Here is a 55341-nt window from a genome sequence, read left to right on the forward strand (position 1 = left end):
AGGACCGCACCGGCGTCGCGTCCGCGATGCTGCTCGGCGCGGTCGGGGCGCGCCCGGACGCGATCGTCGCCGACTACGTGCGCACCGACCGGAACATGCGGCGGGTCCTGATGCGGCTCAACGGTGGTTCGCTGCCGCCGGGGGTGGACGAGGAAATGGTGCTCCAGCTGGCGTCGACCCCGGTCGAAGCGATCGAACTCGTGCTCTCCAGGTTCGACCAGCACGGCGGGGCCGCAGGCTGGCTGCGCTCGCACGGGGTGCGCGACGAGGAGATCGAGCTCTGGCGGAAGCGGTTCGTTGACGCCGGCTGATGGAGTTCGAGCCCGTGAGTTCCCGCCTCAGGCAGGAGCTCACGGGCTCGTCAGGTAGGTCGAGAGGCCGGACCGCGGCTACTGCCGAGTCCGACCTCCCGGGGTGCGCGCACGACCGGACGCGAGGCCCGGGCGCCGCGAAGTGCACGGCACGCGAGGGGAGACATCGATCATTCCGTGACCGGGGTCACCTGGTCAATGCGTCCGTTCAGGTGCCGTTCGACGGTCAGCTGGCGTAGGCGCGCAGCTTGTCGGCCCGGTCGCCCTGCCGCAGCTTGGACATGACCTCGCGCTCGATCTGGCGGACCCGCTCCCGGGACAGCCCGAACGCCTTGCCGATCTGGTCCAGGGTGCGCGGCTGGCCGTCGTCGAGGCCGTAGCGCATCCGGATCACGGCCTGCTCGCGCTCCTCCAGGGTGGCCAGCACCCGGCGCAGGTCGTCCTGCAGGAACCCGGAGATGACCGCGTTCTCGGCGTCGGCGGACTCGGAGTCCTCGATGAAGTCGCCCAGCGGGGCGTCCTCCTCGGCGCCGACCGGCATGTCCAGGCTCACCGGGTCGCGCGAGTGGTCGAGCAGGTCGGTGACCTTCTCAACGGTCAGCCCGGCCTCGTCGGCCAGCTCCTCGTCGGTGGCCTCCCGGCCGAGCTTCTGGTGCAGGTCGCGCTTGATCCGGGCCAGCTTGTTGACCTGCTCCACCAGGTGGACGGGCAGCCGGATGGTGCGGCTCTGGTCGGCCATGCCGCGGGTGATCGCCTGCCGGATCCACCAGGTCGCGTACGTGGAGAACTTGAAGCCCTTGGTGTAGTCGAACTTCTCGACCGCCCGGATCAGGCCGAGGTTGCCCTCCTGGATCAGGTCCAGCAGCGGCATGCCGCGGCCGGTGTAGCGCTTGGCGAGGCTGACCACGAGCCGGAGGTTGGCCTCCATCAGGTGGTTCTTGGCCAGCCGGCCGTCCCGGACGACCGCGTTGAGGTCGCTGCGCCGCTCCGGGGAGAGCTTCTTGCTCGTCTCCAGCACGTGCCTGGCGAAGACGCCGGCCTCGATCCGCTTGGCGAGGTCGACCTCCTCCTGGGCGGTGAGCAGCGCGGTGCGCCCGATGCCGTTGAGGTAGACCCGCACGAGGTCGGCCGAGGGGCCTTGGGTGTCGAGGTCCGCATCGGTGGCGGCAACGTCCGAGGTGATGGTCTGCGGGACGGTCATTGAGCTCCCTCCCTGGCGGGCTGGCTTGGCGCGAATCACACCGACGCACCGTCACGTGGTGTGGGAGGCGCGTACGCTCGGTACGAGGAACCGAGAGCCCGCGCCTGTCTTCCTTGACGTCCGGACTGCGACATCTGGACCGGCTTGCCGGGGGCCGGCAGTTCGGGACCGGGCTGTCGCGAGACCTGGCTGTCGAAGCTTCGTTACCGGGAAAACGAACGTGTCCCCGAATTCGTTCCCGGACTTCTCAACCTGGGGACGTCATGGCCGTCACATCCGTTGCTCCGCCAATCCTGAGGATTTGCTGAGAGCGCTCGTTACATTTAGACCTCAACCAAAAGGGTGAATGGTCCGTCGTTGACGCTCTCCACCGCCATCATCGCCGCGAACCGCCCGGTCTCCACCCGCGCGCCCCGCGCCCGCAGGTCCTCGACGACTGCCTCGACCAGCGGTTCGGCCTGGTCGGGGCGGGCCGCGTCGGTCCACGACGGGCGCCGTCCCTTCCTGGTCGAGCCGTACAGCGTGAACTGGCTGACCACCAGCAGCGGCGCTCCGGTGGAGGCGCAGGACTCCTCGTCCCGCAGCGCCCGAATCTCGTGCAGCTTGCGGGCCATTTTCGCGACCTCCTGCGCACCATCGGAATGCGTCACACCCAAAAGCACCAGCAGTCCCGGCTCGTCGATGCGGCCGATGACCGCACCGTCGACGCTTACCGATGCGCGAGTGACTCGTGTGACCACGGCCCTCATTCACTGATCCATTCCGCCGGGATCACCATTCCGTGCCGGATCAGTTCGCGCAGCATCGGCACCGCGGCCGCGGTCAGCTCGGTGACGTCCTCACCGCAACCGAGCGCGAGCAGTTCCACCAGGTCCCCGACCGGCATCGCGCCGCGGCACCCGGCCAGCAACCGCACGCCCAGGTCGTCGACCTCGTGCTGCCAGCCGGGCCCGTCGGTGCGGTGCAGGCGGTGCACGACGTTCTCCCAGCCCTCGTCGGACGGGCTGGAGACCTGCTCCAGCACCGTGGTCGGCGCGGTGACCAGGCGCGACGCCAGCAGGGCCTCGGTGGAGCCGTGCGCGCGGAGCCAGTCGACGCGACGGAGCCAGCCGTCGCTCTCCGGCCCGAGCGGGTCGTCGAAGGCGTGGCGCAGGTCCTCGCACACGACCTCGCCGCGGGCGGCGTCGGTGCGGCGCAGCGTCACGAAGCCGAACCCGACGCCCTCGACGTCGTTGGCCTCGAACCAGTCCAGCCACTCCGCGGCCTTCCGCTGCCCCTCCGGCGAGCGCGCGTCGTAACCGGCGTCGCGCAGCCAGGTGCCGACGTAGAGCTCCGGGTCGGCGATGTCGCGCTGGACGAACCACGCGTCGACCCCGCCCGGCGGCAGCCACCGCGACACCCGGTCCTCCCAGTCCTCGCCGCCGCGGTGCAGCCACGACGCGAGCAGCTGCCCGGTGCCGCCCTCGTTGAGGAACGACGGCAGCTGCCGCACCACCAGAGCGCTGGCGTCGTCACCGGCCAGCCCCGAGTCGCGGTAGGTGAAGTCGGTGCGGGCCGGTCCGACGACGAACGGCGGATTGCACACGACCTGGTCGAACCGCCGCCCGCGCACCGGCTCGAACCACTCGCCCCGGACCAGCTCCACCTCGACGCGGTTGAGCCGGAACGTCGCCTCGGCCAGCGCGAGCGCCCGCTCGGACACGTCGGTCGCGGTGATCCGCTCGGCGTGGGTGCTGGCGTGCAGCGCCTGCACCCCGCAGCCCGTGCCCAGGTCGAGCAGCGAACCGACCGGGCGCCGCGAGGTCGCGCGCACCAGGCTCAGCGAGGCGTGACCGACGCCCAGGACGTGGTCCGGGTCGACCGGCCGCCCGTCGCCGCGCAGCTCCGAGTCCAGGTCCGAGACCACCCACCACGACTCGTCGCCCGCACCGTGCGGGCGGACGTCCAGGCCCGCGCGGACCGCGTCGCCGTCGGTGCGCAGCAGGCCCGCGGCGTGCGCCTCGTCCAGCGGCAGCGGGCGCAGCGCGTCCGCGACAGCGGCGGTGGGCTCGGCCGTGCCGAGCAGGAACAGGCGCACGAGGGTGCCGAGGGCGCCGGCGTCGGTGGACGCGCGCAGCGCGGGAACCGGCTCGCCGCGCCCGAGCGCGGCGTGCGCCTCGGCGCCGAGCAGGTCGACGACGCCGTCGGCGTCGTAGCGGGCCGCGAGGAAGGCGTCGCGGAGGCGGTCGATGCGGTCTGGGGACAGGTCAGGAGTCACGTGTTCGATCCTCACATGCACCGCTCGACCGGCAGCCCGCGACACTTTGAAGCCTGGTCAGCCGTCCGCCAGGATGCGTTCCAGGGTGCGCCCGCCCATCCGGCTCATGGCCGGGTTGCTCTCGGCGTAGTACCAGACCAGCCCCATCGCCTGTTCGAAAGCCCACGCCTTGCCGCGCTCCCACTCGACGGGGTCGCACCCGAGGTCTTCGCGCAGCGCCTGCCGCGGTCCCTCCTCGAGCAGGTGCCAGGCGGCCAGGAGGTCCAGCGCCGGGTCCGCCGGTCCGAACCCGCCGACGTCGATGACCCCGGACAGCCGCCCGCCGGACAGCAGGAGGTTGCCGGGAATCAGGTCGCCGTGCGTCATCACGTCACCGGCCGGGCTTCGGGGCAGCTCCCGCATGGACTTCCACATCCGGCGAAGCCGCGCGACGTCCAGCAGGTGTTCGCTGTTGTCGAAGCAGGTTTCCACCCACTCGTCGTGGGATCGCAGGTCGCCTCCCCGGCCCGAGCCGCGGAACGCCCGGCCACGCGTGTCGATCGCGCGAACACCGCGGATGAACTCGGCCAGGTCACGTGCGAACGGCACAGACCCGCCCGGATCCTCGGCGCTGGCCACGGTTCCGGGCAGCCAGGTCTGCACCGCCCAGGGGAGTGGGTAACCCGCCCCGGGTTTGCCCAGCGCGACCGGTTCAGGCGTGCGGAAGCGCGTGCGTCCCAGGAGCTCGCCGGCTGCCTCCGCCTCGGACTCCAGCTTGCGCCGCGTCGATTCGGCGTCCGCTGGTTCGAGCGGGAACCGGGCCGCCAGGTGCTCGCCGATGCGGAAGATGGCGTTGGTCGTCCCCTCCGAAGCGAGGCTCCTGACGGGAAGGCCCCGCCATGCGGGGAACTGCTCGTCCACCAGTTCGCGCACCGTTTCCCGCGACACGGTCAACTGGTCGGCATGCATGTCCACGCGGTCAGAGTCGCCGGTCCCGATCTTCGACCGCAACGCGTTTTCCGCACCGCGTGTTCGGCGTAGCCGCGTGATCCGCCGAAACCCGGGATCACGCCTCTAGGCGGGACATCAGCGGGCTCCGTGCCAGGATGGGGCCATGCCCAAGACGCTCAACCTGACCGGTCGGCTGGTCGTGGCCGTTCGGCGGGTTCGGTGGATCGGCTATGACGTCTGAACGACTCCGCCGATGCCGGTGCGCCCGACCGGGGTGCCGACGAGTTCGACCGTCACGCCCTCGCGGACGTGTTCTCCGACGACGTCGACGATGGCGTCCGTGACTCCGGAGACGAGGCGAGCGACGATCTCGTCGGCGTCGGGTCGACTGAAGGCGGCTTCCTTGATGCCGAACGTGACGCTCGGGGAGGGTGCTTGTGCCGGCACGCCGCCGATTCCCCATCGGTTGGGTGGGAGGCCGATCAACTGCACGGCTGCGATGCTTCGGGCCCAGTCGCCGTAGACGGCGACAACCGCGTCGGTCAGTTTCTCGATCAGCGCGGTCTCGCGGCCGGCCAGGTCGCTTTCCAGTGCGTGGACGCTCAGGTGGGGCATGCTGTCCTCCGTCGACACCTTTGATAACAAAATATCTTTAAATCAAAAAGTATCTGGAGGCTGGGTGAATGTCAACGCCTGACACCACCGAAGACGCGGTCAGGGAGTTGCTCCTGGTGATGCCTAGGCTGGTCGGCCGGATCAAACGTCTGCCGTTGCCGGAACAGCTGCGGTCACTTGAGCTGGCGCCGAGACATCTGTCGCTGCTTTCCCTGCTCCTGCTCGACGGTCCGCTGGCCGTCTCCCAACTGGCCGAGAAGTTGGGGGTGGCGCCGACCACGGTGAGCCTGATCGTGAGCGACCTGAGCCGCAAAGGGGTCTTGGTGCGGCGCGAGGACGATGCCGACCGCCGCCGGCGCATCATCGACATCAGCCCCGAAAGCCGTCCGGTCATCGCTGAATGGCTGTCTCCGGGGGCCGACGCGTGGCGGCACGCCCTCACGCCGCTGAGCCCAGCACAACAGCGGATCGTCGTCGACACCCTGCTTCGGTACGAGACGGCCTTCTCCGCCGCGACGCATTCGGCACCCGAGGACGGTTAGTGCAGCGCACGCCGATTCCTTCGCCGTGCCGGGGCGCAGAGCACTGGCAGGGCTGCCCGTTCCGTGACGTGCCAGGATGGGGGACATGGCCAAGAAGCTCAACCTGACCGGTGACGCCGACGCCGACCAGCTCCTCTCCGAGGACCCGTTCGCGCTGCTCACCGGCATGCTGCTGGACCAGCAGATCGCGATGGAGGTCGCGTTCAACGGGCCGCGCAAGATCGCCGAGCGGATGGGCGGCTTCGACGTCGTCAAGATCGCCGAGAGCGACCTGGACGAGTTCACCGAGCTGTGCGTCGCCAAGCCCGCGATCCACCGCTACGGCGGTTCGATGGCCAAGCGGGTGCACGCGCTCGCCCAGTACGTCGTCGAGCACTACGACGGCCGCACCGACAACATCTGGACCGAGGGCGACCCGGACGGCCGGGAGGTGCTCAAGCGGCTCAAGGCGCTGCCCGGGTTCGGCGACCAGAAGGCGCGGATCTTCCTGGCGCTGCTGGGCAAGCAGCTGGGCGCGCGGCCCGCGGGCTGGCGCGAGGCCGCCGGTGCCTACGGCGACGACGGCTCCCGCCGCTCCATCGCCGACGTCACCGACAAGCAGACGCTCGAAGAGGTGCGCGCCTTCAAGAAGGAGCAGAAGGCCGCCGCGAAGAAGTAGCCGTCAGGCCGCCGCCGCGCCGGGCTGCTGGTACTTGTCGACGTACTCCTGCCCGGAGAGCTCGGCGATCGCGTACATGATCTCGTCGGTGATCGAGCGCAGCACCGGCAGCGAGTTCTCCATGCCGTCGTAGCGCGAGAAGTCCAGCGGGTCGCCGAAGCGGACGGTCACCGGGCGGATGCGCGGGATGCGGGTGCCGATCGGCTGCAACCGGTCGGTGCCCTCCAGCGCCACCGGGACCACCGGGGCGCCCGAGCTCAGCGCCAGCCGCGCGACCCCGGTCCGGCCCCGGTACAGGCGGCCGTCGGGGGAGCGGGTTCCCTCCGGGTGGATGCCGAAGGCGCCGCCCCCGGCCAGCACCTTCTCGGCCGCGTCGAGCGCTTCCCTGGCCGCCCGGCCGCGCCCGCGCTCCACCGGGATCGCGCCGAGCGAGCTGAACAGCCACCGGGAAATCCCGCCGCGCAGGCCGGTGCCCTGGAAGTACTCGGCCTTGGCCAGGAACGCCACCGGCCGCGGCAGCACGAGCGGGACGATGAAGCTGTCCGCCACGGCGAGGTGGTTCGGCGCCAGGATCACCGGTCCGGTCGCGGGCACCTTGTCGGCGTCGATGACGGTCGGCCGGTACACCGCCCTGGCCAGTGAACCGACGAACCGCTTGGTCACCGCGTACAACATTTCGCCTCCCGCTCCGCGTCGGATGTGAATCTATCCGGTCGGGTTTTCGGGTCTGTTCGCCACCGGTTAACGGGCGGTGCGGATCCGGGCTGTCGCCCGCGTGAGGGGAGTGGGACGATGAAGCCAGGAGGTAGTGTCGTGAGTGGTTCACAGCATGGCGACGACACCCCGGTTCTGATCACCGAGGCCAAGCCGTCCTACGACGACGAACAGGCCGTCCGCCGCCGCAAGTACGCGATCATGATGGCGTGCCGCATCCCGTGCCTGGCGTTCGCGGCGCTGATCTACCAGGCCTGGCAGCTGTGGTGGTTGTCGCTGATCATCATCGCGATCTCGGTGCCACTGCCCTGGATGGCGGTGCTGATCGCCAACGACCGGCCGCCGCGCAAGCAGGAGAAGGTCAACCGCTACCGGCACTCCTCGCGGGCGCTGGAAGCGCGCGAGCACCAGGTGATCGAGGGCGCGTAGCCGCGGCCGTCGTGCGCCCGGAGTCGGTGCCGACGTCCGGGGCGCGCGTGCGGCATCATGTGCGTATGAGCACGATGACGCTTCCGGAGACCGACACCCGGACCGAGACCACTGACCAGACCAGTGACGACCGCCCGGAGATGTTCCACTACGTCCAGAAGGACAAGATCGCCGAGTCCGCGGTCATGGGCACCCACGTGGTGGCCCTGTGCGGCGAGGTCTTCCCGGTGACGAAGTCCCCCAAGCCGGGCTCCCCGGTGTGCCCCGACTGCAAGAAGATCTTCGAGGGCCTGCCCCCTGGCGGCGGCGACGAATGATCCGCGTTCCGCGCGGTGGTCTCAGCCACCGCGCTGTTCTGCCTGCTTCTCCACCTGAGTCGAGCCGTTGCGCGGGAGTTCCAGCGACGGCTTGACGACCTGCTCGGCCGCCTCGCCGGAGAACCGCTCGGCGTTGCCGTTGCGCCACGCGAGGTAGCCCTCCTCGGTGTGCAGCCGCTGCGCCACGCGCCGCATCTCCAGCCGCCGCCAGCGGCGCCGCTCCTTGCGCGTCATCTTCGCCGGCCACATCTCCTCGATCGCGTTGTTGAACTGCGCGCCGATGATGATGGCCATGCCGATGAAGAACGCGAACAGCAGGAACGCGATCGGCGTCGCCAGCGCCCCGTAGGTGTAGCCGGTGCTGGTGACCCACGCGATGTAGAGCCGCATGCCGGTGCTGGAGCACAGGAACACCAGCATCGCCACCAGCGCGCCCGGCAGGCCGCGGTGCCAGGGCAGCTTGCGCGGCAGTGACACCTTGTAGAGCGTGGCCAGCGCCAGGACCAGCAGCGCGCCGGTGGCCGGGTAGTAGAAGACCTGGATGAGCCAGGCGATGTCGTCCTGGAAGTCCTGGGGGACGACCTGCACCAGGTAGTCCGGCCCGAGCGCGATCACCGGCAGCCCGATCACCGCGACGATCAGGCTGACCAGGTACAGCAGCAGCGCGAAGGTCCGCTGCCACACGCTGTGCCGGACCATGTACTGGTTGTAGGCCAGCGTGATCGAGTCGACCAGCGAGGCCAGCGCGGACGAGCCCGCCCACAGCGACAGCAGGAAGCCGACCGAGACGATCTCGGTCCGGCCCTTGGTCAGGATGTCCGACACCGTGGGGCCGATGATCTGGTCCACGACGTTGGCGCTGAACACCGTGCGGGAGAACCCGAGGATCTTGCTGTGCACGGCGTCGACGACCTCGGGGCCGAACCAGTCGCCGACGAAGCCGATGCTGCCCAGCAGCCCCAGCAGCAGCGGCGGCATCGACAGCGTCTGCCAGAAGGCGGCGGCCGCCGACTCCGAGAAGATGTTGTCCCACCACGCCTTGGACACGGTGCGCCACACCAGACGCAGGGGTCCGCGTTTCACCGGGCGGGCGGAGCCGTTCTGCGACCGGGATTGGTCGTTGGGACGTGGTGCGGCCATGGCGCCTATAAGGATGATGCATGCCACTTGCGAGTGGGCATCGACCCGCTGAATCGGCGATGTCATCCCGATCTCAGTCCGGCCGGCGGCGGGTCCGGGAGCCAGGCGGGCGCGAGGCGGGGAGGTAGGCTGCACGGCGGCCCTCGTCCGGGTGGGAGCGGGGGCCTTCGCGTGGGTCGCGCGTCTGGGGGCGCGCCAGGGGCCCCGCCGGTGACCGGACTCAGGAAGGAGCGGCGAGCAGGCGTGTCCGAGGCGCAACTCGACCAGTCGGTGCGGTCCGTTCTCAGCGACCCCTCGCAGGCTCCGTCCCGGCCGCTGCGCGCCTGGCAGCGGCGTGCGCTGACCAGGTACCTGTCGAGCAAGCCGCAGGACTTCCTGGCGGTCGCCACGCCCGGCGCGGGCAAGACGACGTTCGGGCTGCGGATCGCGTCCGAGCTGCTGGCCGACCGGACGGTCGAGTCGGTCACGGTCGTCGCGCCGACCGAGCACCTCAAGCACCAGTGGGCGCTGGCCGCGGGCGGCGCGGGCATCCCGCTGGACTCGAACTTCCGCAACAGCGACGGCATGACCTCCAGCGACTACCGGGGAGTCGTGCTCACCTACGCGCAGGTCGCCGCGCACCCGACGCTGCACCGCGTGCGCACCGAGCGGCGCAAGACGCTGGTGATCCTCGACGAGGTGCACCACGCGGGCGACGCGAAGTCGTGGGGCGACGCGGTCCGCGAGGCGTTCGACCCGGCGGTGCGCAGGCTGGCGCTGACCGGTACGCCGTTCCGCAGCGACGACTCGCCGATCCCGTTCATCAACTACGAGCCCGACGCCGACGGCTCGCTGCGCAGCCGCGCGGACCACTCCTACGGCTACTCGGACGCGCTGCGCGACGGCGTCGTCCGCCCGGTGGTCTTCCTCGCCTACTCCGGCGAGACGCGCTGGCGCACCAGCGCGGGCGACGAGTACAGCGCGCGGCTGGGCGAGCCGCTGACCGCCGAGCAGACCGCGCGGGCGTGGCGCACGGCGCTGGACCCGTCGGGGGAGTGGATCCCGTCGGTGCTGCAGGCCGCCGACACCCGCCTGACGCAGCTGCGCAAGGGTGGCATCCCGGACGCGGGCGGCCTGGTGATCGCCTCCGACCACGTCACAGCCAAGGCCTACGCCAGGACGTTGCAGCGGATCACCGGTGACGAGCCGGTCGTGGTGCTCTCCGACGACCCGAAGGCGTCCGGCCGGATCGCGGACTTCTCGGAGTCCGAGGACCGCTGGATGGTCGCGGTCCGGATGGTCTCCGAGGGCGTCGACGTCCCGCGGCTGGCAGTGGGCGTGTACGCGACCAGCGCGTCGACGCCGCTGTTCTTCGCCCAGGCCATCGGCCGGTTCGTGCGGGCGCGGCGCAAGGGCGAGACCGCGAGCATCTTCCTGCCGAGCGTTCCGGTGCTGCTGGAGCTGGCCGCTCAGCTGGAGGCCGAGCGCGACCACGTCCTCGGCAAGCCGCACCGGGAGAAGGACGGCTGGGACGACGAGCTGATGGCCGAGGCCAACCGGTCCCGCGACGAGCCGGGCGAGGAGGAGAAGGCCTACACCTCGCTGGGCGCCGACGCCGAGCTGGACCAGGTCATCTACGACGGTTCGTCGTTCGGCACCGCCGCGTTCGGCACCTCCGAGGACGAGCAGGACTACCTCGGGCTGCCGGGGCTGCTGGAGCCCGACCAGGTGCGCGCGCTGCTCCAGCAGCGGCAGGCGCAGCAGATCGTGGAGGTCGGAAAGCGGGAGGCGGCCGACAAGGCGGCCAAGGCCGCCGAGCAGGCCGAGCAGCGCGCGAAGCCGCAGACCGTGCAGGAGCGCCTGCAGGGTCTGCGCAAGGAGCTGAACACGCTGGTGGCGCTGCACCACCACCGCACCCGCAAGCCGCACGGCGCGATCCACAACGAGCTGCGGCGGGTCTGCGGTGGTCCGCCGACCGCGATGGCCACGGTCGAGCAGCTGGAGGAGCGGATCGCCACCCTGCGCTCCTGGTGACCGTCTAGCCTGTCCCCGGACGGGTGACGATCTTGGGGTGAGGCCGTGTTCGGGGACGCGTGGAACGTCGCGCTCAACATCATCGCCAGCGCCATCACCGGCTCGGTCGTCTGGCTGACCGGCAGGCTGGTCGCGCGGCGGCGGATCCGCCGCAAGCGGGACTTCTTCGGCCTGGTCGCCGACTCCGAGTGCCTGCTGGTCGTTCCCAGGCACGCCTCGTCCAACCAGAGCCACAGCGTGCACCGCAACGACGCCGCCGCGTTGCTGGAGCTCTCGACGGTCATCGGCGACTGCGGCGCGCGCCCCGAAGTGATCTTCCACGACCAGACCTACCAGGGGTTCGGGGACAAGGCCGAGTTCTGCATCGGCGGGCCCGCCGCCAACCAGCGCACGGTCGCGCACCTGCGGTCGGCGCTGCCCGGCGTCGAGGTCAGGACTCCGGTGGACGACTCGACCGCGGTTCCCACCATCGAGCTCGGCGGTCAGACCTACCCCTACTACTGGGGCCAGGAGGAGTACGCGCTGCTGGCCAAGATCGTCCGGAGCAAGCAGGACAAGCCGACCTTCCTGATCTGCGGCCAGTCGTCGGTGGCCAACCGCGCCGCCGGGCGCTACCTCGGCACCCACTACCGCAGGTTCCTGCGGGCGCACGGCACGCGCGGGCGGTTCTGCGTGGTGCTGCGCATCGTCGAGTCCGAGGTCTACGGTCCGACTGTGGTGGAACTCGTCCGGGACGCGACCGATGACGCCTTCACCCGGAATGTCCTCGTGACCGGCGGCACCGGCTCCTAGGGTCTGTCCCCATGGCTTACGACGTGGAGAAGATCCGTGCGCAGTACCCGGCGCTTGCCGACGGGCGGGTCTGGCTGGACGGGGCGGCGGGCACCCAGGTTCCCCAGCAGGTGATCGACGCGGTGGCCGACACCTACCGGGTCGGCGTGTCCAACCAGGGCGGGCCCTACGAGTCGAGCCGGCGGGCGGGGCGCATCGTCGACGAGGCGCGCGGTGCGGTCGCCGACCTGGTGGGTGCGCCGGATCCGGGGTGCGTGGTGTTCGGTCCCACCATGACGGCCCTGACCTACCGGTTCGCGGCGGTGCTCGCGGACGGCTGGCGGCCGGGTGACGAGGTGGTGGTGACCCGGCTGGACCACGACGCCAACGTCCGGCCGTGGGTGCAGAGCGCCCTGCGCGCCGGGGCTACGGTGCGGATGGCCGACATCGACCCGGTGACCGGCGAACTGCCCGCGAGCAACGTCACCGACCTGATCGGCGAGCACACGAAGCTGGTGGCGGTGACCGCGGCGTCCAACCTGCTGGGCGCGATGCCGGACCTGCGCGCGATCACGGCGAAGGCCGCCGAGGTCGGCGCTCTGTCCTATGTGGATGGTGTGCATCACTGCCCGCACGCCGGGGTCCGGCTCGGCGACCTCGGCGCGGACCTGTACGCGACCAGCGCCTACAAGTGGGCGGGCCCGCACCTGGCCGCGGTCGTCGCGGCCGACAACTGGACGCTGGAAACCCTGCACCCGGACAGGCTCCTGCCGTCACCGGACACCGTTCCCGACCGCTTCGAGTTCGGCACGAACCCGTTCGCGCCGATGGCCGGGGTGGTCGCGGCGGTGGACCACCTCGCGGAGCTGGATTCCGAAGCCGACGGCAGCAGGGCCGAGAAGCTCGTGCGGTCCAGGCAGGCGGTGGTCGACCACGAGGAAGGCCTGCGGGAACAGCTCTTCGCCGGGCTCGCCGCGCTGGACGGTGTCAGGCGGTACGGACCCGAACGCGGAAAGTGCACGCCCACAGCGCTTTTCACGGTGGACGGTGTCACGCCGGCGGAAGTCGCGGAGAGGCTGGCCGAACGCGGCATCAACGTCTCGCGCGGGCACTCCTACGCGTGGGAGGCCGTGCACGCCCTCGGGCTGGGGCCGGAAGGCGGCGTGCGGGCGAGCCTGTCGCACTACAGCACCGCCGAGGACGTCCACCGGCTGCTGGAAGGTCTCGCCGAACTGACCCGCTGAGCTGAAAAAGACGTTCCCCCCGCCGGAAGCAGGTTCCGGTGGGGGGAACGTCCCGGGTTTCTACTGCTCGTCCTGCTGCAGGTCCGCCTCGACCTCGCGCAGGCCGGACTCGTACGCGCGGGCGTGGTGCCCGCAGAACAGCAGCTCCCCGCCGGACGGTAGTACGGCGCGGAGCTTCGCAGCGGCCCCGCAGCGGTCGCAGCGGTCGGCGGCGGTCAGCTCGGGGCGGGTGAGCGTTCCAGGCATCGTGATCTCCCTCCGTCCCGGCGCCGGAATTTCCCCGGCGCCCTCGATCCTGCTACGACCACCGGTGGCCCACTGGCGGTGAGGTCGGTGCTCGTTGGCTCCACTCTTGCAGACGCTTGGGCGGAAGTCAGTGTTCCCGAACCGTGTGGCGACCGTCGTCACGTCGAAGCACCCGGTTGCAGCAGCGCCGGTCGCGCAGCGTGATCAACAGTGTCAAAACCGTTGTGACAAGCCAAAATCCGGTTGTCCGACAGGTTGCGAGGAACCTCCGGACCCAGTTTTTTCGTGTCCCTTGTCACATTTTGGGCAGGGTTGCGACCGGTGCCGTTCCGCTGCGGGCGAACACCGGGGACATGATCGGCTGGTCCGAATGGCGGGAACGCCTTCCGCTTCGCGGAAATCCCGGTGGCGTTTTAACGGTGCTCCGGCGCCCGCGCGACCACCCAGCCGCGCGGGAACTCCGCCGGAGCGTTCCGGAAACGCCACGGATGCCGGTCGGGCGTAAGGAATGACTGGGACGGGAGGCCGGGGCAGGAGCCCTCGCGGCCTACGCGACCGCCCAGCCGCGCGCTGATTCCGCCGAGGTCCTGCCCGCGGTCACCACGTCGTCCAGTGGCGTCCGCACCGCGCTCCAAGCGCTTCGGAGTACCGGCATGTCGTCGTAGCAGAACATGTCGTCCTCCTCGCGTTTGTTGGTCCTCAACGGGTATGACGACCAATTTCTATCGCGGGTTCCGTCAGCGGCGCAGCTTCTTAGCGCGATCTCACCAGAACGGCCCAGTCCTGCCGATCCGGATCCGGGTCCTCGGCCCAGCCCTCGGGCCACTTCCGCCGGGCTCCGGACCCGGCCATCGCGTGCGCTCCGGTGAGCACCGCCGAGGTGTGGCTGCCGAAGTCCACCTCGGCCTCGAACGCCGCGCCCCGGAAGTTCGAACCCTCGCCGTCGAAGGTGACCCGGCGGAAGTCGGCGAGGCCGGTGAACCGCACGTTCCGGAAGTCCGCGACCTGTTCGAAGGTCGTGCCCCGGAACACCGCCGGGCCGATGAACCGGGCGCCGGCGAAGGAGGCGGACCGGACCCGGCACCGGGTGAAGGTCATCGTGTTCAACGTCGCCGCGGAGAGGTTGAGCCGCACGTCCGGCCAGAACGCCGCGTCGTCGTCCGGCCTCAGGTGCCCGGTGAGCACCTGCTGCGCGCTCTGCCGGACCTCCAGCTCCTGTGCGGCGCCTCCGGCGTCGTCGAGCGGGTCGAACGGCATCCGCAGGTAGGCGCAGACGAGGTCCACGATGGTCTGGCGGTGCTCCGGGTGGCTCTGGGCGAGCCGTTCCAGGGCGAGGACGCCCGCGAGGCGCACCGGAGCCTTGTCGCTGCCGAGCTGGTCGGCGGCGCGCCCGTAGAGCTCGGTCACCCGGGTCTCGGTGGCGTCGTGGCCTTTCTGCGCGATTTCCAGCTCGGTGGCCCGCTGCCGCCGGGCGGCCAGCAGCAGTCCGGCGGCGCCACCGCCTCCGACGACGATGCTGAACGCGGTGCGCAGGATGTCGAGCCGGATCGACGAATGCGGGCCGCCCGAGTCCAGCAGCGACCACAGCACGACGATCGACACCGCTGCCAGCAGGCACAGCCCGATCGCCCACGCGACGATCGTCCGGGTCGACAGGACGCGCTGCTGGTCCGGAGACGGCGGTTTCCCCATGATCAACATGATGGTCCGCGGCGGGCCCGCTGTGACCCGCTCCCCGGGGCATGCAGGTGGTCCGTCGGGGTGAACAACGCGAGAAGGCCGCCGCCCCGCGCGGGGGCAGCGGCCTTCTCGGCCGTTCTGCTCAGTCCAGGTAGTCGCGAAGCACCTGGGAACGCGACGGATGCCGCAGCTTCGACATCGTCTTGGACTCGATCTGGCGAATCCGCTCCCGGGTCACGCCGTAGACCTGCCCGATCTCGTCCAGCGTCCGCGGCTGGCCGTCGGTGAGGCCGAAGCGCAGCCGGACCACGCCGGCCTCCCGCTCCGACAGCGTCGCGAGCACCGACTGGAGCTGGTCCTGCAGCAGCGTGAACGACACGGCGTCGACCGCGACGACCGCCTCGGAGTCCTCGATGAAGTCGCCGAGCTGGCTGTCGCCCTCGTCGCCGATGGTCTGGTCCAGCGAGATGGGCTCCCGGGCGTACTGCTGGATCTCCAGCACCTTCTCCGGGGTGTTGTCCATTTCCTTGGCCAGCTCCTCCGGCGTGGGCTCGCGGCCCAGGTCCTGGAGCAGCTCGCGCTGGATTCGGCCGAGCTTGTTGATGACCTCGACCATGTGCACCGGGATGCGGATGGTCCGGGCCTGGTCGGCCATGGCCCGGGTGATCGCCTGCCGGATCCACCAGGTGGCGTAGGTCGAGAACTTGTAGCCCTTGGTGTAGTCGAACTTCTCGACCGCTCGGATCAGGCCGAGGTTGCCCTCCTGGATCAGGTCCAGGAACGCCATGCCGCGGCCGGTGTAGCGCTTGGCGAGGCTGACCACGAGCCGGAGGTTGGCCTCCAGCAGGTGGTTCTTCGCCCGCTCACCGTCCCGCACGATCCAGCGCAGGTCGCGCCGCATCTGCATGGCCAGCCGCTCCTCGGCCTCCTCGGCCTGCCGCAGCCGCTCCGCCGCGTAGAGCCCGGCCTCGATGCGCTTGGCGAGCTCGACCTCCTCCTCGGCGTTGAGCAGTGCGACCTTGCCGATCTGCTTGAGGTAGGCGCGGACCGAGTCGGCGGAGGCGGTCAGCTCGGCGTCCTTGCGGGCCTGCCGGAGCGCCTCGGACTCCTCCTCGTCCCAGACGAAGTCCGAGTCGGCCTTGCCGTCCTCGTCCTCGGGAACCTGCGGTTCCTCCGGGATCTCCACCTCGACCTCGGCCAGGTCGGCCACGTCGGGAGACGTCAGATCGGTCTCGATCGGTTCGTCGATCTCCATGCTCTCGCCGCTGCCCTTGGCGGAGCCGGACTTCGCCGACTTGGCCGGAGCCTTGGTGCCCTTCTTGGCCGCCGTCTTCGCGGTGGTCTTGCGGGCGGTCGACTTGGCGCCGGTCGAACTCTTGGCCGCGGTCTTGCGCGGCGTCGACTTCTTCGGCTCCTCGGCTTCGGCCGCGGCATTCGCCTGGGCAGGCTCGGACTGGGCACCGCCAGAGGTAGCAGCGGAGCTGGAGCGTCGGGTTGCGGTTTCTGCGGCTGCCACGTACGCCCTTTCGCGACGGTCGATCAGGGCTGGCCGGAGGGCGCGAAACCTCGGCCGCCAAAGGTCGGGGACAACCCACCACCCGAGTCCTGGCGAACAAGTACCTGAGCCCAGCTCACGGACTTGCCCCTCGGCCTCGGATCAGGCGGGCCGTGTTCCATTGTAACTGCGATGGACGAGTGCGGTTCCGCTGCAAGGCGGAGCCGCACCGCGCCCGCGCATTCCGGTTCAGTGCCCGATGCCCGCCGCGGCGGCCGTGGCGGCACCGACGATGCCCGCGTCGTTCTTCAGCTCCGCGGCCACGATCGGGGTGCGGCCGTCGAGCAGTGGGAGCCACTTCTCGGCCTTCTTGCTGACCCCGCCACCTGCGATGATCAGGTCCGGCCAGAGGAACTTCTCCAGGCCCGCGATGTAGCGCGCGACCCGCTCGGCCCACTGCGGGTAGGACAGCTCCAGGTTGTCCTTGACCGACGCGGCGGCCTGGGTCTCGGCGTCGTGGCCGTCGACCTCGATGTGGCCGAACTCGGTGTTCGGGATCAGCTTGCCGTCGACGAACATCGCGCTGCCGATGCCGGTGCCGAAGGTCAGCAGCACCACCAGGCCCTGGTGACCCGCACCCGCACCGGAACGCATCTCGGCCAGCCCGGCCGCGTCGGCGTCGTTGAGCACGACGACCTCGTCGCGCGAGCGGCCGAGCCGTTCGGCGAACAGGCCCTGCGCGTCTGTACCGATCCAGCTTTTGTCGACGTTCGCGGCGGTGTGCGCCGTGCCCTGCTTGACGACGCAGGGCAGCGTGACGCCCACCGGGCCGGTCCAGGCGAACTTCTCGACGATCTCGGCCACCGCGTCGGCGACCGCCGCCGGTGTCGAGGGATGCGGGGTCGGGATGCGCATGCGCTCCTCTGCCAGCACCCCGGCGTCGATGTCCACCACCGACCCCTTGATGCCGGACCCGCCGATGTCCACGCCGAAACCGCGGGCAGCTCCCATGGCTGGATCCTTCCTATTCGATTCAGACCAAGGTGTGCAGACCTTAACCGCGTTGTGTTGCGATGTGTGCGTGGGATTGGCTAATCAGCTCGATGTGGAAGCCCTCCGGGGTGTTGCGGTGCAGGTCGCGGGTGAAGCGGCCGACTTGGCGCGCACGGTGCGTGACGAAGCTGTCACGGACGGTGCGGTGGACACCAAGAGCGCCGAGACCGATGTCGTCACCGCGGGCGACCGCGCGGCCGAACGGCTGGTGCGCGACCGGCTCGCCGAACTCCGGCCGGGGGAGTCGGTGCTCGGCGAGGAGGAGGGCGGTGACCACGCGCTGGACGGCCTGCGCTGGGTCGTCGATCCGATCGACGGCACGGTGAACTACCTCTACGGCTTCCCGTGGTACGCGGTGTCGCTGGCCGCGCAGGTCGACGGCCGGTCGGTGGCGGGCGCGGTCGTCGAGCCGGTGTCGGGCCGGGTCTGGAGCGCCGCGCTCGGCGTCGGCGCGTTCCTCGGCGACCGGCGGCTGCGGGTCTCGGCCGCCGAGCGCCTCGACCTCGCCCTGATCGGCACCGGCTTCGCCTACACGGTCGAGCGCCGCAAGGTGCAGGCCGAGACCGCGGGCAAGCTGCTCGCCGAGGTCCGCGACATCCGGCGCAGCGGCTCGGCCGCGCTGGACCTGTGCGCGGTCGCTGCGGGCTGGCTGGACGGCTTCTACGAACTCGGTCTCAACCGGTGGGACTGGGCCGCCGGGGCGCTCATCGCGGCCGAGGCCGGTGCTCGACTGCGGCTGCCCGGGGAGTCGGGCGACGGCTTCGCCGACGGCACCCTCGTCTGCGCGACGCCCGGTGTCGCCGACGACCTCAAGGACGCGTTGCTGCGGTTCGGCGGCGTGTAAGCCCGTTCGGTGGCGTATCAGCACGGAGGACCGGCGCCCGGGCCGGGCGCCGGTCCTCCGGCGGATCGCGGTCAGCAGTGCACGTCGCGGGCGGCCTCCAGCAGCTCCGGGTCGATCGCGGGCGGGTTGACCTCCTGCTGCGCGCCGCCCTGGCCGTCGCGCTGCGGAACCCAGTTCTCCAGCTCCTGGAGCACCTGCCGGGCCTCGGCGGTGGTCTTGATGTCGTCGAACTTCGACCCCAGCGCGAAGTCGACGCCGGCGTCCGGGCGCTCGTCGCGGACCAGCTGCGCGCACGGCGCGATCAGGCTCAGCGTCCGGGCCGCGCTCACGCCCGCGCCGCCGAAGCGGATCTGGCCGTGGCAGTTCAGGTCGTAGTTCGCATACACCGGGTCGTTGTCCGGATCACCGCCCTTGGCGAAGCCGAGGCCGTTGAGCTCGTTGCTGATCAGCGACGCCTGCCTGCGCTCGCCGTTGCCGTTGAGCACCCGCACCTGGATGTCCTGCGGGGGGATCGGCGAGGTCCGGTCGAGCGCGTTGCGCGGCAGCATCCGGCCCAGCGCCGCCTGCTCGGGCTCGCCCGGCTCCGGCGGCGTGGTGCGCGGGCTCGGCGGGTTGCAGGTGGTCGCGGTCTCGACGTCGGGGACAGCCTCGAAGATCCGGGTCCACAGGAAGCCGGACATCACCACGAGCACCACCAGGACCAGCAGAGCGGGCAGTGGCCGCCGCCGCCGGTACCGAGGTCCACGTCGGCCCCACCTCGAGCTCACGGCAGACACGTCCTGCCACCCTCCCCTTGACCAACCGCCAGTACGGATCCCTGGTGGATCAGCCTAGGCGTTCACGTTTGGTTCCGCGGTGCCGGACAGGCCGTCGTATCGCACTCGTTGCCGATCACCGCGGACCCGGCGGCCCTCGCGAAACCCCCGGTACATGACGCCTGAGCCCGTTGCGGGCCGCAACCGGAATTCGCCGCGAGCCGCCGCCGGGATGATCTACACCGCCGCTGCGGTGCAGCCAACACCACACCTACGGGTGACCTGATGCGTGTGCCGATTCCGCATGAGCTACCCTCTCGGCGCCTCAGGCATGCCGAGGTCGGCGGGTCGCTCGTTCCGGGGGAATCAACGGGTAGCGCCAGCGAGACCGCCGTCACTCGCGACCTCGGGCACAAATCCGGGCCCTGGAACGTTTACCAGCGGCACACCATGCAGTCTCCACATATCGCAGGGGTGAAACACGATGGCGACCGACTACGACGCTCCGCGTCGCAGCGAGTCCGACGAGCTGGCCGAGGACTCGCTGGAGGAGCTGAAGGCGCGGCGGAACACGGAGCAATCCGGCGTCGTCGACGAGGACGAAGGGGCGATCCAGGAGAACTTCGAGCTCCCGGGGGCCGATCTGTCGGGCGAGGAGATGACCGTCAAGGTCCTCCCGAAGCAGGCGGACGAGTTCACCTGCTCCAGCTGCTTCCTGGTGCACCACCGCAGCCGGCTGGCCGAGGAGAAGAACGGCCAGCCCATCTGCCGCGACTGCGCGGCCTGATACCGGTCCGGCGCCGAGCCGGAGAACGAACGACTGGGCACACGCGCGCGGCGGGTGCCCAGTCGGTGCTTTCCGGGCGCTGATGTCCTTCGGGCGGGTTCAGCCCCGCTTGAGCGCCGCGGCCAGTTCCTCCGGCCTGCGGGTGCTGACGACCCAGTAAGGCGTGGGGTCGTCCTCGTCGTCCAGCCACACCCGCACCGAGGTCGGCACCCACGGGCGCTGCACCACGAACGCCGCCGGATCCAGGTCCGGTCCCAGCGCGCGCCGCTTGTCCGCGGCAGGCACGACCTCGACGTCCTCGACGAAGCGCAGCGGCAGGTGCGCGTCACCCGCCCACAGCTCCCCGTCGCGGACCTCCACCTTGGTGCGCCCGAGCCACAGCGGGATCGCGATCGCCAGCGGCACCAGCACCACGTACGGCAGCCAGGCCCGCACACCCGGATAGCCCATGTGCACCTGGGCCGACATGAGGACGGCCCCGACCAGCGGCAGCGGCCAGGTCCACCACGACGCATAGAGGCGCTCACGGAACACCGGGCGGCCCTCCCCGTTCCCCTGGCCGGGGGTGTCCCCGGCGGGAATCGCTGCTTCCACGCTTTCCTGCACGGGTTCAGGGTAGTCTCGCGGCCCGTGCCGAACGTGAAGGTCCTGCTGACCCGCCTCGATCCCGATGTTCCGCTCCCGTCCTACGCCAAACCGGGCGACGCGGGCGCCGATCTGGTCACCACCAGCGACGTCGTCCTGCAGCCCGGAGAACGCGCGCTCGTCGGCACCGGGGTCGCGGTGGCGCTGCCCGAGGGGTACGCCGGTTTCGTGCATCCGCGTTCGGGACTCGCCGCGCGCGCGGGCTTGAGCGTGGTCAACGCACCTGGAACCGTCGACTCCGGATACCGGGGTGAGATCAAGGTCTGCCTGATCAACCATGATCGGGTGGAACCGCTGTCGCTCCGGCGGGGCGACCGCATCGCCCAGTTGGTGGTGCAGAAGGTGGAGCACGCTGTTTTCCACGAGGTGGACGAGCTGCCAGAGTCGCAGCGAGGCGCCGGGGGATATGGCTCCACCGGCGGGCACGAGGTGCTGACGGCGCCGGCGGACGCCGGGGCCGATCACAGGACGGAGGTCTGAGGGGATGTTCGGATGGGGACGTCGGCGGCGGGATGAGGCCGCCGGCACCGAACCGGTCGACGACGAGCAGGTCATCGGCGAGACCGCGGACTCCGTGCCCGGCGGACCGTACGACGAGTCCGAGGCGCCCGACGACGGCGTCGAGCGGCTCGACCTCGGTTCGGTGCGGGTGCCGGTGCCCGAAGGCGGGCAGCTGCAGGTGGAGGTCGACCCGTCCGGACCGGTCCGGGCGGTGCACCTGGTGACCCAGTTCGGCAGGCTGACCGTCAGCGCGTTCGCGGCGCCGAAGTCCGCGCCGCTGTGGCCGGAGGTCAGCAAGGAGCTGGGCGAGCAGCTGCGCAAGGACGGCGCGCGGGTGCACACCGAGGACGGCGACTGGGGTTCGGAACTGGTGGCCGACTCGCCGAAGGCGGCGCTGCGGTTCGTCGGCGTCGACGGCCCGCGCTGGCTGCTGCGCGGGGTGGCCGCGGGTCCGGCCGAGCACGCCAAGGACTGCGCGAAGCTGCTCTACGCGGTGCTCGACGAGACGGTCGTGGTGCGCGGGGAGGAGCCGATGCCGGTCCGCACCCCGCTGGCGATCCAGCTGCCGGAGGCGATCGCCCGGCACATCCAGCAGGCGCAGCAGGGCCAGGCCAACGGTCAGCAGTCCGGCTGACGCTCGCGCCGGGGCGCGGCGCCCCGATGACTAGAGTGGCGCCGTGCCCACTGCCCAGGAATGGTGGCTGTACCTCGGTGCGGCCCTGCTGATCGCGTTCGCCCCCGGTCCCGGAATCCTCTACGTGCTCGCCCGCAGCATCGGCGGTGGGCGCCGCGAGGGCGTGCGATCGGCGCTCGGCAACTCCCTGGGCGCCTCGATGCACGTGCTCGCCGCCACCGTTGGGCTCTCGGCGCTGCTCGCCGCGTCCGCGGTCGCGTTCACCGTGCTGAAGTTCGTCGGCGCCGCCTACCTCGTCTACCTCGGGGTCCGCGCGCTGTGGGAGCTGCGCTCGGGCGGGGTTCCCGAACCGGGGGAGGGCGTCCGGTCCGACCGCTCCGCGGTGGTGCAGGGCTTCGTCTCCGAGGTGCTCAACCCGAAGACCGCGATGTTCTTCCTGGCATTCATCCCGCAGTTCGTGCACCCCGACCGCGGGTCGCAGACGCTGGCCTTCCTCGCCCTCGGGCTGGTCTTCGTGGTGTTCACGCTGGTCGCGGACCTGCTGGTGGCGGCGTTCGCGGGTCCACTGGCCAGCCGGATCGCGAGCGACCCGCGTTGGCGCAGGCGCCAGCAGGTCGCCAGCGGCACCACCCTGATCGGGCTCGGCGGTGCTCTCGCGCTGTCGCAGAACTAGCCGGTGCGTGATCGGAAATGATCCGATCGAGCGGTCAAGGTCCAATTGTCGCCGGGGTGGCGACCGGGGCCCCTCCAGCGGGCTACGCTGGAGTCGGACGGGCTGCGAAGTCGAGCCCCGAGGCGCACGGGAGCGCTAGATGAGCAAGACCGGAAGCGGCTACTGGCGCCGCCTCCTCCACCGTCTGACCAGCGATGTCGGCCAGCTCGACGCGGACGACCTCTCGGAGCGCTCGCAGGCGGGGGGCGCGCAGCGCGCCTGCGACTGCGAGTGCGGTCAGGAAGCCGTGGTGCTCGGCCGGGTGCGCAGCGTGGGCATGTCGCCCAAGGCTTCGGCACCCACGCTGGAGGCCGAGCTGTTCGACGGCACCGAAGGCGTCACCCTGGTCTGGCTGGGCAGGCGCCGCATCACCGGCATCGAGCCCGGGCGCACCATCAAGGCCCGGGGCCGGATCGCGGTCCGCGACGGCCGCAAGGTGCTGTACAACCCCTACTACGAGTTGCAGAACACCGCATGAGCGAAAGCAACGCATCGGCATCCGGGAGCCACGTCCCCGCCGACGCCGAATCCGACGTGCCCACGAGTGCCGACAAGACGGCCGCGGCCGAGAAGACCATGCTGGAGCAGATGGGCGGGGTCAGCGGCCTCGCCTACTCCTCGGTCCCGATCGTGGTCTTCGTCCTGGTCAACACGCTGGGCAACCTGACGGCCGCGATCTGGTCGGCCGTGGGGGTCGCGGTGGCGATCGCGGTCGTCCGGCTGGTCCGCAGGGAGCCGGTGCAGCCGGCGATCTCCGGCGTGATCGGGGTGGCGGTGTGCTCGTTCATCGCCTACCGCTCCGGCGAGGCGAAGGGCTTCTTCCTGCTGGGCATCTGGACGAGCCTGGTCTACGGCGGAGTGTTCCTGGCGTCGATGGTGGCCCGCTGGCCGCTGGTCGGCGTGGCCTGGTCCGCGCTCAACGGCCTCGGCTTCTCCTGGCGGCGCAACCGCCGGGCCATGATCGGCTACGACCTGGCGACGCTGGCGTGGACGCTGGTGTTCGCGGCGAAGTTCGTCGTCCAGCAGTGGCTCTACGTCAGCGACGAGACCGGCTGGCTGGCCTTCGCCCGGATCGCGATGGGCTACCCGCTGACCGGGCTGGCGCTGATCGTGACGGTGTGGGCGATCCGCCGGGCGTCGAAGATCGCGGAGGAGGAGGCCGAGGCGGAGCCCGTGGAGGGCGCGCTGCGGTCCAACCCCTCGGTGAGCTGAGCTCCCGGAAGCACTGAGCCGAAAGCGGCCACCGCGAGTGCGCGGTGGCCGCTTTCGGCTTGCCGGAGCGGGGTCAGGAGGGTTCGGCGCGGTCGTGGACCACGGACCGGATCGCCTGCTCGACGTCGTCGGAGGCGACGAACAGCATCTCGTCGCCCGCCTCCAGCGGGTCGTCGGGCTGCGGGACGATGACCCTGCCGCCGCGCAGGATCGTCACCAGGGCGGCGTCCGCGGGCAGCTTCAGGTCGCGGACCCGGCGGCCCGCCAGCGGCGTGTTGTCCGGCAGCGTGATCTCGACCAGGTTCGCCTGGCCCTGGCGCAGGGTCATCAGCCGGACCAGGTCGCCGACGCTGACCGCCTCCTCGACCCCGGCGGCCAGCATCCGCGGGGTGGACACCGCGACGTCGACGCCCCACGCGTCGGTGAACAGCCACTCGTTGCGGGGGTCGTTGACCCGGGCCACCACCCGCCGCACCGCGAACTCGGTCTTGGACAGCAGCGAGACGACCAGGTTGACCTTGTCGTCACCGGTGGCGGCGATGACGACGTCGCACGACTCGATCCCGGCCTCCTCCAGCGAGGCCAGCTCGCAGGCGTCGGCCAGCACCCACTCCGCTTCGCGGATGTTCTTCGGGTGGTAGTTGTCCGGGCTGCGCTCGATGAGCATCACCTGGTGGCCGCCGTCGACCAGTTCCCGTGCGATGGACTGGCCGACCGCGCCGGCCCCGGCGATCGCGATCCGCATTATTCGCTCTCCTCGGGTGCCTGCCGAGCGGCTTCGGTGACGTCGGTGACGGTGCCTGACAGGGCCGCGACGTAGACGGTGTCGTCGGCCTGGATGACGGTCTTGGGGTCGGGCAGGATGCCGTTGCCGAACCGCATGACGAAGGCGACCCGGGCGCCGGTGGTGGCCTCCAGCTCGGTGATCCGCCGCCCGACCCAGCCGTCGTGCAGCGGCAGCTGCAGGACGGCCACCGCACCGGACGGTTCCCGCCAGGCGGTGGCCACGCCCTCCGGCAGCAGCATCCGCAGGAACCGGTCGGTGGTCCAGGGGACGGTGGCCACGGTGGGGATGCCCAGCCGCTGGTAGACCTCGGCCCGCTTCGGGTCGTAGATCCGGGCCACCACGTGTTCGACGCCGAAGGTCTCGCGGGCCACCCTGGCCGCGACGATGTTGGAGTTGTCGCCGTTGGACACCGCGGCGAACGCGGCGGCCTTCTCGATCCCGGCCTCGATCAGCACGTCGCGGTCGAAGCCGTTGCCGGTGATCTGCTGTCCGTGGAAGTCGCGGCCGAGGCGGTGGAACGCCTGGGGGTTCTTGTCCACAACGGCCACGGTGTGATCGAGCCGTTGCAGGGCCGCGGCCAGGGAAGCCCCGACCCGGCCGCAACCCATGATCACCACGTGCACGAGCTGTCTCCTTGTTCCAAGGGTTTGCGCATCGCCGCCGTGCCGGTCGCCGTGCCAGCGTGACGGTACCCGGAACAAGCGGTCCGTGACCGCTTCTCGACGGTTCCCGCCCGGACGGGCTGGTGCACCCTACCCGGAGAGTCCGCCCGGGAGGCGCCCGTAGGGGCCGCCGATGTGACGTGGGCACGCATCGACCCGCCGCGCTCGCCACCCGGCGGCCGGTTGCGCCTACGCTCTTGGCCGTGTCGAAGCTCGCAATCGCCGCGAAGCGCCTCATCGTCGGCAGGCCGTTCCGCAGTGACCGCCTTGCCCACACGCTGCTGCCCAAGCGGATCGCGCTCCCGGTGTTCGCATCGGACGCGATGTCCTCGGTCGCGTACGCGCCGGAGGAGATCCTGCTCGTGCTGTCGGTCGCGGGCCTGTCCGCGTACGCGTTCAGCCCGTGGATCGGGATCGTGGTCGCCATCGTGATGGCCACGGTGGTCGCGTCCTACCGGCAGAACGTGCGCGCCTACCCGTCCGGTGGTGGCGACTACGAGGTCGCCACCGTCAACCACGGGCCGCGCTGGGGGCTGGTGGTGGCCAGCGCGCTGCTGGTCGACTACATCCTCACCGTGGCCGTGTCGATCTCGTCGGCCGCGGCCAACATCGGGTCGGTCATCCCGTTCGTGGCCACCCACAAGGTCCTGTTCGCGGTGGGCGCGATCGTGCTGCTGACCGCGATGAACCTGCGGGGCGTCAAGGAGTCCGGTTCGCTGTTCGCGATCCCGACCTACGCGTTCGTCATCGGGGTCATCGGCATGCTCGGCGTCGGGCTGTTCCGGGGCCTGGTGCTCGGCCAGGAGATGCGCGCCGAGAGCGCCGACTTCCACCTGGTGCAGGAGTCCCAGATGGCCGGGGTCGCGTTCGTGTTCCTGATCCTGCGCGCGTTCTCCTCCGGCAGCGCGGCGCTGACCGGCGTCGAGGCGATCAGCAACGGCGTGCCCGCCTTCCGCAAGCCCAAGTCCCGCAACGCCGCCACCACGCTGGCGCTGATGGGCGGGATCGCGATCACGATGTTCCTCGGCCTGATCGTGCTGGCCGGGATGACCGGCGCCCAGGTCGCCGAGGACCCCCAGCACCAGCTCGCGGGCGCGCCCGCGGACTACGTGCAGAAGACGCTGGTGGCCCAGCTGGCCAACGCGGTCTTCAGCGGTTTCCCGCCCGCCGTGTACTACCTGGTGTTCTTCACCGGCCTGATCCTGGTGCTGGCGGCCAACACCGCGTTCAACGGCTTCCCGGTGCTCGGCTCGATCCTGGCGCAGGACCGGTTCCTGCCGCGCCAGCTGCACACCCGCGGCGACCGGCTCGCGTTCTCCAACGGCATCCTGTTCCTCGCGGCCAGCGCGATCGTGCTGGTGCTGGCCTTCGACGCCGAGGTCACCCGGCTCGTGCAGCTCTACATCGTCGGGGTGTTCGTGTCGTTCGTGCTCAGCCAGAGCGGCATGATCCGGCACTGGAACCGGCTGCTGCGGACCGAGACCGACCCGGCGCAGCGGCGGCGGATGCGCCGGTCGCAGCTGATCAACTCGTTCGGCCTGTTCATGACGGCGAGCGTGCTGGTGATCGTGCTGGTCACGAAGTTCACCAAGGGTGCGTGGATCGCCATCGCGGCGATGGCCGCGATCTACCTGCTGATGACCGCGATCCGCAAGCACTACGACCGGGTCGCCGAGGAGCTGCAGGAGCAGGAGGTCGACGCGGTCCTGCCGTCGCGCAACCACGCGATCATCCTGGTCTCCAAGCTGCACCTGCCGACGATGCGGGCGATCGCCTACGCGCGGGCGACCCGGCCGGACGAGCTGGAGGGCGTGACGGTCAACGTCGACGACGAGGACACCCGGGCGCTGGTGGCCAAGTGGGAGGCCGAGGACCTGCCGGTGCCGCTGAAGGTCCTGGAGTCGCCGTACCGGGAGATCACCAGGCCGCTGCTGGGCTACGTCAAGCGGATCCGGCGGGACAGCCCCCGCGACGTGGTCACGGTGTTCATCCCCGAGTACGTCGTGGGGCACTGGTGGGAGCAGCTGCTGCACAACCAGAGCGCGCTGCGGATCAAGAGCAGGCTGCTGTTCCAGCCCGGCGTGATGGTCACCAGCGTGCCGTGGCAGCTGGAGTCGTCGCAGCGGGTCAGCCACCGTCCGGTGGCCGTGCCCGGCGCGGTGCGGCGCGGGCTGGAAGACACGAATTCGAAGGGGAACGGGAAGCGGTGACGGACAAGCCGGACTGGACCGGTAGGCGGCTGGAGGTCGAGGTGGGCCCGGTCGCCCACGGCGGGCACTGCGTGGCCAGGTACGAGGGCCGGGTCGTGTTCGTCCGGCACGCGCTGCCCGGCGAGGTCGTGGTCGCCGAGGTCACCGAGGACCCCGGTCGCGGGTTCTGCCGGGCCGACGCGGTGGAGATCCGCACCGCGGCCCCCGGGCGGGTCGAGCCGCCGTGCCCGCTCGCCGACATCGCGCGCGGACGCGACCGCTGCGGCGGCTGCGACTGGCAGCACGCCTCCGGGCCGACGCAGCGGGAGCTGAAGGCGGCGGTGGTCGCCGAGCAGCTGCGCCGGATCGCCGGGATCGACCGCGAGGTCGTGGTCCGGGAGCTGCCGGGCGGGCTGCTGCGCTGGCGCGGCCGGGCCCGGCTGGCGGTCGACCGCGACGGGCGCGCCGGGTTCCGCGCGCACCGCAGCCACCGGGTCGTCCCGGCAGCGGACTGCCCGATCACGGTCGCCGACGCGGTGCGCGAGGTGACCTCGCGCAAGTGGCGGCCGGGCGCGGAGGTCGAGGTGGCCGCCGATGCCGACGCCGAGGTCCACGTCACCGCCCACGACCGCAGCCGCGGCCGGTCCCGCACCGCCCGCCGGGTCAAGGGCAGCGGGGTGGCGCGCGAGGAGGCCGCGGGCCGGTCCTGGCAGCTGGCCGCGCACGGGTTCTGGCAGGTGCACACCGCGGCGGCGGACACCTTCGCCGAGGTCGTGTCCCGGATGGCGGCGGCGCCGGAGGGCGGGGTCGCGTGGGACCTCTACGGCGGGGTCGGGCTGTTCGCGGCCGGGCTCGCCGAGCAGGTCGGGCCGACCGGGGCGGTGGTGCTGGTCGAGTCGTCGCGGCGGGCCGTCGAGGACGCCGTGACCAACCTCCGGGACCTGCTCCAGGTGGACTTCCGGGTGGGCATGGTCGAGGACGTCGTCGCCGGCCTGCCCGCACCGGACGTGGTGGTGCTGGACCCGCCGCGCAAGGGCGCCGGGCGGGACGTCGTCGAGGCGGTGTGCGCGCAGCGGCCCGCCCGGGTCGTCCACGTCGCGTGCGACCCGGCCGCGCTGGCGCGCGATGTCGGCCTGTTCGCCGAGAACGGCTACCGCCTGGCGGAGCTGGAGGCGTTCGACGCCTTCCCGATGACGCACCACGTCGAGTGCATCGCGTTGCTGGAACGTGCGGGCTGACCGTGTGCGACCGGCCCGCGCGCCCCTCTCCGGCCGATCCGCTGGTCACGGGCGTCGTGCACGACCGTGACCGCCCGGCTTTGGGACGCTCCGTAGACTGGTCGGAACCGCATGCCCGGAAAACTAGCCCCGGCGAGACAAGCGAGGTGAAGCGGTGACGCTGCTGGAGTCCGTGCACAGTCCGGCCGACATCAAGCGCCTGGAGCACGGTGAGCTGGCCCGGCTGGCCGCTGAGATCCGGTCCTTCCTGATCGAGAAGGTCTCCCGCACCGGTGGGCACCTCGGCCCGAACCTGGGGGCGGTCGAGTTAACCCTCGCCGTGCACCGGGTCTTCGACTCCCCGCGCGACGCCGTGGTGTTCGACACCGGGCACCAGGCGTACGTGCACAAGATGATCACCGGCCGCCAGGAGGGCTTCGACCGGCTGCGCAAGCGCGACGGGATCTCCGGCTACCCGTCCCGCGCCGAGAGCGAGCACGACCTGGTCGAGAACAGCCACGCCTCCACCGCGCTGTCCTACGCCGACGGCCTGGCCCGCGCGTTCCAGCTCGGCCGCGAGTCCCGGCACGCGGTCGCCGTGGTCGGTGACGGCGCGCTGACCGGCGGCATGTGCTGGGAGGCGCTCAACAACATCGCCGCGGACCCCGAACGCCCGGTTGTCATCGTTGTCAACGACAACGGCCGCTCCTACGCGCCGACGATCGGCGGTCTCGCCGAGCACCTGGCGGCCCTGCGGCTCAAGCCCGCCTACGAACGGGCGCTGGAGAGCGGTCGCCGCACCCTGCAGAACCTCCCGGTCGTCGGCAGGTCCCTGTACACCGGCCTGCACGCGGCGAAGAGCGGCATCAAGGACGCGCTCAGCCCGCAGGTGATGTTCTCCGACCTGGGCATCAAGTACCTCGGCCCGGTCGACGGCCACGACCTGCGGTCGATGGAGTACGCGCTGTCGATGGCCAAGGCGTTCGGCGGTCCGGTGATCGTGCACGCGGTGACCCGCAAGGGCAACGGCTTCGCGCCCGCGGAGAACGACGAGGCCGAGCAGATGCACCAGGTCAAGGTCATCGACCCGGAGACCGGGCTGCCGACCAAGCCCGCCCCGAAGATCTGGACCGACGTCTACTCCGACGAGCTGGTGCGCATCGGCGGCGAGCGCTCCGACGTCGTGGCCATCACCGCCGCGATGCTGGGCCCGACCGGGCTGATCAAGTTCGCCGACGCCTACCCGGAGCGCTGCTTCGACGTCGGCATCGCCGAGCAGCACGCGATGACCTCGGCCGCGGGCATGGCGATGGGCGGCCTGCACCCGGTGTTCGCGGTGTACTCGACGTTCCTCAACCGCGCGTTCGACCAGCTGCTGATGGACGTGGCGCTGCACCGCCAGCCGGTCACGGTGACGCTGGACCGCTCCGGCATCACCGGCGACGACGGCGCGAGCCACAACGGCATGTGGGACCTGTCGATCCTGGGCGCGGTCCCGGGCATCCGGGTCGCCGCGCCGCGCGACGCGGTGACCCTGCGCGAGGAGCTGCGGGAGGCGGTCGCGGTCGACGACGGACCGACCGTGCTGCGGTTCCCGAAGGGCTCGGTGATCGAGGAGGTCCCGGCGGTCGAGCGGATCGACGGGGTCGACGTGCTGCACCGGTCCGCGGGCGAGCGCGCGGAAGTGCTGCTGGCCGCGGTCGGCGCGTTCGGCGAGCTGGGCGTGGCCGCCGCGAGGCGGCTGGCGGCGCAGGGCATCGGCGTGACCGTGGTGGACCCGCGCTGGGTGGTGCCGGTCCCGGAGGCCGTGGTCGACCTGGCCGCCGAGCACAGCCTGGTGGTGACGCTGGAGGACTGCGGCAGGCACGGCGGCTTCGGCTGGATGCTCGCGGCGGCGCTGCGCGACCGGGAGATCGACGTGCCGCTGCGCGACCTGGCGGTGCCGAACCGGTTCCTCGACCACGCCTCCCGCGAGCAGGTGCTGAGCGACCTCGGCCTGACCGAGCAGGACATCGCCCGCCGCGTGACGGAGTGGGTCGCGGGTTGCGTGCGGCCCCCGATGGGGCCGCACGTGGCGCAAGGCGCCATCCGCGCGTAAGCGCGGATCCCGCCCGGCCCCCGGATCTCCCCGCGCAGGCTGACCATCTCCCTGTGGCAGGCTGAACGGCGTGCGAATCCTGGTGGTGGAGGACGAGCAGCCCCTGGCGGACGCGATCGCCAGGGGCCTGCGCCGAGAGGGCATGGCCGTCGACGTCGCCTACGACGGGGAGAGCGGGCAGGAGAAGGCGGCGATCACCCGGTACGACGTGATCGTGCTCGACCGCGATCTGCCGCGGATGTCCGGTGACGAGCTGTGCCGGGCGGTGGTTTCCTCCGGCGAGCTGACCCGGGTGATCATGCTGACCGCCAGCGGCACGGTCGCCGACCGGGTCGAGGGCCTGTCGCTGGGCGCCGACGACTACCTCGCCAAGCCGTTCGCCTTCCCCGAGCTGACCGCGCGGGTGCGCGCGCTGGGCAGGCGCGCCACGCCCGCGGTGCCGCCGCTGCTGACCGCCGACGACCTGGAGCTGGACCCGGCCCGCCGCACGGTGTCGCGGTCGGCCGGGGAGATCGAGCTGACCCGCAAGGAGTTCGGCGTGCTGGAGGTGCTGCTCGGCGCGGGCGGCGCGGTGGTCAGCTCGGAGGAACTGCTGGAGCGGGTCTGGGACGAGAACGCCGACCCGTTCACCACGACGGTGCGGGTCACGATGATGACCCTGCGCAAGAAGCTGGGGGAGCCGGGCGTGATCGAGACCGTCGTCGGTTCCGGCTACCGCGTGCCCTCCGCCGGTCGGGGCTGACGTGCTCGCCCGCCGGGGGCCCGGGCTGCGCCTGCGGATCACGTTGCTGGCCACCGGCCTGGTCGCCGGGGTCGCCGCGCTGCTGCTGTGGCTGGGCTGGCTGCTGGTCGGCAACGTGGTCGCGGCGGTGCCGAGGCTGCCCGAGGGAAGCCTGGTGCGGGTGCACGGCGTCGACGTCCCGGCCGATCAGCTCGGCGAGGCGCTGCGCACCTCGGCGCGGGAGCAGGTGCTGCTGGTCGGCGGGATCGCGTTCGTCGCGGTGGTCCTGGCCGCCGCGGTGCTGGCGTGGACGGTGACCGGCCGGGTGCTGCGCCCGCTGCACGAGGTCACCGAGTCGGCGCGGCGGCTGTCGGCCGAGTCGCTGGACGAGCGCATCGAGCTCAGCGGGCCGCGCGACGAGGTCGCCGAGCTCGCCGACACCTTCGACGCGATGCTCGACCGCCTCGAAGCGGCCTTCGACTCGCAGCGCGGTTTCGTCGCCAACGCCAGCCACGAGCTCCGGACCCCGCTGTCGGTGATCCGCACCGAGCTGGAGGTCACCCTCGCCGACCCGGACGCCGACGAGGCGGAGCTGCGCCGGATGGCAGGTGTGGTCCGGGAGGCGACGGCGCGGGCGGAGCGGCTCGTGGAGGCGTTGCTGCTGCTGGCCAGGACCGAAGGGGTGGAACTGGCGGTCCGGGAGACGGTCGACCTCACCGAGGTCGCGGGCCGCGCCCTGCGCGCGGTGGCCACCGAGGCGGCGCAGCGCGGACTGCGGATCGAGTGCTGCGACGAGCCCGCGCTCGCGGTGGGCGACCCGGCGCTGCTGGAGCGGGTGGCGGGCAACCTGGTGGAGAACGCCGTGCGGCACAACGTCGACGGCGGCTGGGTGCGGATCGCCACCGGAAGCGGTCCGAAGTGGACGATCCTGCGGGTGGTCTCGTCCGGCCCGGAGATCGCCACCGACCAGGTGGAGGCGCTGTTCGAGCCGTTCCGGCGCGCCGGGGTGCAGCGCACCGCCCGCACCGGCGCCGGGCTCGGCCTGTCGATCGTGCGCGCGGCGGCAGCCGCGCACGGCGGGAGGGTGTGGGCGGAGCCGGTCGCCGGAGGCGGCCTGGCGGTGAACGTGGAGCTGCCCGCGGCGCCGTGAGGCGCTACAGCCGCAGGGCGGCGATGTCGATGTCGACCGGCACGGGGCTCGCGGTGACGGTCGCCGGACCCTGACCGGCCTTGGCGGTCACGTCGCAGGTGTACCGGTCCTGGTCGAGCCGGTAGGCGGCGAGTTCGGTGGGACCGCCGCGATCCTGGGCCACGCTCCAGAAGAACGTTGCTCGCGGGGAAGGAGTTGCCCAGCGGCTTGGCGTCCAGGATGACGAAGTCCGGAACGAGCGCCGTGCGGTTGCGCGATGATCTCGCCTTTCGCCCACTGGTGCTGACCGCTCGGAAGCGGGGTCACGAGCCAGTGCCCTTCGATCAGTTCGAGGCGTGAGCCGTCCTCGCGTCACCCCGAAAGCGAAAGGGCCGGGGCGGAAAAGACCGCCCCGGCCCCGCGACTCGATCGCCTCAGGCGGGCACGCTGGCCACGCCCCGGTCGAGGAACCGCTTGCCGGTGACCTGCTCGGACACGCCCGACCGGTCCAGGTACGGCGTGATGCCGCCGAGCCAGAACGGCCAGCCCGCGCCGAGGATCATGCACAGGTCGAGGTCCTGCGCCTCGGCCACGACGCCCTCGTCGAGCATGATCCGCGCTTCCTCGGCCAGCGCCTTCAGCGCCCGCTCGCGGACCTGCTCCTCGGTGGACGGGCTGTCGCCCTGCTGCCACAGCGCCGCGACCTCGGGGTCGACGGTCTGGTTGCCCTTGTCGTCCCACTGCCACACCGCGGTCTTGCCCGCGTCGACGAACCGCTGGAGGTTCTCGCTGATGCCGAACCGGTCCGGGTAGGCGTCGTGCATGGTGTGGTTGACGTGCTGGGCGACCGCCGGGCCGACCAGCTGGAGCAGCACCAGCGGGCTCATCGGCAGCCCCAGCGGGGTCAGCGCGCGGTCGGCCACCTCGAACGGGGTGCCCTCGTCCACCGACGCGATGACCTCGCCCATGAACCGGGTGAGCAGCCGGTTGACCACGAACGCCGGGGCGTCCTTGACCAGCACGCAGGACTTCTTCAGCTGCTTGCCGACCGAGAACGCGGTGGCCAGCGCACCGTCGTCGGTCTTCTCGCCGCGCACGATCTCCAGCAACGGCAGCACCGCGACCGGGTTGAAGAAGTGGAAGCCCACCACCCGCTCGGGGTTGCGCAGCTGCGAGGCCATCTCGGTGATCGACAGCGACGAGGTGTTGGTCGCCAGGATCGCCTCGGCCGAGACGTGCTCCTCCAGCTCGGCGAACACCTTCTGCTTGACCGACATCTCCTCGAAGACGGCCTCGATCACGAAGTCGGCGTCGGCGAACGCTGCCTTGTCCAGCGAGCCGGTGACCAGCGCCTTGAGCCGGTTGACCTCGTCGGGCGAGAGCCTGCCCTTGCCCGCCAGCTTGTCGATCTCGCCGTGGATGTAGCCCACACCCCGGTCGATGCGGGCCTGGTCGATGTCGGTGATGACCACCGGCACCTTCAGGCGGCGCACGAACAGCAGCGCCAGCTGCCCGGCCATCAGACCGGCGCCCACGACGCCGACCTTCTTGACCTCGCGGGCCAGCGACTTGTCCGGCGCGCCCGCCGGGCGCTTGGCGCGCTTCTGGGTCAGGTCGAACGAGTACAGCCCGGAGCGCAGCTCGTCGGACATCAGCGCGTCGGCCAGCGCCTCGGTCTCGGCCGCGTAGCCGGCGTCGAGGTCGTTGTCGCGGGCCAGCTCGATCAGCTCGACGGCCCTGGTCACGGCGGGGGAGGCGCCGTGGGTGCGGGCCTCGACGATGCCCTTGGCGCGGTTGACCGCGTCGTCCCACGCCTGGCCGCGGTCGATCTCCGGCCGCTGCACGGTCTCCTCGCCGTTGAGCACCCGGACCGCCCAGCGCAGCGACTCCTCCAGGAAGTCGGCGCTGTCGAGCTGGACGTCGAAGATGCCCAGGTCGGTGGCCTTGGCCGGGTTGAGCATCTTGTTCTGGTTCAGCGCGTTCTCGATGATCACGGTCACCGCGGCGTCCGCGCCGATCAGGTTCGGCAGCAGCTGCGTGCCGCCCCAGCCCGGGAACAGGCCCAGGAAGCACTCCGGGAACGCGATCGCGCCCGCGCCCGCCGACACCGTCCGGTACTGCGCGGACAGCGCCAGCTCCAGGCCGCCGCCCAGGGTGGCGCCGTTGACGAAGGCGAAGGTCGGGATCTTCGACTCGGTGAGCCTGCGGAACACGTCGTGCCCGGTCTGGGCGACCTGCAGCGCGTGCCGGCGCTCGGCGATCTGCTTGACGCCGCTGAGGTCGGCGCCGACGGCGAACACGAACGGCTTGCCGGTGACCGCGATGGCCGCGGGCTCGGCGGCGAACGCCTCGTCCAGCGCGGCGTTCAGGCTGGCCAGACCCCCGGGGCCGAAGGTCGACGGCCGGGTGTGGTCGTGGCCGTTGTCGATGGTGATCAGCGCGAGCTTGCCGGACAGCCCCGGGACGTCCAGGAGGCGGGTGAACGCCTTGGTCACCACCTCGTCCGGGAACAACGATGCGAAGTCTGCGTCGGTCACTTCGCGCCTCCCTCGGTGTAGTTCGGGTTCTCCCAGATGACCGTTCCGCCCATGCCGAAGCCGATGCACATCGTGGTCAGGCCGTAGCGGACCTCGGGGTGCTCGGCGAAGTGCCGGGACAGCTGGGTCATCAGCCGGACGCCGGAGGACGCCAGCGGGTGGCCGCAGGCGATCGCGCCGCCCCACGGGTTGACCCGCGGGTCGTCGTCGGCGATGCCGAAGTGCTCCAGGAAGGCCAGCACCTGCACGGCGAACGCCTCGTTGATCTCGAACAGGCCGATGTCGCTGATCGACAGCCCGGTCCTGGCCAGCGCCTTCTCGGTCGCGGGCACCGGACCGACGCCCATGACCTCCGGCTCGACCCCGGCGAAGGCGTAGCCGACCAGCTTCATGCCGACCGGCAGGCCCAGCTCGCGGGCGGTGTCGGCGTCGGCGATCAGGCAGCCGGTGGCGCCGTCGTTGAGGCCGGCGGCGTTGCCCGGGGTGACCCGGCCGTGCGGGCGGAACGGGGTCTTGAGACCGGCCAGCGCCTCGACCGTGGTGCCCGGCCGCGGCGGCTCGTCGGCGGTGGCCAGGCCCCAGCCCTGCTCGGCCGAGCGGGTCGACACCGGCACCAGGTCCGGGCTGATCTTGCCCGCGCGCACGGCGTCGTCGTAGCGCTGCTGGCTCAGCGCGGCGTAGGCGTCGGTGCGCTGCTTGGTCAGGCTCGGGTAGCGGTCGTGGACGTTCTCCGCGGTGGAGCCCATGACCAGCGCCGACGGGTCGACGACCTTGTCGGCGACGTAGCGCGGGTTCGGGTCCACGCCCTCGCCCATCGGGTGCTTGCCCATGTGCTCGACGCCGCCCGCGATGACCACGTCGTAGGCGCCGAAGGCGATGCCGCTGGCGACCGTGGTCACGGCGGTCATCGCGCCCGCGCACATGCGGTCGATGGCGAAGCCGGGCACCGACTTGGGCAGCCCGGCAAGCAGGGCCGCGCTGCGGCCGATGGTCAGGCCCTGGTCGCCGGTCTGGGTGGTCGCGGCGATGGCGACCTCGTCGATGCGCTCCGGCGGAAGTTCGGGGTGCCGCCGCAGCAGTTCCCGGATGACCTTGACGACCATGTCGTCGGCGCGGGTCTCGGCGTACAGGCCCTTCGAGCCGGCCTTGCCGAACGGCGTGCGGACGCCGTCGACGAAGACCACGTCCCGAACAGCACGTGCTGCGCTGCGCGTGTCGGCGGCTGCCGACGCAGGTGCGGCCACGGCGTGCTCCTCACTCGGTGGTGGTGGTTTGTGCCTCGGCGGGCGGAAGTCCGCTACCGGCCGGTAACGGCACTCTAGCGCTTATTACCCGTGGGTAACCAGCTGGCCGGTCATGTCTGTTGTCTCACACTCTGATCAGTCCCGCCGTCGGTCTCCGGTTCGAGTCTGTCGGTCCTCGATGTGACTCTGACGGCATGACCGACAGCTCCGAGCGCTACCGCGCGCTTGCCGAAGAGTTCACCCGCCGCGTCGAGTCCGCACCGGCCGGTTCCTGGGAGTCGCCATCGCCCTGCGAGGGCTGGACGGCGCGGGACGTCCTGCGCCACGTCGTGGAAGTCCACCGCGATCTGCCCTCGTGGGCCGGACTGGTGATCACGCTCGAGAAGTCCGTCGACGACGATCCGGCCGGGGCGTGGGCCGAGGCCCGCGACACCGTCCAGGACCTCCTCGAAGACCCGGCGCGGGCGGGCAAGGAGTACGACGGCCTTCTCGGGCGCACCACCGCCGAGGCGACGATCGACCGGTTCGTCTGCTTCGACCTGCTCGTGCACGGCTGGGACCTCGCGCGGGCCACCGGCCAGGACGAGACGCTGCCCGCGGCGGAGGTCAAGCGCGTCCACGCCGACGCCCTCGCGCTCGGCGACAACATCCGGCGCGAGGGCGTCTGCGGCCCCGAGGTCACCGTCGGGGAGGACGCCTCCGATCAGGACCGCCTACTCGCCTACCTCGGCCGCAGGCCGTAACTACTCGCTCTCCGCGGGCTCCGCGTGCAGCGCGGTGCTAAGCGCGCCCGCGGTGAGCGCGATCTGCCACTCCCTGGCGCCTTTCTCGCGCAGCAGCGCGGCGACCGAGTCCTCGCCGATGTCCTCGGGAGGCGTCCAGCAGGTGCGCCGAACCAGGTCGGGCAGCAGCAGGTTCTCGGTCGGAACCTGGTGCTTCTCCGAGATCTCCGAGAGCGCGGTCCGCGCCGCGGCCAGCCGCGCGGCGGCGGCCGGATCGCGGTCGGCCCACCGGTTCGGCGGCGGCGGACCGTCGTTGGGCGGCGAGGCCACCGGGAGCTCGTCGGCGCCGAGCTTGCGGGCGATCCGCAGCGCGTGCAGCCACATCGAGGCGCGGCGGCGCTGCTGCCTGCCGCCGAAGACGGGCAGCGCGGTCAGCTCGGCCTCGGTCTTCGGATTGGCCTGGGCGGCCTGCACGATGGAGGAGTCCGGCAGGATGCGGCCGGGCGCGATGTCGCGTTCGCGGGCCACGGTGTCGCGGGTTTCCCAGAGCGAGCGGACCGCGGCCAGTTGCCGGGGGCTGCGCACCCGGTGGATGCCGGAGGTGCGGCGCCAGGGTTCGGCGCGCGGCGGTGCCGGGGCAGCGGTGCGGACCGCCTCGAACTCCTCCCAGGCCCAGTCCAGCTTGTCCTGCCGCTCCAGCTCGTCGTGCATCGCGTCGCGCAGCGCGACCAGCAGTTCCACGTCCAGCGCCGCGTACGCGAGCCAGTCACCGGGTAACGGCCGCCGCGACCAGTCCGCGGCGCTGTGCCCCTTCTCCAGCTGGTAGCCGAGCATGCGCTCGACCAGGGCACCGAGGGAAACCCGGTCGAAGCCGGCCAGCCTGCCCGCGAGTTCGGTGTCGAACAGCCGCGCCGGGTGCAGGTTCAGCTCCGCCAGGCACGGCAGGTCCTGCGACGCCGCGTGCAGCACCCACTCAGTGCCGTCCAGCGCCGCCACCAGCGGCTCCAGCGCGCCTTCCAGCGCCACCGGGTCCACCAGCACCGTTCCGGCGCCCTCCCGGCGGAGCTGCACCAGGTACGCCCGCTGCGAGTAGCGGTAACCCGAGGCTCTTTCGGTGTCCACCGCGACCGGACCGGTTCCCGCGGCCAGTGCGGCAGCAGCGGTTTGCAGTGCGACAGGGGAGTCGACCACCGGCGGCACGCCGTCGGCAGGCTCGGTCAGCAACACCGGATCCGGACGACCGGTCCCGGCGGACTCGGGGCTAGCAGCTTCCACGGCCATCAGACCTTACGTGCTCCGGTCCTCGTCGTGGGGTGGACTGCCCGAGCTCGCCGGGGCCGACCGCACCGGCGTTGGTGACGCGGGTGCGTTCGGACGCACCCGCCTCAGCGGTTTTCAGACGGTCATCTGATCACTCCGGCGCGCATCGCCAGCGCGACCATCTGCGCCCGATCCCCGGTGCCCAACTTGCGCCCGATCCGCGACAGGTGGCTCTTCACCGTGAGCGCGGACAGGTTCAGGGCCTCGCCGATCTCCTTGTTGGATCGGCCGTCGGCCACGAGTTGGAGCACCTCGACCTCCCGCCCGGAGAGTTCCCGGGGGGGTGTTGTCGGTTCCCGGAACCCGCGTGCCCGCGGCAAGCACCGGGGCGACGCTGGGATCGGCATACACGCCGCCGTCGAGAACGCGGCGCACCCCGTCGGTGACCACCATGGGCGAGGCCGACTTCAGCAGGTACGCCTGCGCACCTGCCTGGAAGGCGGCCCGGACCGCATAGGGGTCATCGGACGAAGCGAGCACCACGATCCGCGGCCAGCCCTGGGTACGCAGTTCGGTAACCAGGTCGATGCCGGTCCCATCGGGGAGTCCGAGATCGAGGATGGCGAGGTCGCACGGACCGGTCGCCAGGGCGCGAGCCCTGGCCTCGGCCATCGATGCGGCCTCGTGCACCGTGCCGGCGCCCATCTGCAGCAGCCGGGCGGCGATGGCCTCCCGGAGCAGCGGATGGTCGTCCACCACGAGCACCGTGAACAGCTCTTCCCGCGGGTGCGGGACCATGTTGGCCGGCAAAGCGCCGGCAGGCGTGGTTCGAGCGGCCTGACCTAAGCCGACGGCAGCCACGTCACTACCTCCCTGGAGTCGGTCGTGCCCCCCGACCGGCACCGGGACTCTCGACCAATCAGCCGCGCCACTGATCGACCGAAAGTGGTGTCGTCGGGGGCAGCGTAACCGCCCAAGCGGGTCAGCGGGACGATCAATCGGGTATGTATCCCGATCGAGTTGTTACCCGAACATGATTGCATCGCTCAATCGGGTGACTGTAAGCGATCTCGCTAACGTAGCCGCGCGTCCGAACGACACTAATAGGTTGCGCATCGTGAAGAAGTTGCGGAACCAACTATTTCGTGCTGCCTGAGAAGTCCTCGGGAACAACTCCGCGCGCTCGGCGTGTCGCATCCCGGGGAGTTCGGCCCCGGAGCGCCTCGAGCCACGAAACTAGCGGAAAGTAGCCTGGTCGTCACGCAACGCGACTGGTTTTCGGCGGATGTGGACCTGATCAGCCGAGCCCGCCGGCGTCAGCCGACCGGGGGCCGAGCATCGACACTCCTTCGGGTGGAAGTCCGGCCGCGCTCGCCATCAGCTCGTGGAACGCCGCGCCGTGCGAGGCGAGTTCGGCGTCGGTGGCCGTCCACGAGCCCCGCAGTTCGAGGTCGTGGCTGCGCGCCGGTCCGGCGATGTCGCCGAACCTCGCCGACGAGGTCAGCGTCACGGTTCCGCCCAGCGCCGTGTACGCCGCCCCGGTGTCCTCCAGTGCGTCGGTGAGCCAGGACCAGCCCACCGCGGGCAGCAGCGGATCGGTCGCGAGTTCCGGGTCCAGTTCGACCCGCAGGTAGACCACCAGGCGCAGCACGCCGTTCCACGACTCCTGGCCCTCCGGGTCGTGCAGCAGCACCAGCCGGGCGGTCGCGAACTCGCCCGCCGGACCGGTGGCCTCCGCGGCCAGCGCATGGGCCCAGGGCGCGAGCCGCCGGGGCGGCCCCACCTCGCTGAGCTCGATCTCCCTGCGCGGGCGGGACGACTTCAGAGCGGCAACTGCCTGCCGGAAAACCTCGGGCGCTACCGACATCTCCGTCACAACGCTGCACTGTAGGCGTCCCGGCTCGCGCCGCGCCGCTGCCACGCCGACAGCGCCCGGGAAAGATCAAGAGCGGCGGCGGCAGGGCGTTCCGGCGGGCGTGAGAGGATGGCGCGGCGAGCCGGTTCCGCTGCTCCGGCCCGCGGAAGCCTCCGGACTTCTACCGACATCACCGGACTCTCAAACGGACATCGATGACGAACTCCGCTCCGGTCTCGGCCCGCCGGGACCTCGCCGACGCCCCACTGCTGGCCGCCGCGCGCGGCGAAACGCCCCGGCACACGCCGGTCTGGTTCATGCGGCAGGCAGGCCGTTCGCTGCCGGAGTACCGGAAGGTGCGCGAGGGCGTCCCGATGCTCCAGTCCTGCCTGACGCCGGACCTGGTCTGCGAGATCACCGCGCAGCCGGTCCGCAGGCACGGCGTGGACGCCGCGATCCTGTTCAGCGACATCGTGCTCCCGCTGCACGCCGCCGGGATCGGCCTCGACATCGTCGCGGGCACCGGACCGGTGGTGGCCGAGCCGGTGCGCACCGCCGCCGACGTCGCGGCGCTGCCGCAGCTCGCGCCCGAGCAGGTCGGTGCGGTCGGTGACGCGATCGGCCTGCTGCTGGCAGAGCTGGGCCGCACCCCGCTGATCGGCTTCGCCGGCGCGCCGTTCACGCTGGCGTCCTACCTGGTGGAGGGCGGCCCCAGCCGCAACCACGAGCGCACCAAGGCGCTCATGCACTCCGAGCCGCGGACCTGGCACGCGCTGCTGGAGAAGCTGGCCGATACGACCCTGACGTTCCTGCAGGTGCAGCTGGCCGCCGGGGTCGACGCGCTGCAGCTGTTCGACTCGTGGGCAGGCGCGCTCTCGCTGCGCGACTACCGCGAGTTCGTCCTGCCGCACAGCCGCCGCATCTTCGAGTCGCTGACCGAGTGGGACGTGCCGAAGATCCACTTCGGGGTCGGGACCGGCGAACTGCTGGGCGCGATGCGCTCGGCGGGCGCCGACGTCGTCGGCGTCGACTGGCGGATCCCGCTGGACACCGCCGCGCAGCGGCTGCGCGACGCCGAGCCGGGCAGGGACGCGCCGGTGGTCCAGGGCAACCTCGACCCGGCCGTGCTGTTCGCCGGGTGGGACGCGGTGGAGCGCGAGGTGCGCCGGATCCTCGCCGAGGGCGAGGCCGCGGGCGGCCACATCTTCAACCTCGGCCACGGCGTGCTGCCGAGCACCGACCCGACCGTGCTGACGCGGGTCGTCGAGCTCGTGCACTCGATCACCCGGCGGTAGCGGTGGGACGCCGGATCGCGGTCGTCGGCGGCGGCGCCGCCGGTCTGGCCGCCGCCCACCGGCTGCGCCGCGAGCTCGGGGCGGACGCCGAGATCGTCCTGTTCGAGCAGTCCGACCGGCTCGGCGGCAAGCTCCGCACCGTCGACCTCGCCGGGGTCGGCTACGACCTCGGCGCGGAGGCGTTCCTGGCCCGCAGGCCGGAGGTCCTCGCCCTCGCGGAGGAGCTCGGCGTCCGCGACGACGTCGTGCACCCTGGCGGGTTCTCGGCGACCGTCCGGGCGGGCGGGCGGACCCTTCCGCTGCCCGGCGGGACCGTGATGGGCGTGCCCGCGTCGGCCGACTCGGTGCGCGACGTGCTGTCCGAACGCGGGCTCGCCGCGCTGCTCGCCGAAGCCGACCTCCCGCCGGTCGACCTGGCCGGAGCCGACGTCTCGGTCGGCGGGCTGCTGCGGCAGCGGGTCGGTGACGAGATCGTCGACCGGCTGGTCGAGCCGCTGCTGGGCGGCGTGTACGCGGGCAACGCGGACCTGCTGAGCCTGCGCGCCACCGTTCCCGCGCTGGCCGCCGCCCTCGACGCGGGCGCCGGGTCGGTCACCGCTGCCGCGGCGGCGGCGCTGCCCGCGCCGAGCGGCGGGCCGAAGCCACCGGTCTTCGGCGCCTTCGGCGGCGGCTACCGCCGCCTCGTCGACGCGCTCGTGGCGGCCTGCGACGCGCGGGTCCGCTTCGGGCTCCCGGTGCGGTCGCTGACCCGGCAGGGCACCGGCTGGCGGCTGGAGATCGGCGCCGCACCCGGCCCGGAGGCCGTCGACGCCGACGCGGTCGTGCTCGCGGTGCCCGCGCCGTCCGCCCGGAGGCTGCTGGCCGGACCGGTGCCGGAGGCGGCCGACCGGCTGGGCGCGGTCGAGCTGGCGTCGATGGTCGTGGTGGGGCTGGCACTGCCGCCTTCGACCGAGCTGCCGGAGGCGTCGGGCGTGCTGATCGGGCGCGGCGAGCAGCACGCCGACGGCACGCCGTTCACCGCGAAGGCGTTCACGTTCTCCAGCCGCAAGTGGCCGCACCTGCGCGGTGCCGGCGGCGAGTGGCTGGTCCGCGGGTCGGTCGGCCGGTTCGGCGAGGAGCTGCGGCTGACCGACGACGAGCTGCTGCGCCGGGTGCGCGCGGATCTGGCGGAGCTGACCGGGATCACCGCCGAACCGGTGGACTCGGCGGTCGTGCGCTGGGGCGGCGGGCTGCCGCAGTACGGCGTCGGGCACCTGGACGTCGTCGCGGGCGCCGAGCGCGCCGTCGGCGAGGTGCCCGGCCTGGCGCTGGCGGGGGCCGCGCTGCACGGCGTCGGCGTGCCCGCCTGCGTGGCCACCGGTGAGCAGGCCGCGAGGAAGATCACGCGGGACCTCCTGGCGGGCTGATCCCCCGCTGGTGGGACCATGGGGGCCATGGCGCGCCTGAACTATTCCGAACTCAACGACACGATCCGCTACACCATGTGGTCGGTCTTCCGGATCGAGCAGGGAGCCCTGCCCGAGGAGCGGGAGAAGGCCGCGCTGCGGACCAAGGAGTACCTCGACTCGCTGGAGGAGTCCGGTGTCGTGGTGCGGGGGGTCTACGACGTGTCGGGGCTGCGCGCCGACGCGGACTTCATGATCTGGTGGCACGCGGCCGACGTCGAGGCAGTGCAGGCCGCCTACACCGGTTTCCGCCGGGAGACGCCGCTGGGCCAGTCCTCGGAGCCGGTGTGGAGCAACGTCGCGCTGCACCGCCCGGCGGAGTTCAACAAGAGCCACATCCCGGCGTTCCTGGCCGGTGAGGAACCGCGCAAGTACATCTGCGTCTACCCGTTCGTCCGCTCCTACGAGTGGTACCTGCTGCCCGACGACGAGCGCCGGACGATGCTCAAGGACCACGGCATGGAGGCCCGGGACTACCCGGACGTGCGGGCCAACACGGTCGCCTCGTTCGCGCTCGGCGACTACGAGTGGATCCTCGCCTTCGAGGCCGACGAGCTGCACCGGATCGTGGACCTCATGCGCCACCTCCGGGGGACCGAGGCGCGGCTGCACGTGCGCGAGGAGATCCCGTTCTACACCGGCCACCGGGTGGACGTCGCGGACCTGGTGACCCGCCTGCCCTGATCCCGGGTCGCGGCGCGGCGCCGTCGGTACTGCAATGGCGCTATGTGGCAGCCGGACGGTTGGGACGCGCGGGCGCGGATCGGGGTGCTGACTCCGCACGGTGACATCGGGCCCGAGTCGGAGTTGCAGGCGATGGCCCCGGACGGGGTCCGGATCCACGCCTCGCGCGTGCACTTCGGTGCGATGGCGCAGGGCGGAGTGATGCCGTCGACGATCCCGTTGGCTCCGGTGCGCGCCTTCGCGGAGCCGCCGCACATCGACGAGGCCGCACGACTGCTGGCGGCGGCGCCCGTGCGCTGCATCGCGTACGGGTTCACCAGCTCCGCGTACGTCATCGGGGCCAAGGGCGAAGCCGAGATGCTGGAGCGGCTGCGCAAGGCCTCGGGCGTCCCGGTCGTGGCCACGTGCGCGGCGGCGGTGGCCGGGCTGCGCGCGCTCGGTGTGGGTGACCTGGCGCTGGTCGACCCGCCCTGGTTCGACGACGAGCTGGACGCCCTGGGCGCGGCCTACTTCGACGACCAGGGGCTGGCAGCGGTGTTCCACGCCCCCGCGGGACTGCCCCGCACCCAGCGCGGGATCAACCCGGCCGAGCTCTACGACTGGATCCGCCGCCACGTGCCCGCCCGCGCGGAGGCGGTGTTCGTCGGCGGCAACGGCCTGCGCGCGGTCGGGGTGATCGCGGCGCTGGAGCAGGACCTCGGGCGTCCGGTGCTCACCGCGAACCAGGCGCTGCTGTGGCAGGCGCTGCACGAGTGCGGGGTCCGCGCTCCGATCACCGGCTACGGCTGCCTGTTCGACGTGCGCCCCTCGGATTCCCCCGTCCAGTAGCCGAAATCCGGTCGCGCGCGGCGGGACAATCCAGGTGTGGAGCGACCGAGGGAAACCCTGCACAACAAGGGCGTCGGGTTGCGCCGCTGGCGCCGCGACGACCTCGACGAGATGCTGCGCGTGGTGACCGAGGCCCTGGACCACCTCACGCCCTGGATGCCCTGGGCCGAGGACTACGACCGCGAGAAGGGCGCCGCTTTCCTGGAAGCGTGCGACGCGGGCTGGGAATCCGGCAAGGAGTACGGGTACGCGATCCTGTCCGACGCCGGCGCGATCATCGGCAGCGCCGGGATGATGGCCCGGATCGGGCCGGGCGGCCTGGAGATCGGCTACTGGCTGCACCCGGACCACACCGGCCGGGGAGTCGCGACGCGGGCGGCGGAGGCGCTGGTGCTCGAAGCGTTCCGGATCGGCGCCGACCGGGTGGAGATCGTGCACGACGCCGCCAACCGCGCCAGCGGGGCGGTGCCGCGCAGGCTCGGCTTCACCGAGGTCGACCGGCGGCCGCCGCAGGAGCCGGTGACCGCCGCCGAGGACGGCGTCGACGTGGTGTGGCGGCTGCTGCGTCAGCCCTCGTCGGCCGGGACCAGCCGGAGCGCGAGCGAGTTGATGCAGTAGCGCTGGTCGGTCGGGGTGTCGTAGCCCTCGCCCTCGAAGACGTGCCCTAGGTGGCCGTGGCAGGAGGCGCACAGCACCTCCACCCGGACCATGCCCATCGAGCGGTCCTCGCGCAGGATCACCGCGTCGGAGTCGCGCGGGTCGTAGAACGACGGCCACCCGCAGTGCGAGTCGAACTTGGTCTCGCTGCGGAACAGTTCGGCGCCGCAGCCGCGGCACTCGTAGACGCCGGTGGTCCTGGTGTCGACGTACTCGCCGGACCACGGGCGTTCGGTCGCGGCCTGGCGCAGCACGGCGTACTCGCCCGAGCCGAGCTGTTCCTTCCACTCCTGCTCGGATTTCACGACCTTCGGCGTAGCGCCCACTACCGGTTCCATGCCTCCACGCTAATGCGTCGGCAGGTCGAATGCCCGTACCAGCGTTGGAGATCTCAGCGCTCGAACGCCACTTCGGCGGATCGCGCGCCGCGCAGGGCGGCGAGCCCGGCGGCCTCTTCCTCCACCGCTGAGCGCGGGGTGGCGGTGAACTCCGCGACCGAGACGCGCAACACCTGCCCCTTCCGGCTCGCCCGGTAGGTCCCGGCGACCTCGCCCGCCGACCAGCACGGCGCCCGCCGTGGCGGCCGGGCCCCACAGCGCTTTGCGCCGCCGCTCGTCGGGCACGGTGAGATCGCGGTTCCTGGCCTGGAGGTAGGGGTCGCCGACCGGGACGAGCCGGACCCCGGACGGTTCCGGTGGTGATTCCAGCGCCGCGAGATCTTCCCGGCGCGCCCACATCTGCCGGCCTTCGACGCGGACCGGGGCGAGGTCGTCCGGCCACACGCCGCGCAGGGCGGTGGGCCGGGTGCCGAGGAACGCGGCCACGTCGGCGTTGCCGCCCGGGCCCAGGAAGCGCAGCGCCCGGCGGATCGCCGACGCCGTCCCGGTCGCTCCGGTCGGCGGGGTCCACGGCGACAGCGCGCTGATCCGCACCCGGCTGCCGTCCCGGGCGAGTTCCAGACCGGCCGCGAGGCCCGTCTGGAGGAACAGAGAGTAGAAGACGTGCGTGGACCCGCAGGGCTCGCACCACGCCGACGCTTCCGGGACGTCCCTGGTCACGGCCGCGCTCAGCGACGCCTTGTCGGTCGGTTCGGCCGCGTGCTCGCGCATCGCGCGCACAACCCGGCCGAACGCCCGCAGCGGTTCGGCGAGCTGCTTCATGACCGGCATGCGCGCGACCACATCGGCGTCGGAGAGCGGGAAGAGCTCGGCGGCCAGGCGCGGCAGGTCCTCCCGCCGGTGCAGGTGCGGCGAGCCCCGGAGGGTCCAGGCCAGGGTCAGGTCCGCCCGCGCGTCCGGGCACCTGGCGAGCAGCGACTGCGCGCCCGTGCCCGCCGGGGAGTCCTGGAAGCCGAGCTCGGCCACATCGGGTTCGGCGGCCGATCTGTCGAGCTGCTGCACGCGGTACCGGTAGGCCAGCACCTGGCGCCGGTCGAGTTCGAGCACGACCCCAGTGTGCGGCAGCCGTCCGACAGGTCAGCGCAGGAACGTGTCGAGGACGAAGGCCAGCGCGTTCCAGACCGTGAACAGCACGCCGACCAGGATCAGCGTGACGACCAGGACCACGACGACCCGGCGGTGGCCCGCGGTGCGGTTGGCGCACTGGGCGAAGTCGTCGACGCCCTGCAGCATGCCTTCGACGGTGGCCTTGGAGTTCGGCCGCTGCATCCGGTCGAGGTGCTCGGCGAACGCCTGGGTCTCCGGATCGTGCGGGTCGAGGCCGATCAGCTCGTCCTCGAACCGCCCGTTGCCGTCGTCGGCTGGCATGCCCACACGGTAGCGCCGATGGGTGGCCGGTTCAGCCGCCGATCCGCTGGGGATCGGCCAGCAGGGACTCGAACGCGCGGTCGGCGGCGCCGGTCAGGACCGGGGCGTCCAGGGCGCCGGAGACCAGCCGTGCGCGACCGGCCCTGGCGACCAGGGACAGCCGCCGCGTCTCGGACTCCAGCAGCTCGGTCTCGGCCGCGAGCAGGCGGGCGAGGAAGCCGGTGAGCACGATCCGGTCGGGGTCGAGGACTGTCGTCAGGCCGGCGAGCCCGGCGGCGAGCCTGCGCGCGGTGCGCCTGCGCGGCCCGGTCGCGCGCAGCGCTTCGGCGACGGAGTCGGCGCGGGCCGTGCGGAGCAGGGCGGCAGCGTCGGCGTAGAGCTCCAGGCAGCCGCGCGATCCGCAGGAGCAAGCGGGGCCGCGCGAATCGATCACGACGTGCCCGGCCTCGACGGCGTGACCGTCTCCGACGAACAGCGCGCCCTCGTTCACCAGCGCACCGCCGATTCCGCGGTGGTCGCAGGTCAGGACGAGCGCGTTGGCCGCGCCCGCCGCCGCGCCGCGCCGGTACTCGGCCATCGCGGCGAGGTTGCTGTCGCGGCCGAAGCGGACCGGCGGGCCGTCCACGCGTTCGGTCACCAGCTCGCCGAAGGGCACGTCGGTCCAGCCGAAGCGCAGTGCGGAGTGGACGAAACCGTCGCTCTCGCGCAGAGCCCCCGGGACCGCCACGCACACCCCGGCGCAGGTGCCGCCGGTTTCCCGGATCGTCCGCCGGACCTGCTCCGCGAGCATCGCGGCCAACCGGTCCGGACCGGGCGGCTCGGGCAGCTCGATCCGCCGCCCGGTGCGGACGGGCGCGCCGAGCGCTCCGGCGGCGACCTCGACGTGGTCCTGCCGCAGGGCGCAGGCGACGACGAACGGCGCTGCCGGGGCCGCCTCGATCACCGGCGAGGGCCGGCCGCGCCCGGCCGCCGCGCTCTGCGCTCGGGTGCTGACCAGGCCCAGTTCTTCCAGCTCTGCCACCGCGTTCCCGACCGCGCTGCGGGCGAGACCGAGCGAGGTCGTGGCGGTGCTTCGCGTGATCGGGCCGTTGTAGTGCAGCAGTGCGAGCACGCGGGCCGCGGCGTTGTGGACCACTCCACCCCTTCCCTGGCGAGGTCGGCCCATTCTATTTTGTTCTCATGCAGAACAAAATCACGGCGGAGCTGCGGGCCCGGGCGGTGCTGCTGGATCTCGACGGCACGCTGGTGGACTCGCACGCCGCGGTTCGGCGCAGCTGGGAGCGGTGGGCGGGCGAGGTCGGCGTGCCGGTCGAGTCGTTCATCGACCGGGTGCACGGCAGGCCGGGCCACGAGGTGATGGCCGAGGTGCTGCCGGACCGCTCGGACGCCGAGAACCGCGCGGACAACGAGCTCCTGCTGCGCGCGGAGCTCGACGACACCGACGGCGTGCGCGCCCTGCCAGGCGCCGCCCGGCTGCTCGCCGCGCTCGCAGGCTGGCCCTGGGCGATCGTCACCGCCTGCACCGAACCGCTCGCCCGCGCGCGGCTGGACGCCGCCGGGCTCCCGGCGCCCGCGACGCTGGTGACCAGCGAGCAGCTCGCCGCGGGCAAGCCGGACCCGGCGGGCTACCTGCTGGCGGCGGACCGGCTCGGGGTGGAGCCGTCCTGGTGCGTCGTGGTCGAGGACGCCGACGCGGGCGTGGCGGCGGGGATCGCGGCGGGCATGCCGGTCATCGGCGTGGCCGGGCCGACCGATCCCGAGCCGACCCTGCGGGCCGACGGGCTGCACGCGCTGGAAGCGCTGCCGGACGGCGTGCTGCTGCGGCTGATCGGTTCGCGCGTTCACCGGGAAGATTCCCCGATCGGGTCCTAGGCTGCTGTCCGTGGCGGCACACCTGGAGTTCGAAGTCGGCGGGCGCTCGGTCCGGTTGTCCAATCCGGACAAGGTGTACTTCCCCGAGCGCGGGTTCACCAAGCGGCAGATCGCCGAGTACTACCTGGCGGTGGCCGAGCCGCTGCTGCGCGCGATCGGGGACCGGCCGACGACGCTGAAGCGCTACCCCGGCGGGGTGCCGGGCGAACCCTTCTACGCCAAGCGCGTGCCCAAGGGCGCGCCGCCGTGGGTCGAGCAGGTGGAGATCACCTTCCCGTCCGGGCGCAGGGCGCACCAGGTCCGCCCGACCGAACCGGCGGTGCTGGTGTGGGCGGCCGGGCTGGGGACGCTGGACTTCCACCCGTGGCCGGTCCGCTCGGCCGACGTCGACCACCCGGACGAGCTGCGGGTGGACCTCGACCCGCAGCCGGGCACCGACTACGCGGACGCGGCGGAGGTCGCCGGTGTGCTGCGCGAGGTGCTGGCCGAGGCAGGGCTCACCGGGTACCCGAAGACCTCCGGCGGGCGCGGGATCCACGTGCTGGTGCGGATCCGGCCGGAGTGGGACTTCGTCCTGGTGCGGCGCGCGGTCATCGCGCTGGCCCGCGAGGTGCAGCGGCGGATCCCTGGTCTGGCCACAGTGGACTGGTGGAAACCCGACCGGGGCGAGCGGGTTTTCCTGGACTTCAACCAGGCCGCGCGCGACCGGACCGTGGCGTCGGCGTGGTCGATCCGCGGCACGCCGAGGGCCACGGTGTCCACTCCGGTCACCTGGGCTCAGCTGTCCGAAGTGGAGCCCGACGACTTCGACCTGACCACGGTCCCGCGGTGGCTGGCCGAGAACGGGGACCCGCACCGGGAGCTGGACTCCGAGAGCTTCGGCATCGAGACCCTGCTGGACTGGTACGCCAGGGACGAGCGCGACCGCGGCCTCGGCGAGATGCCCTACCCGCCGGACTACCCGAAGATGCCGGGCGAACCGACCCGGTCCCGGAAGGGTTCGCGGTAGCCGGGCGGGAGGTCCGGGGACCTCCCGCGCCGGGACGGGGAGCTACCGCTAGCGGCGGAACGGGCCGGTCACCTCGTAGGTGATGCCGCCGCTGCTGGAACCGGTGGTGCCGCGCTGCGAGGAGAAGTACAGCCGGTCGCCTGCCGGGTTGAACGCCACGCCGCAGAGCTCGGACCCGCTCTGCCCGTTGACCCGCAGGAACGGCGCGACGATGTCGTCCGGGGTGATGATGCAGATCTCCATGTTGCCGCCGTCCTCGGCGACGTAGAGGTCGCCGACCGAGGCGCCGGTGATGTTGTCGACACCGGTCAGCGGCGGGTTCGCGGTCAGGTTGTCGTCGTAGGCGATGTTCAGGACGTTGTTGACCGCGTCGTAGGCCCAGACCCGGTTGTCGCCCTTGGTGGTGAAGAAGCAGGTGCCGTTGCGGTAGAAAGCACCCTCACCGCCGTTGAAGACCTTGGCCCCGGAGACCTGGCTGCGGGTGCGGGTCGGGCTGCCGTCGGGGTCGGGGACGTTGACCCAGGACAGCGCTCCGCCGGACTCGACCAGCACCTGGAGGGTGCCCGCCGACAGGTCGCCCCAGGTGGTGGGCACGAACCGGTAGAAGCAGCCGTTGGACTCGTCCTCGGTCAGGTAGATGACCTTGCGGTCCGGGTCGGCCGCGGCGGCCTCGTGCTTGAAGCGGCCCAGCGCCGGGAGCCGCACGGGGGCCTTGGCGCCCCACGGGTCGGTCTCGTAGACGTAGCCGAGGTCGGTTTCCTCGCAGGAGAGCCAGGTGTTCCACGGGGTGGCGCCACCGGAGCAGTTGCGGGTGGTGCCGGACAGGATCGTGTAGGCGCCGGTGATCTGGGCGCTCGCGTCGAACTTCAGGGCGCTGACCCCGCCGGCTCCGGAGCCGAGTTCGGCGTTGGACACGTAGATCCATCCGGTGCCGTCGGCGAAGCAGGCACCGCCGTCGGGAGCGCCGTGCCAGGTGTGCGAGGTGCCGGGGACGGTCTGGGTGGAGCGGGCGAGGACTCGGCTGGTGAAGCCGGACGGGAGCATGATCCCGTTGGCGTCAGCGGCCTGCAGCGCGCCGTAGGGGCTGGGGCCGGTCTTGGCGGGGTACGCGATCGCTTCCCTGGTCACGCTGAATCCGAAGGCGACGGAGGTGCCGACACCGAGCACGGCGGCACGCAGGAAATGGCGACGTTCCACGGCTTGCTCCTTCTGGGCGAAGTGAGAACCGGTTTACGGGCAGCGCGACTTTAGACCCGGCCGCGTGTCGCCCCGGGGCCGTGCGGGTGAACAGTTCCTTGCGGGTTCGATGACAATCCATAGTGGACGATCATCGTGATTCCGGCTCAGCTGCGCGGATTTCCGGTGTCGTCGGCGAGGACCTGGTGCGCGAGCGAGAGCAGGTCCGGGATCGCCGGGTGCCCCGGTCCCTCGCGCCAGGCGAGGACGACGGGGACCGGCGGCGCGTCGGTGAGCGGGCGGTAGACCAGCGACGGGTGCGCGTGGTTGCTGGGCGTGGCCGACGTGGAGACGCCCACCGCGCGGCCCGCGGCGATCGCGATCAGCCACTCGTCGGTGTTGGTCACCTCCAGCGTCGATGACGGCCGGGCGGCAGGCGGCCACAGGTCCATCGTCGTGGTGCCGGAGACGGTGTTGAGGGCGATCGGGTACCCGGAGATGTCGGCCAGGGCGACCCTGGGCAGCGCCGCCAGCGGGCTGTCCACGGGCAGGACCGCCACGCGTTCCTCCCGGAGCAGCAACTCCGTGCGGAGACCGGGCGAGGTGATCGCGCCGCGCAGCAGTGCCGCGTCGACCTTGCCCTGCGTGAGGCCGGCCGTGCGGTCGTCGACGCGCAGCAGCTCCAGAGCGACGCCAGGGTGCTTCTCGTCCCAGCGGCGCAGCAGCGGGATCGTGTGGTCGCCGAACGCCGCCCAGGTGTGGCCGAGGCGCAGCGGCCAGCTCTTCAGCCCGCCGGGGTCGAGGGCGGTGTCCACGGCGGCGAGGGCGGCGCGCGCCTTGTCCTGGAGGGTGCGGCCCTCGGAGGTCAGCTCCAGGTGGTGCGTGGAGCGGTCGACGAGCCGGGCGCCCAGGTGCTCCTCCAGCTGCCGCAGGGTGCGGGAGAGCGCGGGCTGGCTCAGGTGCAGTCGGACCGCGGCGCGCGTGACGTTGCCCTCCTCGGCGATGGCGAGGAAGGCGCGCAGGTGCCGCAGCTCGATGGTCATGCCTGCCGAGCATAACCGCGGTGGTTTCGGCATTTCCCCGCGGTGTGGCCGGATTCCTAGCGTGAAGGTCATGACGTCCCCAGTGCAGAACTCGCCAGTGCAGAACTCGCCTGTGCAGAACTCGTCCGCGCCTGCGACGGCGGCTGTTCCGGCTCGGCGCGCCACCCTCGGCGGCATCGGCCTGCTGCTGGGCGGGACGCTGTCGGTCCAGTTCGGGTCGGCCTTCGCCGCGCTGCTGTTCCCGCGGGCGGGGGCGCTGGGCGCGGTCGCCCTGCGGATCGCCTTCGCCGCGGTGGTGCTGCTGGTGGTCACCAGGCCCCGGCTGCGGGGGTACGCGCGCGCCGACTGGGTCGCGGCCTGCGGGTTCGGGCTGGCGCTCGGCGGTATGAACATCTTGTTCTACCAAGCGATCGACCGGATCCCGCTGGGCGCGGCGGTCACCCTGGAGGTGCTGGGGCCGCTGGTGCTGTCGGTGGTCGCCGCGCGGCGCGCCACCAGCCTGCTCTGGGCCGGGCTCGCCCTCGGCGGGGTCTACCTGCTCGGGCGCGGCGACTTCGGCCGGCTCGACGTCGCGGGCGTGGCCTTCGCGCTGGGCGCGGGGGCGATGTGGGCGGCCTACATCGTGCTCAACGCCCGCGCCGGAGCGCGTTTCCCGAGGCTGGACGCGCTGACGATCGCGATGGCCGTGGCCACGCTGGTCAGCCTCCCGCTGGGGGTCGGGTCGGCGGGTGCGGCGCTGCTGGAACCCGGCGTGCTCGCGCTGGGCCTGGCGATCGCGGCGCTGAGCTCGGGGATCCCCTACACCCTCGAACTGCTCGCCCTGCGCAGGCTGCCCCCGGCGACCTTCGCGGTGCTGACGAGCCTGGCTCCGGCCGTCGCCGCGACGGCCGGCTTCCTGGTGCTGGGGCAGGGCCTGTCGCTGACGCAGTGCGTGGCGATCGCACTGGTGATCGCGGCGAGCGCGGGCGCGGTGTGGACGGGCAAGCGGCGCTGAAACCTAGATGTGTTAGGTTTCTGCCTGCTTAGCCTAGGAGGGTGTTGTGGCGCGTGCGGGGCTCACCGCCGCCAGGTTGACGGCGGCGGCTGCGGAACTGGCCGACGAGGAAGGGCTGGACAAGGTCACGCTCTCCGCGCTGGCCCGGCGGTTCGGGGTCAAGGACGCGAGCCTGTACTCGCACGTGCGCAACGTGCGGGACCTCCGGGTCCGGGTCGGCCTGCTGGCGGCCGAGGAGATGACCGAGCGCATCGCGGCGGCGGTGGCGGGCCGCGCGGGCAAGGACGCGCTGGTCGCCTTCGCCGACGCCTACCGCGACTACGCGCTCGAACATCCGGGCCGCTACGCGGCGACCCAGATGCGGTTCGATCCCGAGGAGGTCGCCGACTCTGCGGGCCTGCGCCGCAGCGTCGAGCTGACCCACGGCGTGCTGCGCGCCTACGGCCTCGCCGAGCCGGACCTGACCGACGCGGGCCGCCTGCTGCGCAGCGCCTTCCACGGCTACATCCACCTGGAGCTCGGCGGCGGCTTCGGACATCCACGCGACGTGCGGGAATCCTGGGCGCGTTCGCTCGACGCCCTGCACGTGCTCCTGGAGAACTGGCCAACCAGATCTGGCGGAAGTGAACGATGAACAGCCCTGAGTCCGGCACCCTCGCGGTGCCCGGAGCCACCCTGCACTACGAGAAGCGCGGCAGCGGCCCGGTCCTGCTGCTGATCCCAGGCGGTGCGGGCGACGCCGGGATGTACGAGGGAATCGCGGCGGAACTCGCGAGCCGGTACACCGTGGTCTCCTACGATCCGCGCGGCCTGTCCCGCAGCCCGCTCGACGGTCCGCTCACCGACCAGCGGGTGGAGGTCTGGAGCGACGACGCCCGGCGACTGCTCGACCTGCTGTCCCCGGACGAGGAGGTCCGCGTCCTCGGCAACAGCTCCGGCGCCATCGTCGCGCTGGACCTCCTGGCCCGGCACCCTGACCGGCTGCGGCGGGTGGTCGCCCACGAACCGCCGCTGCTCGAAGTGCTCGCCGACCCCGCGCCGCACCACGCCTTGTTCGCCGAGGTGCGCGAGGTCTTCCGCGCGGAAGGAGCGGGAGCCGCGATGGCGCACATGAGCCGCGGGCTGGGGGACGACGGATCGGCGGCGACGGAACTTCCCCCGGAGATCCGGGAAATGCTGCCCAGGATGAACGCCAACCTCCCGGTGTTCCTGGAACACATGCTGTGCCCGTTCTCGCGGACGGCGCCCGACATCGCCGCACTGCGGCGCGGCGCGGACCGGCTGGTGCTGGCCGCCGGGCGGGACTCGCGCGCGCAGCTGCCGCTGCACGGGCCCGCGGCCCGGCTGGCGGAGCTGCTCGGCGCGGAGGTCGTCGAGTTCCCGGGCGGGCACCTCGGATGCACCGAGCGCCCCCGGGAGTTCGCCCGGCAACTGCTGGCGGTGCTCGGCTAGCCGGGGCGGCAGCCAAGATCTCGTTGCGGGGGCGGCGGAACGCGCAGCCGTTGGTCCACTTCGGACGTACGTGCGACCCGGGTCCGCAAATCGGGTGCGGGTTCCGCCCCGGTGTTACCGTCGCACCGGCTCTGTCCACGCTGGGGGGAGGCCGGGATGAGCCAGCCGTCCGAGGGCAGGACGTCGTTCCTGCCGGAGATCCAGATCGAGGGGCCGGGCGAACAGCGGCGCTGGACCGTGCTGGTGCGGTTGATCCTGCTGATCCCGCACGCGATCGTGGTCTACTTCGTGGGCATCGCGGCGGCGGTGGTGGCGGTCCTCGGCTGGTTCGCCGCGCTGTTCACCGGGCGGCTGCCCGGCTGGATCGCGGACTTCCTGGTGCTCTACGTCGGTTACCAGGCCAGGGTGAACGCCTACTACTCGCTGCTGACCGACCAGTTCCCGCCGTTCCTGGTGACGCGGCTCGGCTACCCGGTGCGGACCGACATCCGGCCGGGGCGGCTGCACTGGGCCGCGGTGCTGTTCCGGATCATCCTGGTGATCCCGGCGGCCGTCGTCAGCGCCGTGGTCACCGAGGGCTGGGCGGTGGTGAGCTTCTTCCTGTGGCTGAGCGTGCTGATCGCCGGGCGCGTGCCGCGGCCGGTGTTCGGCGCCTCGGCAGCTGTGGTGCGCTACGCCTTCCGCGTGCAGGCGTACTTCTACCTGCTCACCGCCGACTACCCGAAGCGGCTGTTCGGCGACGGCGGTTCCGCGGAGCAGGGCACCCGGCCGCTGACGCTGTCGCGCGGCGCGCGGGTGCTGCTGATCGTGATCATCGTGCTGGGCGTGCTGGCGCTGCTCGGGGCGATCACGGCGAAGGCGTACTACCAGCCCGACTTCGAGCACTACGACTACGACTGGACCTAGATCTCCACGGACGCCTCGGTCCACGCCCGGCGCAGGATCTCGTCGACGGTCTGCTCCGGCGTCTGGTCCGAGGTGTCCAGCCACAGC

At 71.9% G+C, this 55341-nt stretch carries 60 protein-coding genes and 1 pseudogene (2 of these 61 cut by a window edge); 32 read left to right on the top strand and 29 right to left on the bottom strand.

The window, feature by feature from the left end:
• Positions 1-311, top strand: partial view of a tyrosine-protein phosphatase gene (locus tag ABD691_RS19595; protein ID WP_344681764.1) — the end only. Its footprint begins 400 nt before the window's first position; the window shows 311 of its 711 coding nt (coding positions 401-711); its start codon lies off the left edge, out of view; it ends in the stop codon at positions 309-311.
• Positions 312-537: 226 nt separating this feature from the next.
• On the opposite strand, the gene ABD691_RS19600 is transcribed toward ABD691_RS19595, so the two are convergent.
• The 5 genes from ABD691_RS19600 to ABD691_RS19620 form a co-directional block, all read right to left on the bottom strand.
• A complete protein-coding gene (locus tag ABD691_RS19600; RefSeq protein WP_344681765.1) occupies positions 538-1512 on the bottom strand; it encodes a sigma-70 family RNA polymerase sigma factor in 975 nt (324 codons plus the stop codon).
• A gap of 323 nt (positions 1513-1835) precedes the next feature.
• Entirely contained in the window at positions 1836-2261 is a 426-nt protein-coding gene (gene dtd, locus ABD691_RS19605; protein ID WP_344681766.1) for a D-aminoacyl-tRNA deacylase, read from the bottom strand.
• Positions 2258-3769, bottom strand: coding sequence for a DUF7782 domain-containing protein (locus ABD691_RS19610; RefSeq protein ID WP_344681767.1), 1512 nt, complete (start codon positions 3767-3769; stop codon positions 2258-2260). The genes dtd and ABD691_RS19610 overlap by 4 nt, the downstream gene beginning before the upstream one ends.
• Positions 3770-3826: 57 nt before the next feature.
• Positions 3827-4717, bottom strand: a complete 891-nt coding sequence (locus ABD691_RS19615; RefSeq protein WP_344682336.1) for an aminoglycoside phosphotransferase family protein — start codon at positions 4715-4717, stop codon at positions 3827-3829.
• Between the two features lie 210 nt (positions 4718-4927).
• Complete coding sequence (locus ABD691_RS19620; RefSeq protein WP_344681769.1) at positions 4928-5314, bottom strand: tautomerase family protein; 387 nt, start codon at positions 5312-5314, stop codon at positions 4928-4930.
• A gap of 68 nt (positions 5315-5382) precedes the next feature.
• Here ABD691_RS19620 and ABD691_RS19625 point away from each other — a divergent pair, with 68 nt between their 5' ends.
• The gene (locus tag ABD691_RS19625; protein WP_344681771.1) at positions 5383-5856 is read left to right on the top strand and encodes a MarR family transcriptional regulator; all 474 of its coding nucleotides are present in this window, start codon (positions 5383-5385) and stop codon (positions 5854-5856) included.
• Positions 5857-5941: 85 nt separating this feature from the next.
• On the top strand, positions 5942-6514 hold the full coding sequence (locus ABD691_RS19630) for an HhH-GPD-type base excision DNA repair protein (protein WP_344681772.1): 573 nt from the start codon (positions 5942-5944) through the stop codon (positions 6512-6514).
• Positions 6515-6517: 3 nt separating this feature from the next.
• Here the strand turns inward: ABD691_RS19630 and ABD691_RS19635 are convergent, their stop codons facing one another.
• Positions 6518-7189 carry a lysophospholipid acyltransferase family protein gene (locus tag ABD691_RS19635; RefSeq protein ID WP_344681774.1) on the bottom strand — a complete coding sequence of 224 codons (672 nt, stop codon included), beginning with the start codon at positions 7187-7189 and terminating at the stop codon, positions 6518-6520.
• Between the two features lie 117 nt (positions 7190-7306).
• Between ABD691_RS19635 and ABD691_RS19640 the strand changes: the two genes are divergently transcribed.
• Both ABD691_RS19640 and ABD691_RS19645 read left to right on the top strand, forming a co-directional pair.
• Positions 7307-7657 carry a DUF3099 domain-containing protein gene (locus tag ABD691_RS19640; RefSeq protein ID WP_344681776.1) on the top strand — a complete coding sequence of 117 codons (351 nt, stop codon included), beginning with the start codon at positions 7307-7309 and terminating at the stop codon, positions 7655-7657.
• 65 nt (positions 7658-7722) lie between these two features.
• Positions 7723-7974 (top strand): DUF3039 domain-containing protein, encoded by a 252-nt coding sequence (locus tag ABD691_RS19645; RefSeq protein ID WP_344681778.1) that lies wholly within the window; start codon positions 7723-7725, stop codon positions 7972-7974.
• 21 nt (positions 7975-7995) lie between these two features.
• Here ABD691_RS19645 and ABD691_RS19650 read toward each other — a convergent pair whose 3' ends face one another.
• Positions 7996-9114 carry a YihY/virulence factor BrkB family protein gene (locus ABD691_RS19650; RefSeq protein WP_344681780.1) on the bottom strand — a complete coding sequence of 373 codons (1119 nt, stop codon included), beginning with the start codon at positions 9112-9114 and terminating at the stop codon, positions 7996-7998.
• Between the two features lie 243 nt (positions 9115-9357).
• Between ABD691_RS19650 and ABD691_RS19655 the strand changes: the two genes are divergently transcribed.
• The 3 genes from ABD691_RS19655 to ABD691_RS19665 are packed head-to-tail and all read left to right on the top strand — an operon-like array spanning position 9358 to position 13142.
• Positions 9358-11127 carry a DEAD/DEAH box helicase gene (locus ABD691_RS19655; protein ID WP_425565122.1) on the top strand — a complete coding sequence of 590 codons (1770 nt, stop codon included), beginning with the start codon at positions 9358-9360 and terminating at the stop codon, positions 11125-11127.
• A gap of 45 nt (positions 11128-11172) precedes the next feature.
• A complete protein-coding gene (locus ABD691_RS19660; protein ID WP_344681782.1) occupies positions 11173-11919 on the top strand; it encodes a hypothetical protein in 747 nt (248 codons plus the stop codon).
• Positions 11920-11930: 11 nt separating this feature from the next.
• A complete protein-coding gene (locus ABD691_RS19665) occupies positions 11931-13142 on the top strand; it encodes a cysteine desulfurase-like protein (RefSeq protein WP_344681784.1) in 1212 nt (403 codons plus the stop codon).
• A gap of 60 nt (positions 13143-13202) precedes the next feature.
• Here ABD691_RS19665 and ABD691_RS19670 read toward each other — a convergent pair whose 3' ends face one another.
• From ABD691_RS19670 to ppgK, 5 genes are all read right to left on the bottom strand, one after another.
• Positions 13203-13388, bottom strand: a complete 186-nt coding sequence (locus ABD691_RS19670) for a DUF7455 domain-containing protein (RefSeq protein ID WP_344681785.1) — start codon at positions 13386-13388, stop codon at positions 13203-13205.
• 547 nt (positions 13389-13935) lie between these two features.
• Positions 13936-14091: a hypothetical protein gene (locus ABD691_RS19675; protein ID WP_344681786.1), complete on the bottom strand. Its 156-nt coding sequence runs from the start codon at positions 14089-14091 to the stop codon at positions 13936-13938.
• A gap of 50 nt (positions 14092-14141) precedes the next feature.
• Positions 14142-15080, bottom strand: a complete 939-nt coding sequence (locus tag ABD691_RS19680) for a pentapeptide repeat-containing protein (protein WP_344681788.1) — start codon at positions 15078-15080, stop codon at positions 14142-14144.
• Positions 15081-15210: 130 nt separating this feature from the next.
• Positions 15211-16584 (bottom strand): RNA polymerase sigma factor, encoded by a 1374-nt coding sequence (locus ABD691_RS19685; protein WP_344681790.1) that lies wholly within the window; start codon positions 16582-16584, stop codon positions 15211-15213.
• 228 nt (positions 16585-16812) lie between these two features.
• Complete coding sequence (gene ppgK, locus ABD691_RS19690; protein ID WP_344681791.1) at positions 16813-17574, bottom strand: polyphosphate--glucose phosphotransferase; 762 nt, start codon at positions 17572-17574, stop codon at positions 16813-16815.
• 64 nt (positions 17575-17638) lie between these two features.
• Between ppgK and ABD691_RS19695 the strand changes: the two genes are divergently transcribed.
• Positions 17639-18460 (top strand): inositol monophosphatase family protein, encoded by an 822-nt coding sequence (locus ABD691_RS19695; protein WP_425565123.1) that lies wholly within the window; start codon positions 17639-17641, stop codon positions 18458-18460.
• A 71-nt stretch (positions 18461-18531) separates the two neighbouring features.
• Here ABD691_RS19695 and cei read toward each other — a convergent pair whose 3' ends face one another.
• Positions 18532-19236, bottom strand: coding sequence for an envelope integrity protein Cei (gene cei / locus ABD691_RS19700; protein WP_344681793.1), 705 nt, complete (start codon positions 19234-19236; stop codon positions 18532-18534).
• A 463-nt stretch (positions 19237-19699) separates the two neighbouring features.
• Here cei and ABD691_RS19705 point away from each other — a divergent pair, with 463 nt between their 5' ends.
• Positions 19700-20002, top strand: coding sequence for a DUF4193 domain-containing protein (locus ABD691_RS19705; protein ID WP_344681795.1), 303 nt, complete (start codon positions 19700-19702; stop codon positions 20000-20002).
• A gap of 99 nt (positions 20003-20101) precedes the next feature.
• Here the strand turns inward: ABD691_RS19705 and ABD691_RS19710 are convergent, their stop codons facing one another.
• Positions 20102-20608 carry a DUF3093 domain-containing protein gene (locus ABD691_RS19710; RefSeq protein ID WP_344681797.1) on the bottom strand — a complete coding sequence of 169 codons (507 nt, stop codon included), beginning with the start codon at positions 20606-20608 and terminating at the stop codon, positions 20102-20104.
• Positions 20609-20632: 24 nt separating this feature from the next.
• Between ABD691_RS19710 and dut the strand changes: the two genes are divergently transcribed.
• The 5 genes from dut (at position 20633) to ABD691_RS19735 (ending at position 23706) form a co-directional block, all read left to right on the top strand.
• Entirely contained in the window at positions 20633-21127 is a 495-nt protein-coding gene (dut, locus tag ABD691_RS19715; protein ID WP_344681798.1) for a dUTP diphosphatase, read from the top strand.
• Between the two features lie 4 nt (positions 21128-21131).
• Entirely contained in the window at positions 21132-21782 is a 651-nt protein-coding gene (locus ABD691_RS19720) for a DUF3710 domain-containing protein (RefSeq protein ID WP_344681800.1), read from the top strand.
• Between the two features lie 43 nt (positions 21783-21825).
• On the top strand, positions 21826-22455 hold the full coding sequence (locus tag ABD691_RS19725) for a LysE family translocator (RefSeq protein WP_344681802.1): 630 nt from the start codon (positions 21826-21828) through the stop codon (positions 22453-22455).
• Positions 22456-22594: 139 nt separating this feature from the next.
• The gene (locus ABD691_RS19730; RefSeq protein WP_344681804.1) at positions 22595-22972 is read left to right on the top strand and encodes an OB-fold nucleic acid binding domain-containing protein; all 378 of its coding nucleotides are present in this window, start codon (positions 22595-22597) and stop codon (positions 22970-22972) included.
• The gene (locus tag ABD691_RS19735) at positions 22969-23706 is read left to right on the top strand and encodes a DUF3159 domain-containing protein (RefSeq protein WP_344681806.1); all 738 of its coding nucleotides are present in this window, start codon (positions 22969-22971) and stop codon (positions 23704-23706) included. Before ABD691_RS19730 ends, ABD691_RS19735 begins: the two co-directional genes overlap by 4 nt.
• Before the next feature lie 73 nt (positions 23707-23779).
• Here the strand turns inward: ABD691_RS19735 and ABD691_RS19740 are convergent, their stop codons facing one another.
• Together ABD691_RS19740 and ABD691_RS19745 are read right to left on the bottom strand one after the other, a co-directional pair.
• Positions 23780-24451 carry a potassium channel family protein gene (locus tag ABD691_RS19740; RefSeq protein WP_344681808.1) on the bottom strand — a complete coding sequence of 224 codons (672 nt, stop codon included), beginning with the start codon at positions 24449-24451 and terminating at the stop codon, positions 23780-23782.
• Positions 24451-25116, bottom strand: a complete 666-nt coding sequence (locus ABD691_RS19745; RefSeq protein WP_344681810.1) for a potassium channel family protein — start codon at positions 25114-25116, stop codon at positions 24451-24453. Before ABD691_RS19745 ends, ABD691_RS19740 begins: the two co-directional genes overlap by 1 nt.
• Positions 25117-25358: 242 nt before the next feature.
• Here ABD691_RS19745 and ABD691_RS19750 point away from each other — a divergent pair, with 242 nt between their 5' ends.
• The 5 genes from ABD691_RS19750 (at position 25359) to ABD691_RS19770 (ending at position 32530) form a co-directional block, all read left to right on the top strand.
• Complete coding sequence (locus tag ABD691_RS19750; RefSeq protein ID WP_344681812.1) at positions 25359-27365, top strand: APC family permease; 2007 nt, start codon at positions 25359-25361, stop codon at positions 27363-27365.
• Complete coding sequence (locus ABD691_RS19755) at positions 27362-28582, top strand: class I SAM-dependent RNA methyltransferase (RefSeq protein WP_344681814.1); 1221 nt, start codon at positions 27362-27364, stop codon at positions 28580-28582. The genes ABD691_RS19750 and ABD691_RS19755 overlap by 4 nt, the downstream gene beginning before the upstream one ends.
• 154 nt (positions 28583-28736) lie before the next feature.
• The gene (dxs, locus tag ABD691_RS19760; protein ID WP_344681816.1) at positions 28737-30659 is read left to right on the top strand and encodes a 1-deoxy-D-xylulose-5-phosphate synthase; all 1923 of its coding nucleotides are present in this window, start codon (positions 28737-28739) and stop codon (positions 30657-30659) included.
• 70 nt (positions 30660-30729) lie between these two features.
• On the top strand, positions 30730-31401 hold the full coding sequence (locus ABD691_RS19765) for a response regulator transcription factor (RefSeq protein WP_344681818.1): 672 nt from the start codon (positions 30730-30732) through the stop codon (positions 31399-31401).
• A gap of 1 nt (position 31402) precedes the next feature.
• A complete protein-coding gene (locus tag ABD691_RS19770; protein ID WP_344681820.1) occupies positions 31403-32530 on the top strand; it encodes a sensor histidine kinase in 1128 nt (375 codons plus the stop codon).
• Between the two features lie 4 nt (positions 32531-32534).
• On the opposite strand, the gene ABD691_RS19775 is transcribed toward ABD691_RS19770, so the two are convergent.
• From ABD691_RS19775 to ABD691_RS19785, 3 genes are all read right to left on the bottom strand, one after another.
• Complete coding sequence (locus tag ABD691_RS19775) at positions 32535-32693, bottom strand: hypothetical protein (RefSeq protein WP_344681822.1); 159 nt, start codon at positions 32691-32693, stop codon at positions 32535-32537.
• Positions 32694-32943: 250 nt separating this feature from the next.
• Positions 32944-35046: a 3-hydroxyacyl-CoA dehydrogenase NAD-binding domain-containing protein gene (locus ABD691_RS19780; protein ID WP_344681823.1), complete on the bottom strand. Its 2103-nt coding sequence runs from the start codon at positions 35044-35046 to the stop codon at positions 32944-32946.
• Positions 35043-36290, bottom strand: a complete 1248-nt coding sequence (locus ABD691_RS19785; protein WP_344681825.1) for a thiolase family protein — start codon at positions 36288-36290, stop codon at positions 35043-35045. The genes ABD691_RS19780 and ABD691_RS19785 overlap by 4 nt, the downstream gene beginning before the upstream one ends.
• Before the next feature lie 194 nt (positions 36291-36484).
• Between ABD691_RS19785 and ABD691_RS19790 the strand changes: the two genes are divergently transcribed.
• Entirely contained in the window at positions 36485-37033 is a 549-nt protein-coding gene (locus ABD691_RS19790) for a TIGR03086 family metal-binding protein (protein ID WP_344681827.1), read from the top strand.
• Here ABD691_RS19790 and ABD691_RS19795 read toward each other — a convergent pair whose 3' ends face one another.
• The 3 genes and pseudogenes from ABD691_RS19795 to ABD691_RS19805 all read right to left on the bottom strand — a co-directional run bounded on the left by ABD691_RS19795 (position 37034) and on the right by ABD691_RS19805 (position 40148).
• Complete coding sequence (locus ABD691_RS19795) at positions 37034-38293, bottom strand: HRDC domain-containing protein (protein WP_344681829.1); 1260 nt, start codon at positions 38291-38293, stop codon at positions 37034-37036.
• Between the two features lie 122 nt (positions 38294-38415).
• A pseudogene (locus ABD691_RS19800) lies at positions 38416-39133 on the bottom strand (response regulator).
• 436 nt (positions 39134-39569) lie between these two features.
• On the bottom strand, positions 39570-40148 hold the full coding sequence (locus tag ABD691_RS19805) for a DUF3000 domain-containing protein (RefSeq protein WP_344681830.1): 579 nt from the start codon (positions 40146-40148) through the stop codon (positions 39570-39572).
• A 194-nt stretch (positions 40149-40342) separates the two neighbouring features.
• Here ABD691_RS19805 and hemE point away from each other — a divergent pair, with 194 nt between their 5' ends.
• The 5 genes from hemE to ABD691_RS19830 are packed head-to-tail and all read left to right on the top strand — an operon-like array spanning position 40343 to position 44997.
• On the top strand, positions 40343-41422 hold the full coding sequence (hemE, locus tag ABD691_RS19810; RefSeq protein WP_344681831.1) for a uroporphyrinogen decarboxylase: 1080 nt from the start codon (positions 40343-40345) through the stop codon (positions 41420-41422).
• A gap of 2 nt (positions 41423-41424) precedes the next feature.
• Positions 41425-42828: a protoporphyrinogen oxidase gene (gene hemG, locus ABD691_RS19815; protein ID WP_344681833.1), complete on the top strand. Its 1404-nt coding sequence runs from the start codon at positions 41425-41427 to the stop codon at positions 42826-42828.
• A 27-nt stretch (positions 42829-42855) separates the two neighbouring features.
• Positions 42856-43551 (top strand): hydrogen peroxide-dependent heme synthase, encoded by a 696-nt coding sequence (gene hemQ, locus ABD691_RS19820; protein ID WP_344681835.1) that lies wholly within the window; start codon positions 42856-42858, stop codon positions 43549-43551.
• 42 nt (positions 43552-43593) lie between these two features.
• Positions 43594-44379, top strand: coding sequence for a maleate cis-trans isomerase family protein (locus ABD691_RS19825; protein ID WP_344681837.1), 786 nt, complete (start codon positions 43594-43596; stop codon positions 44377-44379).
• Between the two features lie 36 nt (positions 44380-44415).
• Complete coding sequence (locus ABD691_RS19830) at positions 44416-44997, top strand: GNAT family N-acetyltransferase (protein ID WP_344681838.1); 582 nt, start codon at positions 44416-44418, stop codon at positions 44995-44997.
• On the opposite strand, the gene msrB is transcribed toward ABD691_RS19830, so the two are convergent.
• The 4 genes from msrB to ABD691_RS19850 are packed head-to-tail and all read right to left on the bottom strand — an operon-like array spanning position 44946 to position 47937.
• On the bottom strand, positions 44946-45374 hold the full coding sequence (gene msrB, locus ABD691_RS19835; RefSeq protein WP_344681839.1) for a peptide-methionine (R)-S-oxide reductase MsrB: 429 nt from the start codon (positions 45372-45374) through the stop codon (positions 44946-44948). The genes ABD691_RS19830 and msrB overlap by 52 nt on opposite strands.
• A gap of 9 nt (positions 45375-45383) precedes the next feature.
• Complete coding sequence (locus ABD691_RS19840; protein ID WP_344681840.1) at positions 45384-46481, bottom strand: DNA glycosylase AlkZ-like family protein; 1098 nt, start codon at positions 46479-46481, stop codon at positions 45384-45386.
• 30 nt (positions 46482-46511) lie between these two features.
• Positions 46512-46802: a hypothetical protein gene (locus tag ABD691_RS19845; RefSeq protein ID WP_344681842.1), complete on the bottom strand. Its 291-nt coding sequence runs from the start codon at positions 46800-46802 to the stop codon at positions 46512-46514.
• Between the two features lie 31 nt (positions 46803-46833).
• Positions 46834-47937: an ROK family transcriptional regulator gene (locus ABD691_RS19850; RefSeq protein ID WP_344681844.1), complete on the bottom strand. Its 1104-nt coding sequence runs from the start codon at positions 47935-47937 to the stop codon at positions 46834-46836.
• 44 nt (positions 47938-47981) lie between these two features.
• On the opposite strand from ABD691_RS19850, the gene ABD691_RS19855 reads away from it, so the two are divergent.
• Positions 47982-48674, top strand: coding sequence for an HAD-IA family hydrolase (locus ABD691_RS19855; RefSeq protein ID WP_344681845.1), 693 nt, complete (start codon positions 47982-47984; stop codon positions 48672-48674).
• Positions 48675-48684: 10 nt separating this feature from the next.
• Positions 48685-49683: a DNA polymerase domain-containing protein gene (locus ABD691_RS19860; protein WP_344681846.1), complete on the top strand. Its 999-nt coding sequence runs from the start codon at positions 48685-48687 to the stop codon at positions 49681-49683.
• A 48-nt stretch (positions 49684-49731) separates the two neighbouring features.
• Here the strand turns inward: ABD691_RS19860 and ABD691_RS19865 are convergent, their stop codons facing one another.
• Positions 49732-50880, bottom strand: coding sequence for an alkaline phosphatase PhoX (locus tag ABD691_RS19865; protein WP_344681849.1), 1149 nt, complete (start codon positions 50878-50880; stop codon positions 49732-49734).
• A 146-nt stretch (positions 50881-51026) separates the two neighbouring features.
• Positions 51027-51902 (bottom strand): LysR family transcriptional regulator, encoded by an 876-nt coding sequence (locus ABD691_RS19870; RefSeq protein WP_344681850.1) that lies wholly within the window; start codon positions 51900-51902, stop codon positions 51027-51029.
• A 70-nt stretch (positions 51903-51972) separates the two neighbouring features.
• Here ABD691_RS19870 and ABD691_RS19875 point away from each other — a divergent pair, with 70 nt between their 5' ends.
• From ABD691_RS19875 to ABD691_RS19890, 4 genes are all read left to right on the top strand, one after another.
• On the top strand, positions 51973-52896 hold the full coding sequence (locus ABD691_RS19875; protein WP_344681851.1) for an EamA family transporter: 924 nt from the start codon (positions 51973-51975) through the stop codon (positions 52894-52896).
• Positions 52897-52942: 46 nt separating this feature from the next.
• The gene (locus tag ABD691_RS19880; RefSeq protein WP_344681853.1) at positions 52943-53530 is read left to right on the top strand and encodes a TetR-like C-terminal domain-containing protein; all 588 of its coding nucleotides are present in this window, start codon (positions 52943-52945) and stop codon (positions 53528-53530) included.
• Positions 53527-54348, top strand: coding sequence for an alpha/beta fold hydrolase (locus ABD691_RS19885; protein ID WP_344681855.1), 822 nt, complete (start codon positions 53527-53529; stop codon positions 54346-54348). Before ABD691_RS19880 ends, ABD691_RS19885 begins: the two co-directional genes overlap by 4 nt.
• 156 nt (positions 54349-54504) lie before the next feature.
• Positions 54505-55254 carry a DUF4389 domain-containing protein gene (locus ABD691_RS19890; protein ID WP_344681857.1) on the top strand — a complete coding sequence of 250 codons (750 nt, stop codon included), beginning with the start codon at positions 54505-54507 and terminating at the stop codon, positions 55252-55254.
• Here the strand turns inward: ABD691_RS19890 and ABD691_RS19895 are convergent.
• Positions 55251-55341 carry the 3' portion of an AAA family ATPase gene (locus ABD691_RS19895; RefSeq protein ID WP_344681859.1) on the bottom strand. The gene runs 455 nt beyond the window's last position, so the window shows 91 of its 546 coding nt (coding positions 456-546); the start codon falls outside the window, past its right edge — the gene reads right to left on this strand; it ends in the stop codon at positions 55251-55253. The two genes, ABD691_RS19890 and ABD691_RS19895, sit on opposite strands and share 4 nt — an antisense overlap.

The organism is Saccharopolyspora taberi (assembly GCF_039534165.1).
Lineage (GTDB): Bacteria > Actinomycetota > Actinomycetes > Mycobacteriales > Pseudonocardiaceae > Saccharopolyspora_D > Saccharopolyspora_D taberi.

Excerpts from the sequence above, each read along its gene's own strand:
- ABD691_RS19600 (WP_344681765.1), bottom strand. The coding sequence starts at position 1,512 with ATGACCGTCCCGCAGACCATCACCTCGGACGTTGCCGCCACCGATGCG.
- dtd (WP_344681766.1), bottom strand. The coding sequence starts at position 2,261 with ATGAGGGCCGTGGTCACACGAGTCACTCGCGCATCGGTAAGCGTCGAC.
- ABD691_RS19615 (WP_344682336.1), bottom strand. The coding sequence starts at position 4,717 with ATGCATGCCGACCAGTTGACCGTGTCGCGGGAAACGGTGCGCGAACTG.
- ABD691_RS19620 (WP_344681769.1), bottom strand. The coding sequence starts at position 5,314 with ATGCCCCACCTGAGCGTCCACGCACTGGAAAGCGACCTGGCCGGCCGC.
- ABD691_RS19625 (WP_344681771.1), top strand. The coding sequence starts at position 5,383 with ATGTCAACGCCTGACACCACCGAAGACGCGGTCAGGGAGTTGCTCCTG.
- ABD691_RS19630 (WP_344681772.1), top strand. The coding sequence starts at position 5,942 with ATGGCCAAGAAGCTCAACCTGACCGGTGACGCCGACGCCGACCAGCTC.
- ABD691_RS19635 (WP_344681774.1), bottom strand. The coding sequence starts at position 7,189 with ATGTTGTACGCGGTGACCAAGCGGTTCGTCGGTTCACTGGCCAGGGCG.
- ABD691_RS19640 (WP_344681776.1), top strand. The coding sequence starts at position 7,307 with ATGAAGCCAGGAGGTAGTGTCGTGAGTGGTTCACAGCATGGCGACGAC.
- ABD691_RS19645 (WP_344681778.1), top strand. The coding sequence starts at position 7,723 with ATGAGCACGATGACGCTTCCGGAGACCGACACCCGGACCGAGACCACT.
- ABD691_RS19650 (WP_344681780.1), bottom strand. The coding sequence starts at position 9,114 with ATGGCCGCACCACGTCCCAACGACCAATCCCGGTCGCAGAACGGCTCC.
- ABD691_RS19665 (WP_344681784.1), top strand. The coding sequence starts at position 11,931 with ATGGCTTACGACGTGGAGAAGATCCGTGCGCAGTACCCGGCGCTTGCC.
- ABD691_RS19670 (WP_344681785.1), bottom strand. The coding sequence starts at position 13,388 with ATGCCTGGAACGCTCACCCGCCCCGAGCTGACCGCCGCCGACCGCTGC.
- ABD691_RS19680 (WP_344681788.1), bottom strand. The coding sequence starts at position 15,080 with ATGGGGAAACCGCCGTCTCCGGACCAGCAGCGCGTCCTGTCGACCCGG.
- ppgK (WP_344681791.1), bottom strand. The coding sequence starts at position 17,574 with ATGGGAGCTGCCCGCGGTTTCGGCGTGGACATCGGCGGGTCCGGCATC.
- ABD691_RS19705 (WP_344681795.1), top strand. The coding sequence starts at position 19,700 with ATGGCGACCGACTACGACGCTCCGCGTCGCAGCGAGTCCGACGAGCTG.
- ABD691_RS19720 (WP_344681800.1), top strand. The coding sequence starts at position 21,132 with ATGTTCGGATGGGGACGTCGGCGGCGGGATGAGGCCGCCGGCACCGAA.
- ABD691_RS19730 (WP_344681804.1), top strand. The coding sequence starts at position 22,595 with ATGAGCAAGACCGGAAGCGGCTACTGGCGCCGCCTCCTCCACCGTCTG.
- ABD691_RS19735 (WP_344681806.1), top strand. The coding sequence starts at position 22,969 with ATGAGCGAAAGCAACGCATCGGCATCCGGGAGCCACGTCCCCGCCGAC.
- ABD691_RS19740 (WP_344681808.1), bottom strand. The coding sequence starts at position 24,451 with ATGCGGATCGCGATCGCCGGGGCCGGCGCGGTCGGCCAGTCCATCGCA.
- ABD691_RS19790 (WP_344681827.1), top strand. The coding sequence starts at position 36,485 with ATGACCGACAGCTCCGAGCGCTACCGCGCGCTTGCCGAAGAGTTCACC.
- ABD691_RS19795 (WP_344681829.1), bottom strand. The coding sequence starts at position 38,293 with ATGGCCGTGGAAGCTGCTAGCCCCGAGTCCGCCGGGACCGGTCGTCCG.
- hemE (WP_344681831.1), top strand. The coding sequence starts at position 40,343 with ATGACGAACTCCGCTCCGGTCTCGGCCCGCCGGGACCTCGCCGACGCC.
- hemQ (WP_344681835.1), top strand. The coding sequence starts at position 42,856 with ATGGCGCGCCTGAACTATTCCGAACTCAACGACACGATCCGCTACACC.
- ABD691_RS19825 (WP_344681837.1), top strand. The coding sequence starts at position 43,594 with ATGTGGCAGCCGGACGGTTGGGACGCGCGGGCGCGGATCGGGGTGCTG.
- msrB (WP_344681839.1), bottom strand. The coding sequence starts at position 45,374 with ATGGAACCGGTAGTGGGCGCTACGCCGAAGGTCGTGAAATCCGAGCAG.
- ABD691_RS19845 (WP_344681842.1), bottom strand. The coding sequence starts at position 46,802 with ATGCCAGCCGACGACGGCAACGGGCGGTTCGAGGACGAGCTGATCGGC.
- ABD691_RS19855 (WP_344681845.1), top strand. The coding sequence starts at position 47,982 with ATGCAGAACAAAATCACGGCGGAGCTGCGGGCCCGGGCGGTGCTGCTG.
- ABD691_RS19870 (WP_344681850.1), bottom strand. The coding sequence starts at position 51,902 with ATGACCATCGAGCTGCGGCACCTGCGCGCCTTCCTCGCCATCGCCGAG.
- ABD691_RS19875 (WP_344681851.1), top strand. The coding sequence starts at position 51,973 with ATGACGTCCCCAGTGCAGAACTCGCCAGTGCAGAACTCGCCTGTGCAG.
- ABD691_RS19885 (WP_344681855.1), top strand. The coding sequence starts at position 53,527 with ATGAACAGCCCTGAGTCCGGCACCCTCGCGGTGCCCGGAGCCACCCTG.
- ABD691_RS19890 (WP_344681857.1), top strand. The coding sequence starts at position 54,505 with ATGAGCCAGCCGTCCGAGGGCAGGACGTCGTTCCTGCCGGAGATCCAG.